Here is a 57,671-nt window from a genome sequence, read left to right on the forward strand (position 1 = left end):
GCGGCGCTGCGCTTGCACAGGCCTACGGTTTTGTAGGCCGGGTAAGCGAGACGCCACCTGGCGTTTTTTGAAGTAGCCAAACTATGTCAGATACCAAAAACGAATTAGAAACCCTGCTGGAGCAGGCGGCGACCGAACCCGCCCACCGTCCGGCATTCTTCCGCACGCTGCTGGAGTCCACCGTCTGGGTGCCGGGCACGGCCGCGGAAGGGGAGCAGGTTGTGGAAGACAGCGCGCTGGATCTCCTGCACTGGGAGAAAGACGACGGCTCTTCGGTGATCCCGTTCTTTACCTCGCTGGAAGCGTTGCAGAAAGCGGTAGAGGACGAACAGGCATTCGTGGTGATGCCGGTGCGCACCCTGTTTGAAATGACCCTGGGCCAGACGCTGTTCCTCAACGCGAAGCTGCCGACCGGAAAAGAGTTCACCCCGCGTGAAATTAGTCACCTGATCGGTGAAGAGGGTAACCCGCTCAGCACCCAGGAAGTGCTGGAAGGGGGCGAAACGCTGCTGCTGTCTGAAGTGGCCGAGCCGCCCGCGCAGATGATCGATTCCCTGACCACACTGTTCAAAACCCTGAAGCCGGTACGACGCGCATTCCTTTGCTCGATCAAAGAGCGTGCAGACGAAAAGCCGGTGCTGCTGATCGGTATCGAAGCCGATGGCGATTTCGACGAGATCGTTCAGGCGGCGGGAAGCGTGGCCACCGACACGCTGCCGGGGGATGAACCGATTGATATCTGCCAGGTGAAGAACGGTGAGAAGGGCATTAGCCACTTTATTACCGAGCACATCACGCCGTTCTACGAACGTCGCTGGGGCGGCTTCCTGCGCGATCTCAAAACCAACCGCATTATCTGATGACAGCGGGGTGAACCATCACCCCGTTGCTTCCAGCAGCAGTAAATCCATCAGCAGTACCAGATTCGACTCAAACGACGTCACGCCTGCGGCTTCGGCGGCGAAATGTACCGCCTCGTCATAGAGGGCAAAGTGCACATCCGCCATCCCCGCCAGCGTATTGGCCGAGGCGCGGGTAAACGCGACGATCGCCATACCGACGTTTTTGGCGATCCGCGCTTTATCCAGCACCTGTTCCGTTTCGCCGCTGCGCGAGACGGCAATAAACACCTCATAGCGGGCGGCATTGCTGAGAAAGATGTTCCGGCTGTCGCCCGGGCCGGAGATAAACGCTGTTTTGCCCAGCACCTGCAATTTCTTGGTCAGGTACTCCGCAAACAGATAGGAAAACCCGGCGCCGTAGAGAAAGAAGCTCTCTTTCTGGCGCAGCAGGTCAGCAAACTGCTGGCGCTTATCGTGCGTCACCCACTGAAAGGTGTGCTGATAGTTGGCGATAAACTGATTAAAAAGCGCTGGCAGTTCAGGGCGCGATTGCCCCTGAGCAGCAATATGCGGGGTGTCGGAGAGCAGCTGTTTGCAGTGCCAGATAAACTCGCTAAATCCGCTGAACCCCAGCTTCTGACACAGCCGCATAATGGTGGCGGTAGAGACGAACGTCGCCTGCGCCAGCTCGCGAACCGTAATCTTGCCCACCAGCAGCGGGTGTTCTGTCAGGTGGGCGAGGACGCGATACTCCGCGCGGGTGAGCGATTCCCCGCGCGTTAACAGCGTGGCCAGGCGGTTATCCATTATTTTGCCGGTTCAACCGGCAGGTCGTCACGCGCACCCCATTCGCTCCAGGCGCCGTCGTAGAGCGTGACGTCGTTAACGCCGAGCGTGGCGAGCGCCAGAATGACCACGCAGGCCGTGACGCCGGAACCGCAGCTGGCGATAACCGGACGGTGTAAATCTACGCCCTGACGCGCAAAGATGGCCCGCAACTCGTCGGTGGTTTTCAGCTCGCCCTCAAACACCAGATCGCCCCATGGCACGTTCAGCGCGCCCGGAATATGTCCGCGCCTAAGTCCCGGACGCGGTTCATCCGCCTCGGCATTGAAGCGTGGCGCAGGGCGGGCATCAACGATTTGGGCCGTTTTTTCGTGGCTTATGACCAGCACGTCGGTCAGGCGTTTCACTACGTGCGCGTCGAACGTGGCATCGAATTCGCCTTCCGGCAGCGTCACGTCGCCCTGCTGAAGCGGCAGTTCGTCACGCTTCCAACCCGCGAGGCCGCCTGCCAGAATCGAGACTTTTTCCACGCCGAAGTTTTTCAGCATCCACCACGCGCGCGGCGCCGAGAAGAGGTTCCCTTCGTCATAAACCACGAGGTGTTTGTCTTTGCTGACGCCCAGCTCGCGCATCGCCACGGAAAACGCTTCCGGACGCGGCAGCATGTGCGGCAGGGGAGAGGTGTGATCGGAGAGGGCTTCAATATCAAAAAATACCGCACCCGGCAGATGCCCGGTGCGGTATTCACCGGGCACGTCACGATGCTCTTGTCCCGGAGGGGCCATACGCGCGTCAATAATCTGAACTTCCGGATCGTCGCCGTGCTCAATAAGCCAGTCGGCAGCGACAAAATATGAGGTGGACATGGGTTGCCTCCATTCTTTTCCGTAAAAAAGGATTGTCGGTGTTTTTTCTGACACCGACAAGCAAACCACGTTCAACTCGCGAGCAAGCCCCTATTTTTTCACCGTTTCGCCGTCCTGCCAGGCTTTTTGCAGCGCAGGCCAGTAGTCGCGGTTAGCCTCGATCATCTCATCCAGTATCGCCTTCGCATGTTCCATGGTCGGCACGGTGCGGTTGAGGGTGAAGGCCTGAAGGGCTTTCTCATAGCTCCCTTCAATCGTCGCTTCCACCAGCAGCTGTTCAGAGGCGAGCTGCTGCTGCAAAAGGGTCTGATGGAACAGCGGCACCTGGCCGATGCGGACAGGCTCTGGCCCTTCGGAGGTGATATAAGCAGGCACTTCCACCACGGCATCGTAAGGCAGGTTGGTAATCGCGCCGCGGTTTTCCACCATCACCAGATGGCGGCTCCGCAGGTTAAAGGCCAGCGAGCAGGCGACGTCGACGATAAATTCACCGTGGACGCCCACGTGGAAGGCATCCGGCAGGATCCCGGTGCGCTTGTACTCTTCGGCGGCAGCGAACAGCTTTTTCTCGCGCCCGTCCATCACTTCATTGGCGCGGGTATAGTCCGGGTTCTGATGCGCCACAATCTGGTTCGGCATCAGGTAATACTGCAGATACGGGTTCGGCAGGTACTCCGGGAAGTTGTCCATGATCGGCTTAATGTTGCGCCAGGTTTTCACCCATGACGGATCCGAATGCTGCGGGTCGGTTTTGGCTGCATCTTCCGTTAGCAGGCCAAACTTTGCGATATGCTTACGCAGCTCCGGCAGCTTGTCCTCACCGTCCACCCGCACGCGGGTAAACCAGCCGAAGTGGTTCAGACCAAAGTAGTCGACCTCCAGCTTGCGGCGATCGACACCCAGAATCGCCCCCATGTTACGCATCGCCGCTACCGGCATATCGCAAATGTTCAGCACGCGTGCGTTCGGGCGCAGGCGTCGTACTCCTTCCGCAACGATCGCCGCCGGGTTGGAGTAGTTCACGATCCACGCCTTCTCATGCGCGTAGCGTTCCACCCGATCAATAAGCTCTACCATCGGCAGAATGGTGCGCAGACCATACGCCAGCCCGCCGGGCCCGCAGGTTTCCTGGCCAACCACGCCGTGGCGCAGCGGGATCTTCTCGTCCTGCTCGCGCATCTTGTACTGTCCGACGCGCATCTGGGCGAAGATAAAATGCGCGCCGCTGAAGGCCACTTCCGGGTCACCGGTGACGGTGAATTTAATGTTCTGGCTGTGGTCACGAATGACCTTCTCGACAACCGGTGCAATGGTGTTCTGACGCGTCTCGTCGATGTCGTAGAGGCGGATTTCAGCCAGCGGGAAATCCTGCAGGCGCACCATCAGGCTTTTCACAATACCCGGCGTGTAGGTGCTGCCGCCACCGGCAATCGACAGAATGAATGGGGGTGTAAACATCTTTAGCTCCTTTCAGAGAAACGTCTCAACGGCTTCTCGCATTTTTTTGACATGCAGCCCGTAGACCACCTGAACGTTGTTACCTTGTTTGATAATCCCTTTCGCGCCGGTCGCCTTCAGGCGCGGCTCGTCGATGAGGTTGACGTCCTTCACCGTGACGCGTAAGCGGGTATAGCAGTTATCCACCACGTCAATATTTTCCCGACCGCCGAGACCCACCACGATGGATTCGCCCAGCCCGTCGTTGTTACCCTTCGCCTGGTACTCCTGCTTGCTGTAGAGGCGCGTCTCCTTATCGTCATCCTCACGGCCCGGCGTCTTCATGTCGAAGCGCAGGATCAGGAAGCGGAACACCGAGAAGTAGAGGATGAACATGATCAGCCCGACCAGGAGGTACATCGGCCAGTTGGACTTTTCCGTGCCCAGCGGCAGGTTGTAGAGGATGAAATCAATGATCCCGTTAGCGCCGATAGCGTGAACGCCCAGCAGCGAGAACAGCATCATGCCGATGCCGGTCAGGACCGCGTGCACCACGAACAGCAGCGGGGCGACAAACAGGAAGGAGAACTCAATGGGTTCGGTAACGCCGACCAGCAGAGAGGTGAGCGCTGCCGGGATCAGAATGGCTTTCGCAATGGCTTTACGCTCCGGCTTTGCGGTCATGTACATCGCCAGCGCGGCGGCAGGCAGGCCAAACATCTTGCTGATGCCGCGGGCGTCCCACACCACGGTGCTGCTGAGCTGCTTCACGTTCGGGCAGGCCATCTCGGCAAAATAGATATTGCGCGCGCCCTGGTAAACCGTGCCGCACACCTCCTGCGTGCCGCCCAGCTCCGTATACAGGAACGGGGTATAGACCAGATGATGCAGGCCGGTAGGCACCAGAATACGTTCCAGGAACCCGTAGATGGCGACGCCCAAAGGCCCGGAGCCCTTGATGGCCAGCGCCATCGCGCTAATCCCGTGCTGGGCAAACGGCCACACTTCACTCATTACCACGCCGAGCAGCATGGCGACCGGAAGCATCACAATGGCAACAAAGCAGTGGCCGGAGTAAATTGCCATCGCGCCGTTAAACTGTACGCCGGAGTATTTGTTGTACAGATAGCCGGAGAGCGCACCGGTCAGGATCCCGGCAAAAACCCCCATCTCCAGCACCTGCACGCCCAGCACCATCGTCTGCCCGGCGGCTTTCATCTGATCCGCCGCGGCCAGCGCCCCCTGGAGCTGCAGCGTGACGTTCATGGCGTTGATAAACACCACAAAGGTCACCAGGCCAATCAGCGCGGCATAGCCTTTATCGCGCGTCGCGAGGCCAATCGGGATACCGACGGCAAACACCAGCGCCAGGTTGACCAGCACCGACACGGCCGATTTCGCGATAAGCTGACCAAGATGCTGAATGAAAGGATGACCAAGAAACGGCAGATACTCCGCGAGATTACCGTTACCCAGCACGTTACCAAAGGCGATAAACAGACCGACGATCGGTAAGATAAGTACCGGTCCGTACAATGATTTTCCAAAATTTTGTAGGGCGTTCACGGCTCGTTTCATGGCTTTCTCTCTTATTGAACCGCGCACTCAGGGTGCGTCTTGAGCTTAAAACTAGCAGGCTCCCGGCGAGCTTATCCAGCTATCTTGTTGTTTTAAAAACAAATGACGTGAAAGGTTACATGTAACGTTTCACGCTGTGATCGGCGTAGCACCAGCGGGTTGCCGGTTTGACTCACTCTGCGAGGCGCTTTCCAGATTCTAAAATTGGACTTTTTGAATTAATGAAACTTGCGGATAATACTTATCCGGACGACGACCAACGGGCCCCGTGGGCCAGGGACAAAGGATGAAACCGTTTCGCTTAGCCGCGATCTCTCTCGCGCTGCTTACCACATTTACGCTTGTCGGCTGTGATAACAGCGACGATAACACTCAATCTGCGGCTCCCGCCGCTTCCACCCCATCAACACCGAAAGCCGCGGAAAAGCCCGACGCTGACAAGCTGGCAAAACTGGCGGCCCAGAGTCAGGGCAAAGCCTTAACCCTGCTGGATGCCTCAGAAGTGCAGCTGGATGGCGCGGCCACGCTGGTGCTGACATTCTCGGTTCCGCTGAATCCCGATCAGGATTTCGCGAAAACGGTGCATGTCGTGGACAAGAAAAGCGGCAAAGTTGACGGGGCGTGGGAACTTGCGCCTAACCTGAAAGAGCTTCGTCTGCGCCATCTGGAGCCCAACCGCAACCTGGTCGTCACCGTTGAACGTGGCCTGCAGGGGCTGAATAAGGCGACGTTCGGCACTGATTATGAAAAAGCCCTGACCACGCGGGACGTCGAGCCTACCGTCGGCTTTGCGAGCCGCGGCTCGCTGCTGCCGGGCAAAGTGGTCGAAGGTCTGCCGGTGATGGCGCTCAACGTTAACAACGTGGACGTCAATTTCTATCGCGTGAAGCCTGAATCGCTGGCCTCCTTTGTCAGCCAGTGGGAATACCGCAACGCGCTGACCAACTGGGAATCCGACAACCTGCTGAAGATGGCGGAGCTGGTGTACACCGGTCGCTTCGATCTTAATCCGGCGCGCAATACGCGTGAAAAATTGCTGCTGCCGCTAAAGGATATTAAACCGCTCCAGCAGTCTGGCGTGTATATCGCGGTCATGAACCAGGCCGGGCATTACAACTACAGCAATGCCGCGACGCTCTTTACCTTAAGTGATATTGGGCTGTCCGCTCACCGTTATCATAACCGCCTGGATATCTTTACCCAGAGCCTGGAGAACGGCGCGGCGCAGTCCGGCGTGACTGTGACCTTGCTGAACGACAAAGGGCAGACGCTCGCCGAAGCGAACAGCGACGGTGACGGTCACGCAAAGCTTGAAACCGACAAAGAAGCCGCGCTGATCCTGGCCAGCAAAGACGGTCAGACCACGCTGCTTGACCTCAAGCTACCGGCCCTTGACCTGGCGGAGTTCGACATTGCAGGGAGCCCTGGCTACAGCAAGCAATTCTTTATGTTTGGCCCGCGCGATCTCTACCGTCCGGGCGAAACGGTGATCCTGAACGGTCTGCTGCGCGACAGCGACGGTAAGCCACTGCCCGATCAGCCGGTGAAGCTTGACGTGCTGCGTCCGGACGGACAGGTGGCACGTACCGTTGTCGTGCAGCCTGAAAACGGTCTCTATCGCTTTAACTACCCGCTGGACAGCGGGGCGCAGACCGGCATGTGGCATATCCGCGCCAATACGGGCGATAACCTGCAGCGTCTGTGGGACTTCCACGTCGAAGATTTTATGCCTGAGCGGATGGCACTTAACCTGACGGGGCAAAAAGCGCCGGTTTCACCGCAGGATAACGTCGACTTTACTGTGGTGGGCTATTACCTCTATGGTGCCCCGGCCAACGGTAACACTCTGCAGGGACAACTTTTCCTGCGTCCACTGCGCGACGCGGTTCCGGCACTGCCGGGCTTCCAGTTTGGTGATATCGCCGAGGAAAACCTGAGCCGCAGTCTGGATGAAGTTCAGCTTACGCTGGATGAACAGGGGCGTGGCGAGGTCTCTACGGAGAGCCAGTGGAAAGAGGTGCACTCTCCTTTACAGCTGATCCTGCAGGCCAGCCTGCTGGAGTCAGGTGGTCGTCCGGTGACGCGTCGTGCTGAGCAGGCTATCTGGCCTGCAGCGGAATTGCCGGGCATCCGTCCTCAGTTCGCCAGCAAGGCGGTTTATGACTACCGCACCGACACCACCGTCAACCAGCCGATTGTCGACGAGAACGGCAACGCCAGTTTCGATATTGTCTATGCCGATGCCAGTGGGGCAAAAAAGGCGGTTTCCGGGTTACAGGTGCGTCTGATCCGCGAACGTCGGGATTATTACTGGAACTGGTCCGAAAGCGAGGGCTGGGAGTCGCAGTTTGATCAAAAAGATCTGATCGAAGGCGAGCAGGAGTTGACCCTTAAGGCTGATGAAACCGGCAAAGTCACTTTCCCGGTTGAGTGGGGTTCCTATCGTCTGGAGGTTAAAGCACCGGACGACATGGTCAGCAGCGTGCGCTTCTGGGCGGGCTACAGCTGGCAGGATAATAGCGACGGCACCGGGGCTGCGCGCCCTGACCGCGTTACCCTGAAACTGGATAAACCGGGTTATCAGCCTGGCGATACTATCAACCTGCACATTTCTGCACCGGCCGCCGGCAAGGGCTATGCGATGATCGAATCCAGCGAAGGGCCGCTGTGGTGGAAAGAGATCGACGTCCCGGCAAACGGGCTGGATCTCGCTATCCCGGTCGATAAAGCCTGGAAACGTCACGATCTTTATCTCAGCACGCTGGTGGTACGCCCTGGTGATAAATCCAAATCCGCCACGCCGAAACGTGCGGTCGGCCTGCTGCATCTGCCGATGGGCGACGAAAATCGCCGCCTGAATATTGCACTGGATAACCCGCAGAAAATGCGTCCAAACCAGACGCTCTCTGTGAAGGTGAAAGCCAGCGTGAAAGAGGGCGCGGTGCCGCAGAAAGTGAACGTGCTGGTCTCGGCGGTGGACAGCGGCGTGCTGAACATTACCGACTACGTCACGCCGGATCCGTGGCAGGCTTTCTTTGGTCAGAAGCGCTACGGCGCGGATATCTACGATATCTATGGTCAGGTCATTGAAGGCCAGGGCCGCCTCGCCGCGCTGCGTTTTGGTGGCGACGGGGATGAGCTGAAGCGCGGCGGCAAACCGCCGGTGAACCACGTCACCATTATTGCCCAGCAGGCGCAGCCGGTAACGCTGGATGCCAACGGGGAAGGCACCGTTACGCTGCCGATTGGCGACTTCAACGGCGAGCTGCGTCTGATGGCGCAGGCCTGGACAGAAGACGATTTCGGCAGCAGCGAAAGCAAAGTGATTGTTGCCGCGCCAGTGATTACTGAACTGAATACGCCGCGCTTCCTGGCAAGCGGCGATACTTCACGCTTAACGCTGGACCTCACCAACCTGACCGATCAGCCGCAAACGCTGAACGTGGCGTTAACCGCGGCCGGAAAACTGACGCTGGAAGGGGCGCAGCCGCAGCCGGTGCGACTGCCACCAGGTGCGCGGACGACTCTGTTTATTCCGGTGCGCGCGCTGGACGGCTACGGAGACGGTGAAGTGACTGCGCAGGTGACCGGCCTGCAGCTTCCGGGCGAGACCTTTGCCCCGCAGCAGAAGAGCTGGAAAATCGGTGTCCGTCCGGCGTTCCCGGCGCAGACGGTGAATACCGGGGCCATGCTGAATCCGGGTGAGTCCTGGACAGCACCGGGGCAGCATATCAACGGCTTCTCTCCTGCAACGCTGCAGGGGCAATTGCTGCTGAGCGGTAAACCACCGCTCAATCTGGCGCGCTATATCCGCGAGTTGCAGGCTTATCCTTATGGTTGCCTTGAGCAAACCACCAGCGGCCTGTTCCCGTCGCTCTATACCAACGCGGCACAGCTGAAGGCGCTTGGCATCAAAGGTGATACGGACGACAAACGCCGTAACGCCATTGATATCGGCATCTCCCGTCTGCTGCAGATGCAGCGTGATGATGGTGGTTTCGCGCTGTGGGATAAAAACGGTCCGGAAGAGTACTGGCTGACCGCCTATGTCACTGACTTCCTGGTGCGTGCAGGCGAGCAGGGTTACAGCGTGCCGGCCGACGCGGTCAATAACGCGAATAGCCGTTTGCTGCGCTATCTGCAGGACCCGGGCATGATGTCCATTCGCTACAGCGACGATACGCAGGCCAGCAAGTTCGCTGTGCAGGCCTATGCCGCGCTGGTGCTGGCGCGTCAGCAAAAAGCACCGCTGGGTGCGCTGCGTGAAATCTGGGATCGTCACGATCAGGCGGCTTCCGGTCTGCCGCTGATGCAGCTCGGTATGGCGCTTAAGCTGATGGGCGATGCCCCACGCAGCCAGCAGGCGCTGGATCTGGCGCTCAAAACGCCGCGTAACGACAGTAAAACCTGGATGGCCGATTACGGCAGCACGCTTCGCGATAACGCGCTGATGCTCTCCCTTCTCGAGGAGTACAAGCTGTTGCCGGATGCGCAAAATACGCTGTTGAATGCGTTGTCTGAAGAGGCCTTCAGCCAGCGCTGGTTGTCAACGCAGGAGAGCAACGCGCTGTTCCTGGCCGGACGTTCGCTGCAAACCTTGTCCGGTGCGTGGCAGGCTCAAACCTCGCTGTCTGATACCGCATCAGGTGGGGAGCAGGCGCAGGTGCAAAACCTCACCGGTGACCAGCTTGGTGCATTGCAGGTCACCAATACCGGCACAACCCCGCTGTGGGTTCGCCTGGACAGCACAGGTTATCCTGAAGATGCGCCACAGCCGAGCTCGAACGTGCTGCAGGTTGAACGTCATATCCTGGCAACCGACGGCAGCACGAAATCGCTCTCCTCACTGAAGAGTGGTGAGCTGGTGCTGGTCTGGCTGGAGGTGAAAGCCAGCCAGAACGTGCCGGACGCGCTGGTGGTGGATCTTCTCCCTGCCGGTCTGGAGCTGGAAAACCAGAACCTGGCAAGCAGCAGCGCCAGCCTGCAGGACAGCGGCAGTGAAGTGCAGAACCTGCTGAGCCAGATGCAGCAGGCGGACATTCAGCATATGGAATTCCGCGACGACCGCTTTGTTGCAGCAGTGCCGGTGAACGAAGGTCAGCCGGTCACGCTGGTTTATCTGGCGCGCGCGGTGACGCCGGGCTCCTATCAGGTGCCGGTTCCGATGGTGGAGTCTATGTACGTGCCGCAGTGGCGAGCCACGGGGGCGGCCAGTGGCCCGCTGATTGTTGTTCCGTAATATGCTGATGGCTCGTCTGATACGCTCCCGCTGGCTGTGGCTGGCGGGAGCGCTTCTCATTTTATGGGGGCTGATTCTGGCCGCTGACCGCCTGTGGCCGTTGCCTCTGAAAGAGGTTAACCCCGCCCGGGTCGTGGTGGATGAGAAGGGCACCCCACTCTGGCGTTTTGCCGATAGCGACGGCATCTGGCGCTATCCGGTGACGATCGAAGAGGTCTCCCCCCGTTATCTTGAGGCGCTGATCCAGTACGAAGATCGCTGGTTCTGGGATCATCCAGGCGTCAACCCGCTTTCTGTTCTGCGCGCCGCCTGGCAGGATTTAACTTCCGGAAAGGTTGTCTCCGGCGGCAGTACGCTCACCATGCAGGTGGCGCGGTTGCTGGATCCGCATCCGCGGACTCTGGGGGGCAAAATTCGTCAGCTCTGGCGGGCGTTGCAGCTGGAGTGGCATCTTTCCAAGCGCGATATTCTCACGCTCTATCTTAATCGTGCTCCGTTTGGCGGCACGTTGCAGGGCGTGGGGGCAGCAAGCTGGACCTATCTGGGAAAACCCCCGTCACAGCTCAGCTACTCCGACGCGGCGCTGCTCGCGGTGCTGCCTCAGGCACCAAGTCGTTTACGCCCGGACCGCTGGCCTGAACGGGCTGAAGCGGCGCGCAATAAGGTGCTCGACCGCATGGCGACGCAGGGCGTCTGGTCCGCAAAGCAGGTCCAGGAATCCCGTGAAGAGTCGATATGGCTGGCACCCCGGCAGATGCCGCAGCTGGCACCGCTCTTTGCACGCATGATGCTCAGTAAAAGCCACGACACGAAAATTGTCACCACGCTGGATGCCGGGTTGCAGCGGCAGCTGGAAGAGCTGGCGATGAACTGGAAATCCCGCCTGCCGGCCCGCAGCTCGCTGGCGATGATCGTCGTGGATCATTCCGATATGAAAGTGCGCGGCTGGGTCGGGTCGGTGGATATTAACGATGACACGCGCTTTAGCCACGTGGATATGGTCAATGCGATCCGATCTCCGGGATCGGTGTTAAAACCCTTTATCTACGGCATGGCGCTGGATGAGGGATTGATCCATCCCGCCTCGTTGCTACAAGACGTACCAAGAAAAACCGGCGATTATCGCCCGGGGAATTTTGACAGCGGATTCCACGGGCCGGTCAGCATGAGCGAAGCGCTGGTGCGCTCCCTCAACCTGCCCGCTGTGCAGGTGCTGGAAGCCTACGGGCCAAAACGGTTTACCGGCATGCTCAGTAACGCAGGTTTGCCGCTGATCCTGCCCGCGGGGGCGCAGCCGAATCTGTCCCTGATCCTCGGCGGGGCAGGCGCGCGGCTGGGCGATATCGCCGCGGCCTACAGCGCCTTTGCCCGCCACGGTAAGGCGGGAAGGCTGCGGCTACAGCCTGGCGATCCGCTCATTGAGCGTCCGCTGCTGTCTCCGGGCTCGGCGTGGATTATTCGCCGTATTCTGGCCAACGAGGCGCAGCCGCTACCGGATAACGCGCTGCCGCAGGTTGCGCCGCTGGCCTGGAAAACGGGCACCAGCTACGGCTACCGCGATGCCTGGGCCATCGGTCTGAATGCCCGCTACGTGATAGGCATCTGGACCGGAAGACCGGACGGCACGCCCGTGGCGGGACAGTTTGGTTTTGCTAGCGCCGTGCCGCTGTTAAACCAGGTGAATAACCTGCTTCAGTCACGTTCAACGATCGACGAAGCCCGCCTCCCGCGCGATCCGCGCCCGGCAAGCGTCGGGCGGGGCGTGATCTGCTGGCCTGGCGGTCAGTCGCTGCCGGAAGGCAGTGAAAACTGTCGACGTCGTCTGTCGACCTGGCTGCTGGAGGGGAGTGAGCCGCCCACGCTGCTGTTGCCGGAGCAGGAAGGCATTCGCGGTATTCGTTTCCCGGTCTGGCTGGATAAAACGGGCAAACGTGTGGCGGCAGATTGCCCGGATGCAACAGAGAAAGACCTTGACGTCTGGCCGCTGCCGCTGGAGCCCTGGCTGCCTGCAAACGAGCGTCGTGCGGTACGCGTCCCACCTCCATCACCAGACTGTCCGCCGCTCTCGCAGGACGCGCCTGCGCCACTCATTCTGACCGGCATACGTGAAGGCGCCGTGATTAAACGCCTGCCGGGAGAATCCCGCGTTTCGCTGCCGCTTCAGGTGACCGGCATTAGCGGCGAGCGCTGGTGGTTTTTGAACGGTGAACCGCTGAATGTGAAAGGGAAAGTTTACACATTACAACTTGATAAAGCAGGCGATTATCAGTTACTCGTTATGGATGAGACCGGGCAGGTTGTGACAGTGAATTTCGCGTTACAGTGACGCAAAAACAGCTTTCAGCGGTGAGCTGTTGCTGAAACTCGTCTTATTTTAAAAAAATGTTACCTGAATCCATAGGCAATGGCGCTATTGCTCATTATAATCCGCGCCACACCATACTCAGGTATGCAAAACAACAGAACATTGACAGAGGTTATCATGGCTATTGAACGTACTTTTTCCATCATCAAACCAAACGCGGTGGCAAAAAACGTTATTGGCAGCATCTTCGCTCGCTTTGAATCAGCAGGGTTCAAAATCGTTGGCACCAAAATGCTGCACCTGACCGTTGAACAGGCTCGTGGTTTCTACGCTGAGCACGAAGGTCGCCCATTCTTTGACGGCCTGGTTGAGTTCATGACCTCTGGCCCAATCGTGGTTTCCGTGCTGGAAGGCGAAAATGCAGTACAGCGTCACCGCGACCTGCTGGGTGCCACCAACCCGGACAACGCGCTGGCAGGTACCCTGCGCGCTGACTACGCTGACAGCTTCACCGAGAACGGTACTCACGGTTCTGACTCCGTTGAATCTGCTGCGCGCGAAATCGCTTTCTTCTTCGCTGAAGGCGAAGTGTGTCCACGTACCCGTTAATTTAACGGTTTCGTTTACACATTATTTTCGTAAATGCCACGTCCAGACGTGGCATCCCTGCGTCAGAGTTTGTACAATGCAACGCCCCGGACGAGCAGACCGCTTTCCGGGGCGTTTCTATTCAACCCTCCATGGGCCATAACGTGTAACAACGAGGCCGGTAAATATTATGTCTGAATTAGTGAATACCTCCGAAGTCGCCATTCCTGCGGTTCCCAATAAAAATGGAAAAATCAACCTGCTGGATCTGAACCGTCAGCAGATGCGCGAGTTCTTCAAAGAGATGGGCGAAAAGCCGTTTCGTGCCGATCAGGTCATGAAGTGGATGTACCATTACTGCAGCGACAATTTTGATGACATGACTGACATCAACAAGGCTCTGCGTAATAAGCTCAAAGAAGTGGCTGAAATTCGCGCGCCGGAAGTGGTGGAAGAGCAGCGCTCGGCCGATGGCACCATCAAATGGGCGATTGCGGTTGGCGATCAGCGCGTTGAAACCGTCTACATCCCGGAAGAAGACCGTGCCACACTGTGCGTCTCCTCTCAGGTGGGCTGTGCGCTGGAGTGCAAATTCTGCTCAACTGCGCAGCAAGGCTTTAACCGTAACCTGCGCGTATCAGAAATTATCGGCCAGGTCTGGCGTGCCGCGAAAATCGTCGGTGCGGCAAAAGTGACCGGTACGCGTCCCATCACCAACGTGGTAATGATGGGAATGGGTGAGCCGCTGCTGAACCTGACTAACGTGGTGCCGGCAATGGAAATCATGCTGGATGACTTCGGTTTTGGTCTGTCCAAGCGCCGCGTGACGCTCTCTACCTCAGGCGTTGTGCCTGCGCTGGACAAGCTCGGCGACATGATTGACGTTGCGCTGGCGATCTCTCTGCACGCGCCGAACGATGAAATTCGTGACGAAATTGTGCCGATCAACAAAAAGTACAATATCGAAACCTTCCTCGCTGCCGTGCGTCGCTATCTGGAAAAATCCAACGCCAATCAGGGCCGCGTGACCATCGAGTACGTGATGCTTGATCACGTCAACGACGGTACCGAGCATGCGCACCAGCTGGCGGAGCTGCTGAAAGATACGCCATGCAAAATCAACCTGATCCCCTGGAACCCGTTCCCGGGCGCGCCGTATGGCCGTAGCTCGAACAGCCGTATCGACCGCTTCTCCAAGGTGCTGATGGAATATGGTTTCACCACCATCGTGCGTAAAACCCGTGGTGATGACATTGATGCCGCATGCGGACAGCTGGCAGGTGATGTGATTGACCGTACCAAACGTACCCTGCGTAAACGCATGCAGGGTGAGGCCATCGCGGTTAAAGCTGTTTGATTAATATGCACTCACGGCGCATTATTTGCGCCGTGAAGCATAATCTTACTGAATAATCAGTCAGATTCGTGATGACTGAATAATAATTACGGTGCGTTTCATCCGACTTTCGGGCAGTATGTAACGACGTAACAACAGTTTAGCCGTTCGGGCAGTCTGTACTGTCATCTCCCGGCTGACAGTCTTATACTGTCTGTTCAAGGTTAACTGACCAGAAGTTTCGCGGTGCGGGTGGCATTGTGACTCACCGGCACCTGAACCCTTATTTTTCACGTACCAGTAGTTGTAGCGAATGAATACTGAAGCCACTCACGACCAACATGAAGCACTCTCCACTGGCGTTCGTCTTCGCAACGCCCGTGAACAACTCGGACTCAGCCAGCAAGCCGTTGCGGAACGCTTGTGCCTGAAGGTTTCCACGGTTCGCGATATTGAAGAAGATAAGGCGCCTGCCGATCTGGCTTCAACCTTCCTGCGCGGTTATATCCGCTCTTACGCAAAACTGGTGCACATCCCCGAAAACGAATTACTGCCAATGATGGAGAAGCAGGCACCCGTCCGTGCAGCAAAAGTTGCGCCGATGCAGACCTTCTCCCTGGGGAAACGTCGTAAAAAACGTGATGGCTGGCTGATGAGCTTTACCTGGCTGGTGCTGTTTGTAGTGGTCGGTCTGACCGGTGCCTGGTGGTGGCAAAACCATAAGGCACAGCAGGAAGAGATCACCACGATGGCCGATCAATCCTCGGCCGAACTCAACCAGGCCGGAACGGATAACGCCCAGAACGTGCCGCTGAATACCAACGGCGCGGCCTCCTCCAGCGAGCCACAAACGGCCGCGACAGAGACCCCGGCAACAGACGCGCCGGCGACCGGTACAGCACCGGCTCCGGGTGCAACGGCGAACACCGCTGCGCCTCAGGCTCAGGATCAAAACACGGTGGTCTCTCCTTCCCAGGCGAATGTGGATACTGCGGCAAACGCGCCAGCGGCCACGCAGCCTGCAGACAATACCGCTGCGTCTCTGCCAACCAACCCGGCAGGTACTGCAACTCCTGAAGCCGATCCCAACGCACTGGTGATGAACTTCAACGCCGACTGCTGGCTGGAAGTGACTGATGCGACAGGTAAAAAGTTGTTCAGCGGCCTGCAGCGTAAAGATGGCACGTTAAACCTAACCGGCCAGGCGCCTTATAAACTTAAAATCGGCGCTCCGGCAGCGGTACAGATCCAGTATCAAGGAAAACCTGTCGACCTGAGCCGCTTTATCAGAACTAACCAGGTTGCACGTCTTACCGTTAATGCCGAACAATCAGCAGCACAGTAACAGACGGGCAACGCGGGAGATTTTTCATGCATAACCAGGCTCCGATTCAACGTAGAAAATCGAAACGGATTTACGTTGGGAATGTGCCAGTCGGCGATGGGGCACCTATCGCCGTTCAGTCGATGACCAATACGCGCACCACCGATGTGGAAGCCACGGTCAATCAAATCAAAGCATTAGAGCGAGTAGGCGCGGACATCGTTCGCGTCTCCGTCCCGACCATGGATGCCGCCGAAGCGTTCAAACTGATCAAACAGCAGGTCAGCGTTCCTCTGGTCGCGGATATCCACTTCGACTACCGCATCGCACTGAAAGTGGCCGAATACGGCGTCGACTGCCTGCGCATTAACCCGGGCAACATTGGTAACGAAGAGCGTATCCGCATGGTTGTGGACTGCGCCCGTGACAAAAATATTCCTATCCGTATCGGCGTCAACGCCGGTTCCCTGGAAAAAGATCTGCAGGAAAAATACGGTGAGCCTACGCCGCAGGCGTTGCTTGAGTCCGCAATGCGTCACGTTGATCATCTGGATCGTCTTAACTTTGATCAGTTCAAAGTCAGCGTGAAAGCGTCCGATGTTTTCCTTGCGGTGGAATCTTACCGTCTGCTGGCAAAACAGATCGATCAGCCTCTGCACCTCGGGATCACCGAAGCGGGTGGCCTGCGTAGCGGTTCTGTAAAATCCGCGATCGGTCTGGGGCTGCTGCTCTCCGAAGGGATCGGCGATACCCTGCGCGTGTCGCTGGCGGCCGATCCGGTTGAAGAGATCAAAGTCGGTTTCGATATCCTGAAATCACTGCGTATCCGCTCGCGCGGGATCAACTTCATTGCCTGCCCAACCTGCTCACGTCAGGAGTTTGATGTGATCGGCACGGTGAATGCCCTGGAGCAACGTCTGGAAGATATTATCACCCCGATGGACGTCTCGATTATCGGCTGCGTGGTGAACGGTCCGGGTGAAGCACTGGTGTCAACCCTGGGCGTTACCGGCGGTAACAAGAAAAGTGGTCTCTATGAAGATGGCGTTCGTAAAGATCGTCTGGATAATAGTGACATGATCGACCAGCTTGAAGCCCGTATCCGTGCCAAAGCCGCCATGATGGACGAGACACAGCGTATCAGCGTTCAGCAGGTTGAAAAATAACGTGATGGGAAGCCGCGAGCTTCCCATGTATGATTGAACCCATTCTTTGGGTTTTTTTTGTATATAGAAAGAGAATAAACGTGGCAAAAAACATTCAAGCCATCCGCGGCATGAACGATTATCTGCCTGGCGAAACCGCCATCTGGCAGCGCATTGAAGGCACGCTGAAGCAGGTGCTCGGCAGCTACGGTTACAGCGAAATCCGTTTGCCGATTGTAGAGCAGACCCCGTTATTCAAACGCGCGATCGGTGAAGTGACCGACGTGGTTGAAAAAGAGATGTACACCTTTGAGGACCGCAATGGCGACAGCCTGACCCTGCGTCCGGAAGGTACGGCGGGCTGCGTACGCGCCGGCATCGAACATGGTCTTCTGTACAATCAGGAGCAGCGCCTGTGGTATATCGGCCCGATGTTCCGCCACGAACGTCCTCAGAAAGGTCGTTATCGCCAGTTCAACCAGCTGGGTGTGGAAGTCTTTGGTCTGCAGGGGCCAGACATCGACGCCGAGTTGATTATGCTGACCGCCCGCTGGTGGCGTGCGCTGGGCATCTCTGAGCACGTTTCTCTTGAACTGAACTCTATCGGTTCGCTGGAAGCGCGCGCTAACTACCGTGACGCGCTGGTGGCGTTCCTGGAGCAGCATAAAGATAAGCTGGACGAAGACTGCAAACGTCGTATGTACAGCAATCCACTGCGCGTACTGGATTCAAAAAATGCAGATGTCCAGGCGCTGCTGAACGATGCGCCTGCGCTGGGTGACTACCTGGACGACGAATCTCGCGAACACTTCGCAGGTCTTTGCAAGCTGCTTGAAGCGGCGGGCATTGCCTACACCGTGAACCAGCGTCTGGTGCGCGGTCTGGACTACTATAACCGCACCGTGTTTGAGTGGGTTACCACCAGCCTCGGCTCGCAGGGCACCGTGTGTGCAGGCGGTCGTTATGACGGTCTGGTAGAGCAGCTTGGCGGTCGCGCCGCGCCTGCGGTTGGCTTCGCGATGGGCCTTGAGCGACTTGTTTTGCTGGTTCAGGCAGTTAATCCGGAATTTAAAGCAGATTCCGTTGTCGATATATACCTGGTAGCCTCAGGCGCGGAAACGCAGTCTGCGGCGATGCAGCTTGCCGAACGCGTGCGCGATGCGCTGCCGACGGTGAAGCTGATGACCAACCATGGCGGCGGCAACTTCAAAAAACAGTTTGCTCGTGCCGATAAGTGGGGCGCAAGTATTGCACTGGTGCTGGGTGAGTCCGAAGTGGCTAACGGCGAAGTCGTGGTGAAAGACCTGCGCTCTGGTGAGCAGACAACGGTAACGCAGGACGGCGTTGCGGCGCACTTGCGCACTTTATTGGGCTAAGGAGAAGGACTGCGTGGAAATTTACGAGAACGAACACGATCAGGTCGACGCGATCAAACGCTTCTTTGCTGAAAACGGCAAAGCACTGGTGGTTGGCGTTATTTTAGGTGTGGGTGCCTTGATTGGCTGGCGCTACTGGAACAATCATCAGGCGGATTCCGCGCGCGGCGCGTCTCTGACCTATGAAAATACCGTGAGTGCCATTCGTGCCGATCAGCCGCAAACGCTGGCGGCGGCAGAAAAATTTGCCGCTGACAACAAAAACACCTACGGTGCACTGGCTGCGCTGGAAGTGGCTCAGCAGTACGTTGATAAAAACGAACTGGATAAAGCCGCTGCTCAGCTGACTCAGGGCCTTGCTGCGGCCAGCGATGAAAACCTGAAAGCGGTGATCAACCTGCGCCTGGCACGTATTCAGGTTCAGCAGAAAAAAGCTGACGATGCGCTGAAAACGCTCGATACCATCAAAGGCGAAGGTTTTGCTGCCATCGTTGCCGATCTGCGCGGTGAAGCACTGCTGAGCAAAGGTGACAAAGCGGGCGCGCGTAAAGCGTGGCAAGCTGGCGTGGATAGCAAAGCATCACCTGCGCTGAGCGAAATGATGCAGATGAAAATAAATAATTTGTCCGTCTGAGAGGGACCCGATGCAATTGCGTAAATTACTTCTGCCAGGACTGCTTTCTGTTACGTTATTGAGTGGTTGTTCACTGTTCAGTGGCGAAGAAGACGTTGTGAAAATGTCCCCACTGCCGACGGTTGAAAACCAGTTTACTCCCTCCACCGCATGGAGCACCTCCGTGGGCGATGGGATTGGTGATTTCTATTCCAACCTGCATCCGGCTTTTGCCGACAGCGTAATCTATGCGGCTGACCGCAAAGGTACCGTGAAAGCGGTGAACGCCGATGATGGAAAAGAAGTGTGGTCTGTTAACCTGGCGGAAAAAGACGGCTGGTTCTCCCGTAAACCTGCACTGCTGTCTGGCGGCCTGACCGTTGCCGGTGGCCACGTTTACGTGGGCAGCGAAAAAGCACAGATTTATGCCCTGAACAGCAGCGACGGCTCCATCGCCTGGCAAACGACCGTGGCGGGTGAGTCCCTGTCTCGTCCGGTGGTGAGCGACGGCCTGGTGCTGATTCATACCAGCAACGGCCAGCTGCAGGCGCTGAACGAAGCGGACGGTCTGGTGAAATGGACCGTTAACCTGGATATGCCTGCGCTCTCCCTGCGCGGTGAATCCGCACCGGCTACCGCATTTGGTGCTGCCATTGTGGGCGGTGACAACGGTCGTGTGAGCGCCGTGCTGATGCAGCAGGGCCAGATGATCTGGCAGCAGCGTATCTCCCAGGCCACTGGCTCAACGGAAATTGACCGTCTGAGCGACGTAGACACCACGCCCGTTATCGTTAACGGTGTGGTGTACGCTCTGGCCTATAACGGCAACCTGACCGCGCTGGATCTGCGCAGCGGCCAGATCATGTGGAAACGTGAGCTGGGCTCGGTGAATGATTTCATCGTTGACGGTAACCGCATCTATATGGTTGACCAGAACGATCGCCTGCTGGCGCTGAGCACCGAAGGCGGCGTGACGCTGTGGACGCAAAGCGATCTGCTGCACCGTCTGCTGACTGCGCCGGCACTGTACAACGGTAGCCTGGTGGTCGGTGACAGCGAAGGGTATATGCACTGGATCGATCCGGATAATGGCCGCTTTGTTGCGCAGCAAAAAGTCGACAGCTCTGGTTTCCTGACCGACCCGGTTGTGGCTGACGGCAAACTGCTGATTCAGGCAAAAGACGGCACGCTGTACGCGATCACGCGTTAATTACCCGGCGGTTGTAGTATACTAAACGGCTCCTGTTCACTCAGGAGCCGTTTTGACATTTTTAAAAACGCTGCGAAAGCGACGTTATTTTGAATTTTATGAGGCTTCAAACATGGTACCTGTGGTCGCGCTTGTCGGGCGCCCTAACGTTGGAAAATCCACTCTTTTTAACCGTTTAACACGCACCCGTGATGCGCTGGTTGCGGATTTCCCGGGGCTGACGCGTGACCGTAAGTACGGTCGTGCAGAAGTAGAAGGACGCGAGTTCATCTGTATTGATACCGGTGGTATTGACGGTACGGAAGATGGCGTGGAAACCCGCATGGCGGAACAGTCGCTGCTGGCGATTGAAGAAGCCGACGTGGTGTTGTTCATGGTGGACGCGCGCGCTGGCCTGATGCCGGCGGACTCCGCTATTGCCAAACACCTGCGTTCGCGTGAAAAACCGACCTTCCTGGTGGCGAACAAAACTGACGGTATCGATGCCGATCAGGCTATCGCTGACTTCTGGTCACTGGGTCTGGGTGAGATCTACCCGATTGCCGCATCGCATGGCCGCGGCGTAACCAGCCTGCTGGAAACCGTTCTGCTGCCGTGGGTTGACGAAGTTAACCCGCCGGAAGAGGTGGACGAAGACGCGGAATACTGGGCGCAGTTTGAAGACGGCGAAGCGGGCGAAGAAGAAGAGCCTGAAGACGACTTCAACCCGCAGGATCTGCCGATCAAGCTGGCCATCGTCGGCCGTCCAAACGTAGGTAAGTCTACACTTACTAACCGTATTCTGGGTGAAGAGCGCGTGGTCGTTTACGACATGCCGGGCACCACCCGTGACAGTATTTACATCCCGATGCAGCGCGATGAGCGTGAATATGTTCTCATCGACACCGCCGGGGTGCGTAAGCGCGGGAAAATCACCGATGTGGTGGAAAAATTCTCCGTTATCAAAACCCTGCAGGCCATTGAAGATGCCAACGTGGTGCTGCTGGTCATTGATGCGCGCGAAGGTATCTCCGATCAGGACCTTTCTCTGCTCGGCTTTATCCTCAATAGTGGGCGCTCACTGGTCATCGTGGTCAACAAATGGGATGGCCTGAGCAATGAAGTGCGTGAGCAGGTGAAAGAGACCCTCGACTTCCGTCTGGGCTTTATCGACTTTGCCCGCGTACACTTCATCTCTGCGCTGCACGGCAGCGGTGTGGGTAATCTGTTCGAGTCCGTGCGTGAAGCCTACGATAGCTCCACCCGTCGTCAGAGTACCGCCATGCTGACCCGTATCATGAATATGGCTGCTGAAGACCATCAGCCGCCGCTGGTGCGCGGCCGTCGCGTGAAGCTGAAATATGCTCACGCCGGTGGTTATAACCCGCCAATCGTGGTGATTCACGGCAACCAGGTGAAAGACCTGCCGGATTCCTACAAGCGCTATCTGATGAACTACTTCCGTAAATCGCTGGACGTGATGGGCACGCCTATCCGTATCCAGTTCAAGGAAGGGGAAAACCCGTTCGCCAACAAGCGCAACACCCTGACGCCAAACCAGATGCGTAAGCGTAAGCGTTTGATTAAGCACATTAAGAAAAGCAAATAAACTTTGCTGAACTTACGAAAGCCCGCGTTTATCGCGGGCTTTTTTTTGCCCAATCATACCGCCGGTTTTCTCTGTGTGATGTCAATCACTATTCACTTTTAACCATGTTTAAATCTAAGAAAGTAGACAATCGTCGAATTTTCATCTTAAAGTCCAGGGTCTGGTACTAGACAAAACTAGCGCCTGGTTATCAAATGGTTAACCAACTTTTCGCCACAGGTAAAAAATCGGCCAGATACGTAACTGGCCGGCGTACCTGCTGGTGTTTACAAGCACGACGACATACCTTTCGGGAGAATTATGCAATCCTCTGTTAATCAAAAAGAGAGCCGAACGTTCTTCGGCCATCCGTATCCCCTCGGCTCGCTGTTTTTCACCGAGATGTGGGAACGTTTCTCGTTTTACGGCATTCGTCCGTTACTGATCCTGTTTATGGCCGCCACCGTCTATGATGGCGGGATGGGGCTGGCGCGTGAAAACGCCTCGGCGATTGTCGGGATCTTTGCCGGTACCATGTACCTGGCCGCGCTGCCGGGGGGCTGGCTGGCCGATAACTGGCTCGGCCAGCAGAGAGCCGTCTGGTACGGTTCCATTCTGATTGCGCTCGGTCACCTGTCGATTGCGCTGTCGGCCATCATGGGCGATAACCTGTTCTTTATCGGCCTGATGTTCATCGTTCTCGGCTCCGGCTTGTTCAAAACCTGTATTTCGGTGATGGTCGGTACCCTGTATAAAAAAGGCGACGCGCGTCGTGACGGCGGCTTCTCGCTGTTTTATATGGGCATCAACATGGGGTCGTTCATCGCGCCGCTGATTTCCGGCTGGCTGATCAAAACCCACGGCTGGCACTGGGGCTTTGGCATTGGCGGTATCGGGATGCTGGTCGCGCTGATTATCTTCCGCGTATTTGCCGTTCCGGCAATGAAACGCTATGACAGCGAAGTCGGCCTGGATTCCACCTGGAACAGCCCGGTCGTGAAACGTAACGGCGTAGGTGCCTGGCTGCTGGCCCTGGCGGTAGGTGTTGCGGTTCTCGTGACGCTGATTGCGCAAGGCGTGATTGCGATTAACCCGGTTGCGGTAGCCAGCGTGCTGGTCTACGTCATCGCGGCATCCGTTGCCCTCTATTTTATTTATCTGTTTGTTTTTGCAGGCCTGAACCGCAAAGAGCGCGCCAGGCTGCTGGTCTGCTTTATCCTGCTGATCTCGGCCGCGTTCTTCTGGTCCGCCTTTGAACAGAAGCCTACCTCGTTCAACCTGTTCGCCAACGACTACACTAACCGCATGATCGGTGATTTTGAAATTCCGGCGGTGTGGTTCCAGTCGATCAACGCCCTGTTCATTATTCTGCTGGCACCGGTGTTCAGCTGGGCATGGCCGAAGCTGGCGAGTATGAACATTCGCCCGGGCAGTATCACCAAGTTTGTCATCGGCATTCTATGTGCCGCGGCGGGCTTTGGCCTGATGATGCTGGCGGCCGAAAACGTGCTGAGCAGCGGCGGGGCGGGCGTGTCGCCGTTCTGGCTGGTGGGCAGCATTCTGATGCTGACGCTGGGTGAGCTCTGCCTGAGCCCGATTGGTCTGGCGACCATGACGCTGCTGGCGCCGGAAAGAATGCGCGGCCAGATGATGGGGCTGTGGTTCTGCGCGAGTGCGCTGGGTAACCTGGCGGCGGGCCTGATTGGCGGCCACGTGAAAGCCGACCAGCTGGATATGCTGCCGGACCTCTTCGCGCGCTGCTCCATCGCGCTGCTGATTTGTGCCGCGGTACTGATCGTCCTCATTGTTCCGGTGCGCCGCATGCTGGAAAATGCACAGACTAAACCGGCTGCTAGCGCCTCATAACACCTCAGCGTGCCGGGGCAGGCGTTACGCCCCGGCACGCTATTCCCTGAGGTGAAACTATGCAGTTAGGATTTGTTGGTCTTGGTGCGGTCGTGGAAACCGCGTATCTCCCCGCGTTGCGACACCTTTCAGGCCACCCGGTTCGCTGTTTTGGGTTTGATGTTCTCCCCACAAAGCACCCTGAAGGCGTCACGCGCTGCGCCTCGCTTGCGGAGCTTCTTGCCGCACCGCTTGATACCCTGTTTATCACCACCGCTTCGCTACACCACCTTGAGGTGCTGGAGCAGGCCATTACCTCGCCCGTTGTGCGGATTGTGGTTGAAAAACCGATTGTCGCCACGCTTTCACAAATCGAAAAGCTCAACGCGCTGCTGGCACGCCCCGGCGTGGCGCCCCGCGTGCTGGCGCTAGACCACTGGATGGCGCGCCTCGAAACGGTGAAAAGGTCGCTGGTAAGCAGCGTCTCTGACATCGTCAAAATCGACGGTTTTTTACAGGAGCCGAGCGGGTATAACGCCGCAGGCGAACCCATCGCGCTTAACTTTGCCACCGGCGAGCCGGATACCCGCACGCTTCGCCACCCTGACGGCGTGATCCTGGATATTGGTACACATGTGCTGGCGATGCTGCGAGAAACCGTGCGCTATCTGGGCGGCAATGACGATATGATACTGCGGGTCGTCACGGCTAAAGACCGCCTGGGTCGCGCTATCGCAAAAGGCGACATGTCCACGGCGGAGGGCGAGGCGCATCTTCAGGGCCGCATCAGCGGCGTGCCGGTGGATATCTGGCTGAACAAATACGCGGGACCCGCGGGCGGGCAAAAAGGATTACGGCTCTGTTTGCGCGACGGGCGCATCATCAGCCACGACCGGCGCGGCGCGGAGGATGTGCTTGAGCTGATTGAGGGTAAGGATATTCAGCGCTGGCATATTCCCGGGACACTCTACGAGCACTGTCTTGCCGGGCACATTCTGGGCACCAGCAGTCTTTTTGAACGGGATCCGCACGAGGTGAGCCGCACGACGCGTCGCCGAATCGAGGAAGTTGAGCTGCTGCTGACCTTGCAGCAACAGCTGCGTGGCCCGCACTGAACGCGACGTGGTAAAATGATCGCAGACCAGAATGCTTTTAAGGAGTCACCATGACGATTACCTGCCCGGATTGCCAGGCACCGCTTGAGCCCCAGAACGGGGTGGCGCATTGCGAGAGCTGTAATAAAGATATTGCGCTCGAAGCCCGCTGCCCGGAGTGTCATCAGCCACTCCAGGTCTTAAAAGCCTGCGGGGCGGTGGACTATTTCTGCCAGAACGGCCACGGTCTTATCTCTAAAAAACGCGTGGAGTTTGTTCGGGGCGAAGGTTAATCACACACGCAGCCTTCGCCTTTCTTCCACAGCTCGACCAGCGACTCGGGCGCTTCCTGCTCCGGCACCAGCACGATGATATCGGTGTAGTGCGCCTGATTTTGCCCGGTCCAGATAATCTGGATGCGGAAATAGCGCTGGTCACCGCTGCCGGGTGACGAGGCCTGTCCCGGCGGCTGGCCGCGCGGAAAGGCCTGCTCAAGGATGCTCACCAGACGCTGGCGCTGGGCCTCGTTGAGGGACGAAAGCGCGATGGTACGCTGGCCGCTCAGCTTAGGAATAAAAGCGACGCCGCCTTCCCGGGCCAGCTCAACCACGGCGTCATCCGTCAGTTCCGGAACCTGCATTTACAGCACTCCCACCTGTTCCCAGGCTTGTTTTATGGCCGCCCCAACATCGCTACCGGAGCGTTTCTCTCCGTGCGCTATCGTCAGTTTTGCGAAGGCCTCAAAATCCGCATCCTGCGCCAGATTACGATCGCAAACTGTGTCGTACCAGGCATAACCCGCTTTTTCCCACGCATAGCCGCCGATCGCCGTCGCGGCCAGGTAAAACGCCCGGTTGGGGATGCCGGAGTTCAGGTGCACGCCGCCGTTATCCTCGCGCGTTTTGATGAAATCTTTCATGTGAGCGGGCTGCGGGTCTTTGCCGAGCAGCGGATCGTCGTAGGCGGTACCCGGTTCAGACATCGAGCGCAGCCCTTTGCCGTTGATACCTTTTGCCAGCAGTCCTTCGCCAATCAGCCAGTCTGCTTTATCGGCAGTTTGCTTCAGATGGTACTGTTTAACCAACGAACCAAACACATCTGACAGCGACTCGTTCAGAGCTCCCGACTGTTCAAAATAGATAAGCCCGGCTTCAGTCTCGGTGACGCCGTGGCTCAGCTCGTGCGCTACCACGTCAATGGCGATGGTAAAGCGGTTAAAGATTTCCCCGTCCCCGTCGCCAAAGACCATCTGCTGGCCGTTCCAGAAGGCGTTCTGATATTCCCGGCCGTAATGCACGGTGCCGGTTAAAATAAGCCCTTTATTATCGAGCGAATCACGCTGATATTCTTTCCAGAAGAAATCATGGGTGATACCCAGATAATCGTAGGCTTCATCGACCGCCACATCGCCGTTCGACGGCTGACCTTCATAACGCACCTGCGTACCCGGTAGCTCCTGGGTCTGCTTCGCATCGTAGATATCACGCTCAAGCTGTCCGGCTTTGCTCACGTGCGGTGCGGCAGGTTTGCCGGGCATGTGCGCCATCAGCGTCTGGACATGGGTCAGGGTCTGGCGGGCACAGCGCTGCTGCGGCTCTGAACCGCTTTCGATAATACGACGAAGAATATAGGGGGGAATGACACTATAAAGATGGGACATGCTGCTCTCCTTAGTTCTGGCAAGGCCGAATAAAAGGGAATAGCAGCAGTATAGTTTCTAACCGGCGAAGAATTATCCGGTTTTTCGCTGACGCGGCTTTTTCGCCGGTTTAATTGATTTCACTTCGCTTTCGACCCAGCCGTCTGACAGGCGGGTGGTCAGCACATCACCGGCGCTCACCTGCTTGGTTTGCTTGAGCACTTTGCCGTCCGTCGCCGTCGTCACGCTGTAGCCGCGCGCCAGCGTGGAGAGGGGGCTGACCGCTTCAAGATGGGTCACCGCATTACCGAAACGTTCGCGGGTGGTGCTCAGACGCGCCCGGACAGTCTCCGCCAGACGATACTCCAGCTGTTGAATCCGCGTTTGCGCGCGGTAAATTTTCGGCTGCGGGTTCTGCTGATTAAGCCGCTGCGTCACGCGCTGCTGGCGCGAGACCGCGCGCTTAAGCTGACTATCCAGCGCGAAGTTCATGCGCTGGCGCAGGCGCTCCAGCACGGTTTGCTGACGCGCCAGACGCAGCTGCGGGTGCTGCTGCTGAAGACGGTGATGAAGCTGGGTAAAGCGACGGGTACGGTTGGCGAGGAAGTAGTCCATCGCCATCTCCAGACGCTGCTGGCCGTTCTGAAGCTGACGCAGCAGCTCCAGCTGGTTGCGGCTCACCACTTCCGCCGCCGCGGATGGCGTAGGCGCACGTAAATCCGCGACAAAATCGGCGATCGTGACGTCGGTTTCGTGGCCGACTGCGCTCACAACAGGGATCTGGCTTGCAAAAATCGCCCGCGCCACGCGCTCGTCGTTAAAGCTCCACAGGTCTTCCAGCGAGCCGCCGCCGCGCCCGACGATTAAGACGTCGCACTCCTGACGGGCGTTCGCCAGTTCAATGGCGCGCACAATCTGGCCCGGCGCATCGTCACCCTGAACAGCGGTTGGGTAGATGATGACGGGCAAGGAAGGGTCGCGACGCTTGAGCACGTGCAAAATATCGTGCAGTGCCGCACCGGTTTTTGAGGTAATAACCCCCACGCAGTGGGCCGGTGAGGGCAGGGGCTTTTTGAACTGCTGGTCGAACAGACCCTCTGCCGTCAGTTTCGCTTTTAACTGTTCATACTTCTGCTGCAGCAGACCTTCGCCCGCAGGCTGCATGCTTTCGACGATAATCTGATAATCACCGCGCGGTTCATACAGGGTGATATTGGCGCGTACCAGCACCTGCTGGCCGTGCTGAGGACGAAACGTGACGCGGCGGTTGCTGTTGCGGAACATCGCGCAGCGCACCTGGGCGGTATCGTCTTTTAGCGTAAAGTACCAGTGGCCGGAGGAGGGCTGCGTGAAGTTAGAGATTTCACCGCTGATCCAGACCTGCCCCATTTCCTGCTCAAGCAGCAAACGCACCGTCTGATTCAGGCGGCTGACAGTAAAAATTGAGGGGGATTGCGAGGATAACATGTGAGCGGGATCAAATTCTAAATCAGCAAGTTATTCAGTCGATAGTAACCTGCTGAGAGGGGAGTGCAAGGTTTTTTTATAAAAAAGTGTGGATGCAATCGGTTACGCTCTGTATAATGCCACGGCAATATTTAACCACCCAGGTCAGAGATATTGCCCATGCTACGTATCGCTAAAGAAGCACTGACGTTTGACGACGTCCTCCTCGTTCCCGCTCACTCCACCGTTCTGCCGAATACTGCCGATCTCAGCACGCAGTTGACGAAAACCATTCGCCTGAACATTCCTATGCTCTCTGCGGCAATGGACACCGTGACTGAAGCGCGCCTGGCTATTGCCCTGGCACAGGAAGGTGGCATCGGCTTTATTCACAAAAACATGTCTATCGAGCGTCAGGCGGAAGAAGTTCGCCGCGTGAAGAAGCATGAATCCGGTATCGTGTCTGACCCGCAGACCGTTCTGCCGACCACCACCCTGCACGAAGTGAAAGCCCTGACCGAACGTAACGGCTTCGCCGGTTACCCGGTTGTGACCGAAGCGAACGAGCTGGTGGGCATCATCACCGGTCGTGACGTGCGTTTCGTGACTGACCTGAACCAGCCTGTCAGCGTGTACATGACGCCGAAAGAGCGTCTGGTTACCGTACGCGAAGGTGAAGCCCGTGAGGTGGTCTTCGCAAAAATGCACGAAAAACGCGTTGAGAAAGCGCTGGTTGTGGATGCGAACTTCCACCTGCGCGGCATGATCACCGTGAAAGACTTCCAGAAAGCAGAACGTAAACCTAACGCCTGTAAAGACGAGCATGGCCGTCTGCGCGTCGGGGCTGCGGTTGGCGCGGGTGCAGGTAACGAAGAGCGCGTTGACGCGCTGGTTGCCGCAGGTGTTGACGTGCTGCTGATTGACTCCTCTCACGGCCACTCCGAAGGCGTGCTGCAGCGTATTCGTGATACCCGTGCTAAATACCCTGATCTGCAGATCATCGGCGGTAACGTGGCAACGGGCGCAGGCGCTCGCGCGCTGGCTGACGCTGGTTGCAGCGCGGTGAAAGTCGGTATCGGTCCTGGTTCTATCTGTACCACCCGTATCGTGACCGGCGTGGGCGTTCCACAGATCACCGCCGTGTCTGACGCAGTGGAAGCGCTGGAAGGCACCGGTATTCCGGTTATCGCTGACGGCGGTATCCGCTTCTCTGGCGACATCGCGAAAGCCATCGCCGCGGGTGCTTCCGCCGTGATGGTGGGCTCCATGCTGGCCGGTACCGAAGAATCCCCGGGCGAAATCGAACTCTACCAGGGCCGTTCTTACAAATCTTACCGCGGTATGGGCTCCCTGGGCGCGATGTCCAAAGGATCCTCTGACCGTTACTTCCAGACCGATAACGCCGCAGACAAACTGGTGCCGGAAGGTATTGAAGGTCGCGTAGCGTATAAAGGCCGTCTGAAAGAGATCATTCACCAGCAGATGGGCGGCCTGCGCTCCTGTATGGGCCTGACCGGCTGTGGTACCATTGACGAGCTGCGTACTAAAGCGGAATTCGTACGCATCAGCGGTGCGGGTATCCAGGAGAGCCACGTTCACGACGTGACGATCACCAAAGAGTCCCCGAACTACCGTCTGGGCTCCTGATAAGTTTCCGCGCCCGGCTTCTGCCGGGCGCTCTGTTTTTGTTTCACTTGCCTCGGAATTAGCGTCAATGACGGAAAACATTCATAAACATCGCATTCTCATCCTGGACTTCGGTTCTCAGTACACTCAGCTGGTGGCGCGTCGCGTACGTGAACTGGGCGTTTACTGTGAACTGTGGGCGTGGGATGTCACGGAAGCACAGATTCGCGAATTCAATCCAAGCGGCATCATCCTGTCCGGCGGCCCGGAAAGCACCACCGAAGAGAACAGCCCGCGCGCGCCGCAGTACGTGTTCGAAGCTGGCGTACCGGTGTTCGGCGTCTGCTACGGCATGCAGACCATGGCAATGCAGCTGGGCGGCCACGTAGAAGGTTCTAACGAGCGTGAGTTCGGCTATGCGCAGGTAGAAGTGGTAACCGACAGCGCGCTGGTGCGCGGTATCGAAGACTCCCTGACCGCAGACGGCAAGCCGCTGCTGGACGTCTGGATGAGCCACGGCGACAAAGTCACCGCCATCCCGTCTGACTTCGTTACCGTTGCCAGCACCGAAAGCTGCCCGTTCGCCATCATGGCAAACGAAGAAAAACGCTTCTACGGCGTGCAGTTCCACCCGGAAGTGACCCACACCCGTCAGGGGATGCGCATGCTGGAGCGCTTCGTGCGTGACATCTGCCAGTGTGAAGCCCTGTGGACCCCGGCTAAAATCATCGACGACGCCGTTGAGCGTATCCGCCAGCAGGTTGGCGATGACAAAGTGATCCTCGGCCTCTCCGGCGGCGTGGACTCCTCCGTGACCGCGATGCTGCTGCACCGCGCCATCGGCAAAAACCTGACCTGCGTTTTCGTGGACAACGGCCTGCTGCGTCTGAACGAAGCTAAGCAGGTGATGGACATGTTCGGCGACCACTTTGGTCTGAACATCGTTCACGTGGAAGGCGAGCAGCGCTTCCTGGACGCGCTGAAAGGCGAGAACGATCCGGAAGCCAAGCGTAAGATCATCGGCCGCGTCTTCGTGGAAGTGTTCGACGAAGAAGCGCTGAAGCTGGACGACGTGAAGTGGCTGGCGCAGGGTACCATCTACCCTGACGTGATCGAATCTGCCGCCTCCGCCACCGGTAAAGCACACGTCATCAAATCTCACCACAACGTGGGCGGCCTGCCGAAAGAGATGAAAATGGGTCTGGTTGAGCCGCTGCGCGAGCTGTTCAAAGACGAAGTGCGTAAGATCGGTCTGGAACTGGGTCTGCCGTACGACATGCTCTACCGTCACCCGTTCCCGGGCCCGGGTCTTGGCGTGCGCGTGCTGGGCGAAGTGAAGAAAGAGTACTGCGACCTGCTGCGTCGCGCGGACGCGATCTTCATTGAAGAGCTGCACAAAGCTGACTTGTACAACAAAGTGAGCCAGGCGTTCACCGTGTTCCTGCCGGTTCGCTCCGTTGGCGTAATGGGCGACGGCCGCAAGTACGACTGGGTTGTTTCCCTGCGTGCGGTGGAAACCATCGACTTCATGACCGCGCACTGGGCGCACCTGCCGTATGACTTCCTGGGACGCGTGTCTAACCGCATCATCAACGAAGTGAACGGTATTTCCCGCGTGGTGTATGACATCAGCGGTAAGCCACCGGCTACGATTGAGTGGGAATGATTTAACGACTGGCAATAGCCAGCGCGTAAAAGCAGTAAAGTACCTCTAAGCCCGTGTAACTGCGGGCTTTTTTGTTTTTGTGTCTGGCACTTTCTGGCAGCTGTTAGCAACGGGAAGCACGGTTTTTTCAATGGAATTTTTGATGGTACTCTCTGGTTTCGAATTCAGGTTTGAAAAAGTACCATGTAATAAATTTCGGTTGAGTTATGGTATTTGTTTTTTATAACTCAATTAAAAACAGAGAGTTAAACAACTTTTCTGAATTTTTTACAACATGGTATTTTTTGATAAAGGAAAACAATAAACCATGTTGACTGACACCAGGCTGCGTCACCTTAAGCCGAAGGAGAAACTCTATAAAGTTAATGACCGTGATGGCCTGTATGTTGCGGTCACTCCGGCTGGAACTATTTCATTTCGTTATAACTATTCAATAAACGGAAGACAGGAGACCGTTACTTTTGGCCGCTATGGTGTTGGAGGGATCACGCTTGCAGAAGCGCGTGAACGGCTCAATGAAGCCAAAAAAATGGTTGCCAGTGGAAGATCGCCTGCGAGGGAAAAAGCCAGAGATAAAGCGCGTATCAAAGATGCGGAGACTTTTGGTGCGTGGGCTGAGAAATGGTTACGCGGTTATCAAATGGCTGAATCGACGCGTGATATGCGGCGTTCGGTATATCAAAGGGAGTTGAAGTCAAAATTTGCCCAGCAGAAACTTAGTGAGATTACACATGAAGACTTACGCGCATTAACCGATAACATTGTCGAGAGAGGGGCACCGGCGACAGCTGTACACGCCAGAGATATTGTATTGCAAGTCTATCGCTGGGCTATTGAGCGCGGTCAGAAGGTGGAGAATCCAGCTGATCTGGTACGGCCTGCAAGCATAGCGAAATTTGAGCCTCGAGACAGGGCATTGACGCCAATTGAAATTGGTCTGATGTATCGATACATGGAACGGGTAGGAACGACGCCATCAATCAGAGCAGCGGTTAAACTTTTGCTGTTAACGATGGTACGTAAAAGTGAGCTTACTAACGCAACCTGGAACGAGATCAATTTTAGTGAGGCATTATGGACGATACCAAAGGAGAGGATGAAACGACGTAATCCACATTTGGTTTTTCTTTCCAGACAGGCAATGGATATTATGATTGCTCTCAAAACCTTTGCCGGTAGCTCTGATTTTATCCTTCCTTCGCGGTACGATTCCGATGCGCCAATGAGTAGCGCTACTTTAAACCGGGTTTTGACACTGACGTATCGTCTGGCTCAGAAAGAAGGGGAGTTGTTGCCTAAGTTTGGTCCCCATGACTTACGGCGTACTGCCAGCACCTTGCTACATGAGGCCGGATACAATACTGACTGGATTGAGAAGTGCCTTGCCCATGAACAAAAAGGGGTACGAGCTGTTTATAACAAGGCAGAATATCGTGAGCAGAGGGCTGAGATGCTACAAGATTGGGCGAATATGATTGATGAATGGACTAGTAAGTAGTTAATAATCAGTAAGTTAAGTGGATATACTTCTTTTATCTACGCCAGGAGAGCAATTTTAGCCGCTAAAATTTACTGAATCTTTACTGGTTTTATCTGGATTGCATAAAAAGGAAAAATAAAAGTGCCTGAGTTGTCTGTAATTATACAATGGATGAATCAATACCCTAAGACCGGCTGGCTATTGCTGTGTATCTATATTGCACTCGGTGTAGTTCGTCACAGAGTAATTAATGCTGAATCTGGAAGTGTATTTCGTGGACTACTCAATCTTAGGAAGCGACGGCTAGAGCAAATGCTGACACAGCCATATTTAAATAAAAATGCGGTCCGTCTGGCAAAGCGTGAGCTTCGTCAGCGCAGCCTTTATCGGCTCACAGGCTTGTATAATTATCGGCTGCAGGATTTGGCTGTAATAATGTGTGATCGTTATGGGTTGCGGGCTGGTTATCTCAAGCCGTGGCGTAACTGGCTAGAAGAACGGGATGGACGGATTGTGTTCAACAGGAAATGGCATTGTTTTCGCTGGCGTCTTTTTCTGGTAGGTCAGATTGTAAACACAGTTCTACTAATATTATTCATTATGTATATAGTTTCTCATTCTTCGGCCGAAATGATCGCACCGCTTATGTTACTCTTCATGCTTGTATGGTGGTTTCCTTGGCTAATGATCACCTCGGTACCTACCCCTAGGTGGACTCGCGAAATGGAAGTCTATCTTGAGAAATTTAACGCTGAACAGACCATGGTTTAAACTGTTCTTTGTTACCATGCATTCATAGTGAATTGTCAGAGTTTTGGAAGATTCCATCCTACGAGTAATACTCACAAGGTAATTCACATAATAAATAGGTTAAGTCATAAGCTTCTTGACCCTACATGAGAAGACGAATTTTAGCCGCTAAAATTTTGGGCATATTTGGACTTAAATGCCACCGACATGATTCTAATAATTAAGCCAGTACCTAATGAGCCAAGATAAGACAACTGTAAACGCCCCTTGGCTTAGACTTGCTTTCAGGAAAGCGAATGCTTTTTATGGTCAGGGACAAGTAAGGGGATGAGCCATTGCATAACCATAAAATCAATTCGTTCTATGTCATTACAGATCGGCTTCAGTGATTTACTGGTGAGGTAGTATCACTGTGATCCGTTTTGCATAACGCTTACAGCTGCGCTACAAACAATAAACTATAATACTGTATTTTCAAAATCATCAATTTGAAGCAGGGTAATCGCGAAAAACCTCGTAAGTGGCTGGTTATAATTCAATAAAGTGGATGATATTAAGATTTAAACTGCCACCATAATAGCTCGTGGATATACTATTTTAAATATAAAATTCTTTCCTCACAGACGCTAAGGCCTTGGACACAGCCTGCTTTGTCATAGTTGTGTAGTGATTTTTTTCTAAAACCTGTGCGGTGTCAAACTGGTTAAAACCTTGGTGTTTTAATATGATTATTTTTTTCTTAGTATCAGTGAATTTGGAGTCAACCATTCGTCTGGCGATATTCCTAAGTTTATCTAGATCTGCTGGGGTTAAAGTTTGACCCTGCATCCACTCATGAAAATATGTATCAATCAATATATCCCCTGTGTTTGCGTTAGCTTTATGCGGTTTAGCGCATTGCCGTCTAAGCCTTATTAATTCTTTATTGAACTGTTCGAGAGACCGCTTTCCTTGTCTGTATTTGGGATTCCATAGACCATTGGTGAGTTTGGGCCTATGGTCAGAACAATATCGATGACTAAGGACCTGTTTTTCATGAACGGGGAACTCATTATCGTTAGCAACAAATTCTGATATCTCACTGATCAACTTGGAAAATTCGGTTAAATTACCGCAGAACTCGCAATAACCGAGCTTACGCTGTGAATTTATAGTTACTCCTTTTGCAGGAGAGGACTTCTTCGGCCGCTTGGATGCGCACTCACTGACTAATTCAATAAGAGACTCAATCGTAGCGGTAAAGCATTTATCAAGAGAATTTTGTTGATCTAAAGTCAGAACGAAATTACGCAAAAGAAGTCTTTGTGCCTGTACTACGACGTTTAAGCCCACTTTTTTAAGTACATCACTAAATCCTAGATTTACTCCAGAAATGTAGTCTTTATGACTTGGTGGCAGGGAATTTACATAAGCAGCTACTGCTGGATCAATAACTTCCTGTATGAGACGCAGTATTGGATACCTCCGTGAAAATATGGAGTACGGATAACTACGCTCTACAAATAATTTAATTGCAGCTGCAACTGTGAGGTCACAGCCTTCCCAGATAGTAATTTTCATGTCAACCATTTTAGCCAATGAATAGGTTTTAGCAAGTGGTAATGCTTGGCATTGTATAGGCCTGATTGGAAACAGGAGGAAGGCAGATGCAAACAAAGGCACATAGCACGCTCATTAACAGAAAAACACTTCTGGAAATGATCCCATTGTCAGCCCGCACCATTTATAACCTTGAACAGCGAGGCGAGTTTCCTCGCCGTATAGCACTTACTAGCCGAAATGTAGCATGGCAGTTATCCGAAGTAGAACAGTGGATTGCGGATCGTAAATCAGCAATGTTTAAAGCGGCCAGACCCGGTGTTGTTTTAGGCAGGTAACAGCAATGTCATTGAACATAATGGAAGCATTTGAAGCTAAGCCGCAACCAATTGATTACGTCTTGCCTAATTTGGCTATTGGTACTATCGGAGCGATTGTTTCTCCGGGAGGCGTTGGAAAGTCAATGCTGGCATTACAATTGGCTGTGCAGATTACTTGTGGTGTAGATCTTTTAAACTTTGGTGAATATCCGACTGGGTTGGTGGCATATTTACCTGTGGAGGACTCTGAAACCATCGTTCACCATCGTTTATATGCTTTGGGAAAATATCTAACAGCACGTCAGCAGCAGATTGTTGCTGATAAGCTACTTGTCGAACCTTTGGTAGGGAAGTGTCCAAATATTTTCTCGCCAGGTTGGAGCAACTTGATTAATGAGATTTCAAAAAGTAGACGGTTAATAATTTTGGATACTCTTCGCCGTTTCCACCAGGAAGATGAAAATAATAGCGGAGCAATGTCCAAAGTCATTGGAAAGCTAGAAGGTATTGCTGCTGATACTGGGTGTTCGATTATATTTCTACACCATTCAAACAAAGGCGCTGCCACGATGGGGGTTGGTGATATACAGCAAGCAAGCAGGGGTAGTAGCGTCCTGGTTGATAATATACGGTGGCAATCTTATCTGGCAGGCATGACCGCCTTAGAAGCGAAGACGTATGGTATTTCTGATGATGTTCGAGGTCAATTTGTTAGATTTGGAATAAATAAAGCAAATTATGGAGAACGTGCGCCAGATCGTTGGTTACAGAGACATGAGGGGGGAGTATTAAGGATAACGCAACTCAAATCGAAGAATAAAAAACAAATAGCAAAAGAATGTATGTCTTCATGGAGTGGTGCAGAAAATGATAACTGGTAATAAAGTTACACCTACTAGTACAGCTCTGCAGGCTAGAGTCATTCTGTACCAACCAAGTCAACGTCCCTTGGCGCTGAAGGGGCAGTGGATGGAGACTAGTTTTGGTCGTTGTCGAGTTACCGGAAGACTAGGACAACGTCATGCGGATATTGTGGAAACAATGCTCTATGTGGCCGAGAAACGTCGAGAAATTTCTGATGGAGGAATCGAGTTATTAGTAGATCCAGCGAAAGTACGCCGAACTCTATCCGATGCACAATACAGTTATGATCGAATTAAAAAACTACTCGTTGATCTACGAGTGGCAACTGTTGAAATAGTAACACCAGATTTAGAAAAAAACGGTTATTGCATTCTAGGCGGTTTAATTGACCATGTCGTACCCTCACCAATGACCAGACGTAATCCTCTAACTGGTGGTGAACGTAACCTATGGAGAGTACGCTTGGGTGTTGCATTGGTAATGTTGTTGAAGCGAGATTTGCATTTTCATCATGATCCAGGTCCTATTGCTCGTCTCCAGCATGGTATTAGCCAAGCAGTTGCACGTCATATATTAACACATAAGCACGATCCTAAAGGCGGCTGGCATATTGATACATTAATTTTAGCTGTCAGTGGTGAAGGTACTAATAATATGACATTACGTAACTATCGGCGGAGATTAAAAGAAGATAGCAAACAATTTCTAGCGATTGGCATTGAGATACAAAATTCTAGGATAAAACGAGCTACAACGGCCCGGTAGCGTGTCGTTACGGCCCGGCGATGTGCTGTAACGGCCCGCCAGTGTGCTACAGAGGCCTGATTTTTTAACTGGTGTGCAGGTTATTCAGGATCAATCAGTATCTTCAGGCTTTGAAATCACCTGCCTGAGCAGGCGCTTTCAAATCTAGAATCGGCCAAAGGCCGATGGTTGTACGCCAGAAGAAGAGATTACTTACACGTTTGGTATATTGACACTTGAGGTAGATTTTATGACATATGAGGTACGCCCCTAGCTTTAGGCATAGGGAGGCAGATTTTAGCCGCTAAAATCTGCAATGCACATGCTCTGACAAGGCAAGTAAAAAGTGCATCAGAAAATAAAAGACTTCTTACAATATATCGAAACATAAATACAGTTGGTGGACGTCCATTTATAACTACTAAAGGTCATGTTCAAAAGGGAGAAATATAGTTTCCTTGCAAAAAACACATTTGCTGCAGAAATTTACTCGAGTAATCCTATATTAATACGCTAAGAAAACACATTCTGTACACTGAAATACACATTGTCGTGCACAGATATACAACGGCAACTGCAGGGCAGGACATGTAAAGTAGGCCCACCGCTACGGTGTTCCAACTTTACCACTCCCTATTCGCCGCATCGCGACTCAAGGGCGTCCTGCTCTGCGAGGCTGCCAGGCTATCGCCTGTATGGAGAGCTATATGAAAGTTACTCAGACTAGAAAAAATAGTACGCCAATAAAAGTTTATTGTTTACCCGAAGAAAAAATTCTCATCCAAGAAAATGCAGAAGCATCTGGATTAAGTGTTGCCTGTTTTGTTCGTAGAGTTGCAATGGGTTATCAGGTTGATTCTATCGTAGATATAAAACAGGTTAATGAACTTAGCCGAGTAAATGCTGATCTTGGAAGACTTGGCGGATTACTTAAATTATGGCTCGCAAATGATCCTCGAACAGTTGATTTTTCACCCACACTGATAAGAACCTTGCTTGCGAAAATAGAATCAACTCGGCAAGAACTAAGGAACATTATGGATAAAATCTTGGATAAATAATGTGTGGTTTCCTATATACCTGCATCTGTTAACAGACTGAGTGTTAAATATTACTAATCTATTGAAAAAGAGGTGAGCAAATGAATTTAAAGTTCCGAGTGGTTTCTTCACAAAGAGGCATTTTAGCCGCTAAAAAAGCTTTAATAGTTCCTTTCGTGGCGTCCGTCATGGCATTACCGGTGAAGGCCGGAATTCCCGTTATTGATGGCACTAATGTGGTTCAGACCACAATCAGCGCAGTTAACAACGTTCAGGCTGTGACTAAACAAATCCAGCAGTACCAGACGCAGCTGCAGCAGTATGAAAACATGCTGCAGAACACCGTAGCTCCTGCGGCCTATATCTGGGACCAGGCAAATTCAACAATTAATAAATTGTTGCAGGTGCAGGATACTCTTAATTACTACAAGAATCAGGCCGGGAGTCTCGATGCGTACCTGAAACGCTATCAGGATGTTAACTACTACAGGACATCGCCTTGCTTTAACAGCAATGTTGAATGTACCGCGTCTGAAATTAGTGCACTACGTGAAGCTGAACAGAATAGCTCAGGGGCGCGTAAAAAGGCCAATGACGCAGTATCTAAGGTAATTGACGAGCAGCAGAACACCCTGCAGAGCGATGCTGATAATCTTGCCGAATTACAAACTCAGGCAAGCGGCGCACAAGGGCAAATGGAAGCTATTCAGGCGGCAAACCAGCTTGCCAGTGCACAGACAAATCAGTTACTGCAAATCCGCTCACTTCTGGTAGCCCAACAAAACGCTGCAGCAACACTGGCACAGGCTCAGGCAGATAAAGAATCACAACAGATAGCCGCTGATGAAAAAGCGTTAGCTGGAGAGAATACACCAAGCCCGAAGCGAATTTGGTGAGGAAACGCAGAATGAAAGATAATCTTTTGATTGTATTTATTCTGATCAGTTTATTGGCCATATGTTCTTGCGATAAAAATGATAAAGATTGTTTATCGATGCCAGATAATAAATTTGATGAACATAAATACGATAAATGTGCTCTACGGAGTAATAATAAACCAAGCCCTAAACGAGAATGGTAATCATGAAAATAGTAAGTAAGCTCACCTTTTTAGGTATCATACTTTTCTTTTCTATAAATGCCTATGCTGGTCAATTAGATAGTAGCGGGCTACTTGATACTTTATTAGATAAGTTTCAACAAATAGCCAGTACATGGACAGCAGTAATTGCTGACTATGCAAATTGGCTCTTCTGGGGGCTGGTATTAATAAGTATGGTTTGGACATTTGGTATGATGGCGATGCAAGGGGAAGGGTTGACAGGCGTACTTGCTGAAATAGTTCGCTTTTTTGCCGTCATTGGTTTTTTTTATTATCTTTTAATCAACGGCCCATCCATATCGCAATCCATAATTAATTCAATGAGGCAACTTGCAGCAAACGCTTTAGGAATAAGTACTGGTATTTCTCCCTCAAGCATAGTTGATATGGCGTTTGCGATATTAACAAAGGTCAGTTCAGCCGCATCAATTTGGTCGCCAATGATATCCACCATTATGATAACAGTCGCGATAATCGTTTTGGTAGTGATGTCCCTTATAGCGATAAATATGCTAATCATGTTGGTTTCTGCATGGGTGTTATGTTATGCAGGAGTTATATTGCTTGGATTTGGTGGTTCGAAATGGACCTCTGATATAGCAATTAATTACTTACGAACTGTTTTATCGATTGGCCTTCAATTATTCACGATGACATTAATTATTGGGATTGGACAATCATTTATAGATCAATACTTTTCTCTTATTAAAGATGATGTTCCTGATCTTAATAGTCTTATCGTTTTGCTTCTGGCGTCAATTATCCTGTTAGTATTAACGAATAAGCTACCACTGTTGTTATCAGGTGTTGTAGGAGGGGCTTCTTTACAAGGGATTGGTGGATTTGGGGCGGGTATGATTACTGGCGCTGCCGCTACTGCCATCAGCGGTGCTGGAGCAATGGCAATGGGGGCATCAGCTCAAGTCAGCGGCGGAGCCTCTGCATTAAAGGCAGCGTTCGAGTCTGCGCAAGCTGCCATGGCCGAGGAATCTGGTTCAGGCGGTGGAGGCGGTTCGGTGGAGGATTTGGCGGCGGGGAAGATACCGGTTCTGTAGATACTTCTGGAGGCCAACCCTCAGGCAGTTCCGGTGGTTCGTCAGCAGGGAGCGGTTCAGTTAGCGCCAGCGGAGGAAGTCAGGGGTTTGCTTCATTCTCAAGAGCTGGCCGCATGGTAAGCCATATGGGAAGCAGCGTGGCCAACGGAGCTGCTGAGTACCAGAAAATGAAGCGAAGTAGCAATTCTTCTCGTGTCCAACAAACTATTGGAGGGGAGTTGGCGACTCAGATACGTAAGCAAACAGCTACTCATCGGGATAACCGCGAACATGATGATTTTGCCGATGATAGCTTATCGGGTAATAATAAATCTTGAATCACGTGCGTCAGTTAACGAGGTAGCGTGAGCTGACGCTTTCACTGTGCGAACCTTACTCCTGCAACTCAAAGGAAAAACATGTCCAGGACTCCCTATACACGGTTACGCATTGAGGGCTTCCGCAAAGCAGAGGCTTCCCTGAGACTTGAAGGAATGGACCCCAGTGGTACGCCGCTCTATGAGTCCATTAAGGCACGTATTATTTCAGGTGAGCTGACGTATGAGCAGGGGCGTTCAGAGATTCTTACATACTACACAAAAGCAGATACCGCCGGGCCTGTGACAGTGGGAGAGATGCTGGTAGAGGAATTTTTAAAACCGCTGAACATGTCTCATGATGAACTGGCGGAAGCTATGGGTATCTGCAAGCAGTATATTGACGATATTATCTGCGGTTTGCGTCGTCTTACGGATGATGAGGCTCGCGTTCTTGCTGTCATATTTGGTATAGACGATAACTTCTGGAGCAATCTTGGGACGCTGCAAAATTTTCAGTAACAACGAAGGAAATTATCAATCCACTACTACCTAACATGGTCATGATACAGCCGCCCCTCAAGTGTCATGAAAGTTTTAACATCTTTTCGAAGTCTTTTCTCGAAGTTACAATTCTCGCCATGAATAGACAACAGTGCTTTGTGAAACGCTGAGTAGGAGCCTGAATCTGCTATAGAGCCGGGGTCCAATCTGTTAAACTTGCTGCCAAAAATTTCCAAGAAAACCTCGGATATGACATGAGTTCACCGCACACCAGTAGCAGCAGGGCGGTCACATGCCAATGGAGAGCTGTACGCAAATGAACGCCGTAGAAATTGAACAAGCCATCACGGATCTTGCAGAGCAACCCTTTGACCCTATAGAGTTTCCTTATGCTTTTCTTGAAGCCTTTGGTAACAAGGAAACGACCATCAAACGTCTGCGCGCCGGGGCATCGAATAAGTCCGACTTGGGTGGTGTTCTTCAGACAAACAACATCCACATTCTGGCCAGTGAAGGGGGCCAAGTCACACAGATGCTGGCTGCACTTAAGGCCAGCCCGGCAACAGGCAAGGCCAAGGCGAAATTCATCCTTGCCACGGACGGCAAATACTTTGAAGCCGAAGACCTCAACAGTGGTCAGACTGTGGCTTGTGCCTTTAAAGACTTTCCCGATCACTTCGGCTTCTTTTTGCCATTGGCAGGTATCAGCACTATTCGGCAGATCAGCGAAGACGCCTTTGACATCCGTGCTACTAGCCGTTTGAACCGCCTGTACGTCGAACTGTTAAAAGACAATCCTGAATGGGGTACTTCGGGGCGTCGTCATGACATGAACAAGTTCATGGCGCGTCTAATTTTCTGCTTTTTCGCCGAAGACACTGACATATTTATAGGCAAGGGGCGCTTTACTGACACTATTGCGCAGATGAGTGAGCGCGACGCTTCTAATTTGCACGAGGTCATCGCCACGTTGTTTCGTGCAATGAACACTCCACGCGATGAGCGAAGTGTTGTCGGTATTCCGCGTTGGGCTGCTGAGTTTCCTTATGTAAACGGCGCTCTTTTCTCGGGAAGTGAGGAGGTACCGCGCTTCAGCCGTATTGCGCGATCCTATCTTCTACACGTTGGCAATCTGGATTGGACCAAAATCAACCCAGACATATTCGGCTCGATGATTCAGGCCATTACCGAAGACGAAGAGCGTGGTGAGTTGGGAATGCATTACACTAGTGTCCCCAATATACTCAAGGTGCTTAACCCACTATTCCTCGACGAACTGCGGGCGAAACTGGATGAAGCCGGTGACAATCCGCGCATGCTGCTCAATCTGCGCAAGCGTATGGCCCGAATCCGCGTATTCGACCCAGCATGTGGATCTGGCAACTTCTTAGTGATTGCGTACAAGGAAATGCGAGCCATCGAGGCCGAGATTAATCGACGACGTGGAGAGATGGATAATGCCTCTGACATCCCTCTTACCAACTTTCGCGGGATCGAAATACGAGATTTCCCTGCGGAGATTGCCCGTCTCGCGCTAGTTATTGCTGAGTATCAGTGTGATGTGGTGTACCGGGGGCTAAAACTTGCGCTGGCCGAGTTTCTTCCTTTGCGTAATGATAATTGGATTACATGTGGCAACGCATTGCGGATTGATTGGTTGAGCGTTTGCCCTCCGTCCGGAATTGGCGTGAAGTTGCAGGCAGATAACCTCTTTGAGGCGCCTCTCGGTCAAGCAGAGATTGACTTTCAGAACGAAGGTGGGGAGACATACATCTGTGGTAACCCGCCTTACAAAGGTAGCCAAACGCAGACTAAAGAGCAGAAAGCGGATTTGGCTTCGGTATTTGAACCTTATGGTATTTCGTCCAAACAAATCGATTATGTTGGTGGTTGGTTCATGAAAGCTGCTGCCTACGCGCAAGCCACACCAACGGATTCGGCTTTTGTGAGCACCAACTCTATCTGCCAAGGCCGAATTGTTCCTATCCTGTGGCCAGCAATTTTCAAATGTGGCTCCCACATTCGCTTCGCGCACTCCAGCTTCAAATGGACGAACCTTGCTGCACATAACGCGGGTGTAACAGTCGCTATCGTCGGCCTGTCTACGGATGTGAGTAAGACAAGGCTACTTTACGACTTGGACCGCAATGGCCAAACTACTGTACGCGAGGCGACAAACATCACACCCTATCTGAGTGTTGGTGAGGATGTTGTAGTCGTGGGCCAGCGCAAGAGCATATCGGGTCTGCCGGATATGTCTTTTGGCAACATGCCCGTCGATGGGGGAAATCTTTTGTTATCGGCGGATGACGCGGTTTCGCTCGGTTTGAGCAAGCAGGATGAAGAGACATTTCTTCGACGCATCTATGGATCTGCCGAGTTTATTCGCGGAGTAGTACGTAAGTGCCTCTGGATCCCTGATGTAAAATTGTCGCAAGCTTTGGATATTGCGTCTATTCGGGGTCGGATTGATGGCGTTCGGGAAATGCGGCTCAAAAGTAAAGATGCTGGTACGAATGAGTTAGCATCACGGGCTCATCAGTTTCGCGAGATGTATCATGGTGGCAAGCACACGCTGATTCTACCGGGGGTTTCATCGGAAGGGCGCGAGTATCTTCCTGTTGGACTGATTGATAATCATTCGGTAGTCAGCAACCTCGCCTTTGCTCTCTACGACGCTCCGCTCTGGAATCTTGCGCTCATTGCATCTCGTCTACACTTGGTCTGGATCGCCACCATCTGCGGGAAATTGGAAACACGCTACCGCTACTCTAACACCCTAGGCTGGAACACCTTCCCAGTACCAAAACTCACAGAAAAAAACAAGGCTGACCTCACACGCTGCGCGGAGGACATACTTCTGGCGCGTGAGCATCATTTCCCCGCGACCATCGCGGACCTATACGAGCCTGCTAACATGCCTACTGATCTGCGGGCTGCGCATGATCGCAACGACGAAGTGCTGGAGCGCATCTACATCGGCCGTCGCTTTAAGAATGATACAGAGCGGCTTGAAAAGCTATTTGACCTTTATATCAAGATGGCCGCTTCGGCTGCACCGGCCAAAGGCAAGAAGCGTAAAGTGGGAACCAATGCATGAGCAACAAGTTTAAATCAGTACCGTCCGTTTCCGTTACCTATGCACGCAACGGAGCATCGACTAAGTCTAATGCCCTTGGAATGCGCCCTATGCAAGAAAGGGCCTATGAGAGGCGCGGAGAACAATATCTTCTCATCAAGTCGCCGCCCGCCTCCGGCAAAAGTCGTGCGCTGATGTTCATTGCACTCGATAAACTCGAAAATCAGGGGATCAAACAGGCCATCATCGTCGTTCCAGAGAAATCCATCGGTGCTAGCTTCAACGATGAACCACTATCGCAGTTTGGATTCTGGGCTGATTGGCATGTCGAACCTAAGTGGAACCTATGCAACGCGCCCGGTAACGACAATGGTGGCAAGGTAAGATCTTTCGGATCTTTTCTTGAAAGTAGCGACAAGGTGCTTGTTTGCACACACGCAACCTTTCGCTTCGCGGTCGATGCGTACGGCGTAGAAGCGTTTGACGATCGCCTGATCGCCGTCGATGAATTCCACCATGTGTCAGCTAACCCGGATAACAAGCTTGGCCAGCATCTGGGGCAGTTTATCGCGCGTGACAAGACGCACATCGTTGCCATGACCGGCTCCTACTTCCGGGGTGATGCGGAGGCCGTTTTAGCTCCTCAGGATGAGTCCAGGTTCGATACCGTCACCTACACTTACTACGAACAACTTAACGGCTACGAATACCTCAAGCAACTCGACATCGGCTACTTCTTCTACAGTGGCTCCTACGTCGATGACATCTTCAATGTACTCGATCCTGACAAGAAGACCATTATCCATATTCCCAACGTCAATTCGCGCGAGAGCACGAAGGATAAAATCAAAGAGGTGGAGCACATTCTCGGCGAGCTTGGCGATTGGCAAGGAGCGGATCCTGTGACTGGTTTTCAGCTAGTCAAATGCCTCGATGGACGCGTGCTACGGATTGCTGACCTGGTGGACCCAACCAGCCAAGGCAAGATTCAGGAAAGCCTCCGTGCTGCAGAAATGAAGACAGACCGTGATTATGTGGACATCATTATTGCACTTGGTATGGCGAAGGAAGGTTTCGACTGGATCTGGTGCGAACATGCGTTGACCGTTGGTTACCGAGCCAGCCTGACTGAGATCGTGCAGATCATCGGTCGCGCCACTCGCGACGCGCCGGGTAAACCCCGCGCAAGGTTTACTAACCTGATCGCCGAGCCGGATGCTGTAGAGGGGGCTGTCACCGAGGCAGTCAACGATACCTTGAAAGCCATCGCGGCAAGTCTGCTGATGGAGCAGGTACTGGCTCCGCGCTTCGAGTTCAAACCCAAAAAACCAGAAAGCAGCCCTACTCCAGGTTTTGACTATGGTGATGGAGGGTATGACCCGGATAACTGCAATTTTGGTGTTAATGAGCAGACAGGGACGTATCAAATCGAGATTAAAGGACTTGCCGAGCCCAGGAGCAAAGAGGCGGCACGCATCTGCCAGGAAGATTTAAACGAAGTGATCGCGGCCTTTGTGCAGGATAAGCCCGCCATCGAACGAGGTCTGTTCGATGAAGAACTGCTCCCTGAAGAGTTAACACAGGTTCGTATGGGGAAGATTATCAAAGAAAAGTATCCTGAACTTGATGCGGAAGATCAGGAGGCTATACGTCAGCATGCTATCGCTGCTCTTAACCTCACGCAGCAGGCTAAGCGTCTTGCCATAGACGAGAACGATGGGACGCTCAATACTGCTCTGATTGACGGAGTGCGTCGCTTTGCGATGGACGTGCGCGATTTAGATATAGACCTTATCGACCGTATCAATCCCTTTGGTGAAGCCTACGCTATCCTTGCTAAGACGATGAGTGAAGACAGTTTGAAGCAGGTCGCGGCGGCCATCTCGGCCAAGCGTACCTCGATCACACCTGAAGATGCCAAGGTGATCGCCAAGCGTGCCGCTGAATTCAAACGTGAACGTGGGCGCCTCCCATCGTTAACTTCACCGGATGCCTGGGAGAAGCACCTTGCCGAGGGCGCAGCTGCGTTTATGCGTTTCAGGGCGGAGGGACGTTATGAGTAATTCTGATTTAGACGATTTGGCAGCAGAACTTGCCGAGTTTGCACCACCTGAGAAGAAAAAAGGACGTTCAGCCAGCGAGGAACGCATCATAGCCGGTTTTGAAGAAATCCAGCGCTTTACTGAGCAACATGGGCGTGTTCCGCAACACGGCGAAGATCGTGATATCTTCGAGCGTCTCTATGCAGTGCGGCTCGACCGTCTACGCAATCTCCCAGAATGCCGTGCCTTGCTTGAACCGCTGGATCATCAGGGCTTATTGGCTGGAAAGGGCGAAGTAGCGGAGTCTACGGACGAAATCATTGATATCGATAATTTGGCTGCCGAACTGGCTGATGTTACCAGCGAGGACGATATCACAGTCTTGCGTCATGTTCGTGCTAGCGCCGAAAAGCGTGTTGTACAAGGGATCGCGGATCGCAAGCCGTGCGAGGATTTTGATGCGTTCAAACCGCTATTTGAGCAGGTGCGCAGTGATCTAAGTTCAGGGTTACGAGTGACCCGACCATTCGGGCAGTATGCAACGATTGAAGTGGGCCATTGGTTCATCCTGGATGGACAAACGGCTTATGTGGCTGAAGAAGGTGAAGAGTTTGATTCGCCACAGGGGAAGAAAGATGCTCGGCTGCGTGTCATTTACTCGAATGGTACGGAAAGCAACCTACTTCGGCTGTCATTGGTTCGTGCCTTGTATAAAGACGAAACAGCACGCCGAATTACCGATCCAGACATGGGGCCTTTATTCAGCGATGCTCTAGAAGAGAGCGTTCTTGAAAGTGGCACCATCTATGTGTTGCGTTCGCTATCTGATAACCCTTATGTGGCTGAACATCGTGATGTCATTCACAAGATTGGTGTGACTGGCGGCAAGGTAGAGACTCGTATTGCCAATGCTGAACACGATTCCACCTATCTATTGGCGAAGGTCGAAGTGGTAGCTTCATATAAGCTCGCAGGCATCAACCGCACCCGGATGGAAAACCTGTTTCACAGGTTGTTCGCACCCGCTCGGCTTAACATCACCATTAATGACCGTTTCGGTCATCCTGTGCAGCCCGAAGAATGGTTTCTCGTTCCGTTATTCGTCATCGATGAGGCTGTTGCACGTATCAAGGATGGTAGCATTATCGAGTATGTCTATGATCCCATGTCTGCGAAGCTGGTGAAGGCATAAGTATAAATAACCATGGTCGAAGGCTAGGTGTTGACAGGAAAAGAGAGGCATGAAGATATCCAGAACGACTCGAACCGAGTCGCTATTCATCACAGAGGAAATTGCGGCCGAAATGATGGCCGGGGGCTGAAAGCTGAAACCGCTGTGCATTGCGTGAACGGGATATCTGCATCATGTGTTAGTGGGTATGTGTAATGTCTGTCACGAGTTGCCGTGATACGCAAGTTTTGGCCAATTAAACCATTTTCAGTTGAATAAACTGAAAATGGTATTATTCGTGGTATTGCTATGGGTTCCTCATTCAATCGACTGTAATTAAAGGGATTTTTTTTCGTCATTGATATTCGAGTGGGAATGATTTCCCAACCGGAAACGTCTGGTACTAACAGGTTCTAAATTATCTCTAAGCCCGCGAATTGCGGGCTTTTTTTGGGCCATGGCTGGCAATACCATGTCAGGTTAGTGCCAGGAGCGGGCACAATGTAAGGCTATTCATTAAATCCTTATTCGATGCGTTCCACATTTGGATGACGATCGGTTGCGGCTTCATGGAAAATGTCACCCAGCCAGCCGGCAATCTCGCCTTCAGTCATATCGTCTGGAATAGCGATGTCATAGAGTCGAGAAAACTTTCTCTCCGTCAGGTCAGCACGAAATACCAGCCACCGATCATGCTTACGTTGAACGCCAATATGCCTTCCAAAAACGTTATATATTAGCATATGCAATCTCCGATCATGCTAGTGAGTTCCTGTATCTAAGATACATACGTCAGATCAGGCCAGAGCGTAAATCGTATAAATATGAAAGGTCAGCGTCCGCTCCTCGCTAAAAATGCTTCAATCAACTATGGAACAACTGCGTTATTTTAACAATTTGCGATAGTAACTTTATTGATATAGCTTTATTGCTTTTATATTAATTTAAGATTGATATATTTTGCTTAAGGAGGCATGCGTGAACATTACCATCTGCAAACCACACGAATATCCTGATTTAGTTGATATTTTTCTCGAGATGGAAAACTACTATAATCAGGAGCTTTGCTTGTCCAGGAATGACATGACCGCATATCTAAGGGATAAGGTCCTTGCCGTCGACTCTAATACCGAAGTTCACAAAGTGGTTTTTGATGGAGTAATAGCTGCGTTTTCATGTGTATCAGTGATGTACCCTTCACCACGTTTCAGCGGGCAAATGTTTATCAAAGAGCTTTTTGTTTCTGCGCCTTTCAGGAGGACTGGAATTGGTAGAAAGCTGATGAGTTTTATAGCCTGTCGAGCACAAGAGCGTGGGTGTTTACAACTTGATTGGTTATCTATGGCAGCAGACCCATTGGCACAGAAGTTTTATGAGTCTCTCGGTGCTCAAGTTATCAAGAGTGTTAACTATCATCGGGTTTTTGGCACCAAAATAGATGAGTTTGCCCATAGTGCCGACTGAAGTACTCTGGAAAAGATGCACTGTTGATAAAAATAGCATAATGGTAGATCCGCTCCTCGCTCACACTGGACCTAACCGGGATAGGGCCCTTACAATTGCCACCGAGCCGAACTTTCGACGACTGTTTAAGTCAACAAAAAGCCATACGGGGCGTTTCCTGTTGAAACTCAGAACCCTCCAGGGTTTTTCACCCTCATGATGCTTCCACCGCGCCCGGTGCAAAGCTGGCACTCATTAACCAACGGAGATTATCATCTTGAACAAGTCAATACTCGCATACTCTGTGGCCGCGCTGCTGGCCGTGTCCGCCATGGACGTCCAGGCCAGGACCCCCGCCAGGCTCAAGTCTCCAGTCTCGGGCGTGCTCTGCGACCGATATGTATGCGCCAATGACAAGGGATTATCCCGCACGTTGACAGAGACGTATCTCGGTAAGAAGGCTGCTGCAAACGAGGTGTTCACGTCGAGCGATGTCGATCTGACCGAATTCACCTTTGCCAACGGCATTTTTTGCGATGTGAAGGAACGACTGTGCCGAGAAGATCGCTATTATGGCGCGAACGGACAGCGCTCCGGGGCTATATCTAAAAAGTACACAAAGCTGCTTTTTGGCGAATAATGGTGATGAAAAGAGAGCACAGCCAGAGACTGCGTTAAAGGGATATAAGTTATATTTTGTAGTGTATATTATAAATGATGGTGTGATTAACAAAATTAAATTTTATATTAAGGTTTAAATTGCGAAATATTATTCCATTGCTACCCTTTGGCTGAACGTAACAGTGAAGCGGTCTGGTTACGTGAATTCCCATTCACTACCATGAGCGAATAAAGGAATGAAAAACCGCATAATGATTGTCGGCGGCGGCACGGGAGGGACGATTGTCGCCAACCTGCTGGCCAGGAAATTACGGCGTGAAATTGCCAGCGGTCAGGTAGAGCTGGTACTGATTTCCGAATCGCCGGTGCATTACTACAAGCCCGCATTTATGTATGTCGCGTTTAACCTCTTCCACTACCATGAACTGGCACGGCCTGAACGACAGTTACTGAGTCCGGAAATTCGGTTTATTACCGATAAGATTGAAGCTTTCGATTTTAAACAGCGTCGACTCTACGGCGCCAGCAAGCACTATTACGACTGGGACCTGCTGGTTATCGCAACCGGCTGCACGCCTTTCCCCCAAAAAATACCTGGCCTTGCCGAAGCGGGCGACCATTTTTATCAATATGCGGCGGCAAGACAGCTAGCGCATAAGCTCTCCACCATTAAAAAGGGGCGAATATTTATTACCGTCTCTTTCCCGGAAACGCCGAATGTGCCCCACCAGTGCGGCATCGCCCCCATTGAAACCACACTGATGGTTGATGACTATTTGCGTCAGCGTGGCGTACGTAATCAGGTTGAGATTGTTTATACCTATCCGACCGTCGCGCAATTGCTGAGAAACTGTCTGTTCCTGCAGCGTCCGGTGGGGGAGGCGCTGGGCGATATTTTTGCTGCCAAAGGAATACAGCATCAGCGCGGTTTTACCTTAAACCATGTCGATCCTGACAGCAAAATTGCTTATTCCGCCGAGGGCGATTCACAGAACTTCGATATCCTGATGGCCACGCCGCCCATCAGGGCGGTCGAAGCGGTGCGTAACACCGGGCTCAGTGAGGTTCAGAACGGTGAAGGCTGGTTGCCGACGGATCACCAGACGCTGGGCGTCTACGGGTTAAAAGGGGTGTATGTAATCGGCGATACTGTTGACCTGCCGATCAGTAAAGCCGGGGGATCGTGCCACAACCAGGCGCCCATCATCGCGGATAACATTGTGGCGGAGCTGTATGGCAGACCGCCCGGAAGCGGTAACCATTACGATGGACGGGTCCAGGCCGTTGCGCAGATGGGGCTCTGGGCCGGCATGCCGTTGGTGTATGACTATCGCAATGACGTGACCCCCATGCCGGCGACAAAACTCGGTGGCATGCTGCGAAACGGCTTTAACCGCGGACTGTATTGGGGTGTCGTGAGGGGGATGTTCTGATGAGTGAACAGGAACAGTTACTAAAAAGCCTTGCCCCGCTGATGGCAGGCAATCGTCTGAATAATCTGGTTGATCTGCTCGCCGTCGTTGCAGACCTGCTGGAAATGACCGATAACGCGATGGTCGAAAAACTGGCTGGCGTTTTTGAAGATGTGGTCACCGTCGGCTGGGAAGGGGGAACCGCGCTGCGCATGGCGTGGGGGGAGCAAATTAACCGGGAAGGGGGTATCTCGCTTCGGCAGGTGTTCACCGCGCTCAACGATCCTGATACCCGCCGCGGTATCATGCTTTTGCTGCGTGTGTTACAGATTACGGGGCAACGTCTGAATTCCCTCTCTTCCGTCAGTTATTCTGATTGCCCCGAGATAAGGAGTCGTTAATGTCTGGCTGATGCTTTTCAGGCGGTCGGGTATCGGCTATGCATTACCCGGCCCACCAGACTGCACTGGGGCTATTTCTCCCCACTCCCCAACCGATACGCCAGCGCCACCACCAGCGACTGCACCAGGCACAGCGTTGCCGACTGAGATCGAAACGCATCCACCTGTGCCTCTTTCACCACAAAGCAGAGATCGCTGAATGTCGCCAGGGGGCTTATCTGGCTGTCCGTGATCACAATCTGCCGCGCGCCGACGCTGGCGGCGGTTTCGCTGACCATCACGGTCTCTTCCGCGTACGGCGAGAAGCTGATCGACACCACAATGTCGCGCGCCTTAATGCGGCTGATCTGCTCGCGCAGCATCCCGCCCATGCCGTCGAGCAGAATCGGGCGGCATTCGAGGTGACTCAGGGCGTAGGTCAGATACGCGGCGACGCTAAAAGAGCGGCGCAGACCGGCGATGTAGATGGTGTCGGCCTCGGCCAGCAGCTGTACCGCGCGCTCCAGCATCTCCGGCTCGGCGCGGGCGGCCAGCTGCTGCAGCGCCTGCGCGTTTGAACGGGCGAACTCCTGCAGGATATCGAGCGGCGTTTCCGGCACGGCCTCGCTCTCCATCTCGCGGAACAGCCGGGCGCGGTCGCTGTAGCTGGCGGTCTCCTCCACCAGGTTCATGCGAAACAACTGTTTCATTTCGTTGAAGCCGGTGAAGTCAAAGGCGTTGGCAAAGCGGATCAGCGTCGACGGCGGCACATCGGCGCGCTCGGCAATGACAGCAACCGTGTCAAACGCCACGCTGTTGGTGTTATCCAGCACATAGCGGGAGACCTGCTGCAGCCTCTTGCTCAGGCTATCGTAGCGATCGCGGATTTGCTGCTGCAGTTCGTTCAGGCTGGTTGCTGTCGTCATGTTATCCCCCAAATACAGTCTTATGATTCTAAACGCAAAACCGCGTCTTTTAAATGTCGGCCATCCATCTGGCAGCAAAAATGAAACAGAAGCTTCAGTCATTTCCTCGCCCGAAATCCCTTAATAGCGCACGCGGCGTCAGTGATGCTGGCTGTTAACATAAAAATCCATCCTTGATCACAATAATCATCATTTATTTTATTTCAACTTAAAATGGAATATTTGTTTCATATATAGTGTTCAGTACACAGTGTTCAGGTCAAGTCACGTATCAACAGCGAGAGGTTAAGGATGGAGACGGTAGCGAATTTTATTCACGGCGAATGTGTCACCGGTTCAGGCCAGCGCGTTCAGGCGATCTTCAACCCGGCCACCGGCGAGCAGATCCGCCAGGTGGTGATGAGTACGGCACAGGAAACGGAGCAGGCGATTGCCGCCGCGCAGCAGGCGTTTCCGGCGTGGGCGCGCCATGCTCCGCTTAAGCGCGCGCGCGTGATGTTCCGCTTCAAGGCGCTGCTGGAAGAGAATATGGAGCGCCTGGCCCGCCTCATCAGCGAAGAGCACGGCAAGGTCTTCTCCGATGCGGTGGGCGAACTGACCCGCGGCCTGGAAGTGGTCGAATTTGCCTGCGGCATTCCGCATCTGCAAAAGGGTGAACACTCGGCGAACGTCGGGACCGGCGTTGACAGCCACTCGCTGATGCAGCCGCTCGGCGTCTGCGCCGGGATCACGCCGTTTAACTTCCCGGCGATGGTGCCGATGTGGATGTTCCCGATTGCCCTGGCGACCGGCAACACCTTCGTGCTGAAACCGTCGGAAAAAGACCCTTCGCTGGCGCTGGCACTGGCGCAGCTGCTGAAAGAGGCCGGCCTGCCGGACGGCGTGTTCAATGTGGTGCAGGGTGACAAGGAGTCCGTCGACGTGCTCCTGACCGACCCGCGCGTGCAGGCGGTGAGCTTTGTCGGCTCCACGCCGATTGCCGAATACATTTACCAGACCGCGTCTGCCCACGGGAAGCGCTGTCAGGCGCTGGGCGGGGCGAAAAACCACTGCATTTTAATGCCGGATGCCGACATGGAGATGGCGACCAACGCCATTATGGGCGCGGCCTACGGCGCGGCGGGCGAACGCTGCATGGCGCTCTCTGTGGTGCTGGCGGTGGGGGATAACACCGCCGATGACCTCTGCGCCCGGCTGGAAAAACAGATTGCCGCGCTGCGCGTTGGGCCAGGACTGGACCAGACGCCGGAGAACGAAATGGGGCCGCTCATCTCCTCCGCGCACCGCCGCAAGGTGCTGGGCTACATCGACAGCGGGGAAGCGCAGGGGGCGACGCTTCGCGTGGACGGTCGCGGCTTCAGCGTGAAGGGCCACGAGCAAGGCTATTTTGTCGGGCCGACGCTGTTCGATAACGTCACCCCGGAGATGACCATCTATAAAGAAGAGATTTTTGGTCCGGTGCTTTCTGTGGTGCGCGTAGCAGATTACGCCAGCGCGGTGGATCTGATTAACCGCCATGAATATGGTAATGGCTCGGCCATTTTCACCCGTGACGGCGGCTGCGCACGCCGCTTCTGCGAAGAGGTGCAGGCGGGTATGGTGGGCGTCAACGTGCCGATCCCGGTGCCGATGGCATTCCACAGCTTCGGCGGCTGGAAGCGCTCGATTTTTGGCGCGCTCAACGTTCACGGCAACGACGGCGTGCGTTTCTACACCCGAATGAAAACCATCACCGCGCGCTGGCCGGAAATGCAGCAGGAGACCGGCGCGGCGTTCTCCATGCCGACGCTGGGCTGACAGGAGGTGTTATGCAAACCGAACGAATGACCATGGCCCAGGCGCTGGTCAGATTCCTTAACCAACAGTACGTCAGCGTTGACGGCAACGAAACGCCCTTCGTGGAGGGCGTCGCCACCATCTTTGGACACGGCAACGTGCTCGGTATCGGCCAGGCGCTGGAGCAGGATCCGGGCCATCTGCAGGTGATGCAGGGCTGCAACGAGCAGGGCATTGCCCACATGGCGACGGGATTCGCCAGACAGCACCGTCGTCAGCGCATTTTCGCCGTCACCTCCTCCGTCGGGCCGGGGGCCGCCAATATGATCACCGCCGCGGCGACCGCTACGGCAAACCGCATTCCGCTGTTGCTGCTGCCAGGAGACATCTACGCCAGCCGCCAGCCGGACCCGGTGCTGCAGCAGATTGAGCAGTATCACGATCTCAGCATTAGCACTAACGACTGCTTCCGTCCGGTCTCCCGCTACTGGGACCGTATCAACCGCCCGGAGCAGCTCATGAGCGCGATGCTAAACGCGATGCGAACGCTTACTGACCCGGCAGATACCGGTGCGGTGACAATTTGCCTGCCGCAGGACGTGCAGGGGGAAGCCTGGGATTACCCGCTGAGCTTCTTTGCGCGTCGCGTGCATCACATCGAGCGTCGTCCGCCGGACCCGCAGCGTCTGGCGCAGGCGCGGGCGCTGATCGCCCGTAAACGTCGGCCGCTGGTGGTGTGCGGCGGCGGCGTGCGCTATTCCGGCGCGCATGAGGCGTTTAGTGAATTTGTCGAGACGCTGCAGCTGCCGTTTGCTGAAACCCAGGCCGGAAAGGGGGCGCTGGTAAGTGACCACCCACTTAATCTGGGCGGGGTGGGCGTGACGGGCGGAATGGCGGCCAACCAGCTCGCGCCGCAGGCCGACCTGGTGATCGGCATCGGCACGCGCCTGACGGACTTTACCACCGGCTCCAAGGCGCTCTTTTGCCATCCGGACGTGGAATTTTTGCTGCTGAACGTGGCCGAGTTTGACGCCCTGAAGCTGGACGCCACCGCGCTGATTGCCGATGCCCAAACCGGGCTGCAGGCCTTAACCCACGCGCTCGGGGAGTACCGCAGCGGCTGGGGAGAGGCGATCGTTCAGGCGAAATCCACCTGGCGCGACGAGTGCCGCCGCCTGTGGGATCGCCAGTGGCGTCCTGACGACGCGCCCGAAGTGGCAGGGCATCTGGATGCGCAGCTGGCGGAGTACGGCGAGACGCTCAACACCCGCCTGACCCAGACGCGGGTGCTGGGGCTCATCAACCAGCATGTGGAAGATAACGCCATCGTGGTGGGGGCGGCCGGATCGCTGCCGGGAGATTTACAGCGCCTCTGGCAGGTCAAAACGCCTGACACCTACCATCTGGAGTACGGCTACTCCTGCATGGGCTACGAGATTGCGGCGGCCATCGGCGCGAAGCTTGCCCGACCAGGCCTGCCGGTGTACGCCATGGTGGGAGATGGTTCCTACATGATGCTGCACTCCGAGCTGCAAACTGCGGTGCAGGAGGGCATTAAGATCACCGTTCTGCTGTTTGATAACGCCAGCTTCGGCTGCATCAACAACCTGCAGATGGGGCACGGCATGGGCAGCTTTGGCACGGAAAACCGCCATCGCAATCCGGAAACCGGACGGCTTGACGGGCCGCTTGTGAAGGTCGATTTCGCGCAAAACGCGGAAAGCTACGGCTGCCGCGCGTGGCGGGTGAACGATGAGCAAAGCCTGCTGGCGGCGCTGGAGGCGTCCCGCGCGCATCCTGGCCCCACGCTGCTCGACATCAAGGTGCTGCCAAAGACCATGACCCACGATTATGCCTCCTGGTGGCGCACCGGTGATGCGCAGGTGGCGGCGTCACCAGCGGTGCGCGAAGCCGCGGAGCAAACGCAGGCGCAGGTGAAAAAAGCCCGTCAGTATTAGTTTTTCCCTCGTAACGAAATTTTCATTTCATTTTCCCCTCACCCTAACCCTCTCCCCAAAGGGGAGAGGGGATGGTTCGGTGCGGCCTTTTCTCCCTCGCCCCTTTGGGGAGAGAGCCGGGCTGAGGGGAAGATGTCCTCCCTTCCATGTTGTGAGATTGATAACAGAATTTATCTCATTCATCTCAAAAGTGTTAACCCACGCTCAAAAACATAATTTTCACTATTTATAAAAATGAAATAAATGTTTTATTTATAGGGTCGTTAGTTCACAGCATTCACCAACACCGGGAGCCGTTATGTTTAACATTGCTTTACTGGGCGCTGGCCGAATTGGCCAGGTACATGCAGCTAACATCGCCAGCCACAGCGCGACCACGCTCTGGTCCGTGGTTGACCCGAATCAGGAATTTGCCACCCGTCTCGCCACGCAGTATCAGGCCCGCCAGCAGAGCCTGACTGAGGCGATGACCGACCCTAACGTTCACGCCGTGCTGATCGCCTCTGCCACCGACACCCACGCGGACCTGATTGAAATGGCCGCCCGCCACGGCAAGGCCATCTTCTGTGAAAAGCCGGTACACCTCGACCTTGCCCGCGTGCGCGACTGCCTGAAAGTGGTCAAGGAGTACGACGTGCCGCTGTTCATCGGCTTTAACCGCCGCTTTGACCCGCAGTTCCGCCGCGTGAAAACCGAGGCTCAGGCCGGGCGCATCGGCAAGCCGGAATCACTGCTCATTATCTCCCGCGATCCGTCTCCGCCGCCTGCGGAGTACGTACGCGTCTCCGGCGGCATGTTCCGCGATATGACCATCCACGACTTTGACATGGCGCGCTTCATCATGGGCGAAGAGCCGGTGTCGGTGTATGCCCAGGGCAGCAACCTGGTGGATCCGGCGATTGGCGAGGCGGGAGATATCGATACCGCGTTTATCGTTCTGAAATACGCCTCCGGCGCGATGGCGACCATCGTCAACAGCCGCCGCTCCTCGTATGGCTATGACCAGCGCCTGGAGCTGCACGGCTCCGAAGGGCTGCTGTGCGCGGGCAACATTCTGGAAAACCAGGTGCAGCACTACGGCAAACAGGGCTGCACCAGCGCGCTGCCGGAACACTTCTTCCTGCAGCGCTACAAATCCGCTTACGCCGCGGAATGGGAACATTTTGTCGCGGTCCTGCGCGGCGAAGCGGTACCTGACTGCAGCGGCGATGATGGTGAACGTGCGCTGTACCTCGCGGATAAAGCGCTGGAATCGCTGCGAAGCCAGCGCGAGATCGTCCTCTAAACACAACCACCCTACACAGAGAGACATAATAATGAAAAAACTGATCGTAGCCGCCCTCATCGCCATGACATCCGGGGCCGCCTTCGCCGAAAACGAGCAAATTGTTTTCAGTACCCCAAACCTGGCCATGCCGTTTGAAGTTCACATGCAGCGCACGGCGGTGAAAGCCGCAAAAGAGATGGGCGTGAAGCTTCAGGTGCTGGACGGGCAGGGCAGCTCGCCAAAACAGGTGGCTGACCTGGAAAACGCCATTACCCGCGGGGCGCAGGGCTTTATCGTCTCCCCGAACGACGTCAACGCGGTCTCAAGCGCGGTGGATGAAATTCAGGATGCGAAGCTGCCGGTCGTCACCCTTG

46 protein-coding genes and 1 pseudogene (1 of these 47 running past the window's edge) are annotated in these 57,671 nt (G+C 54.1%); 37 read left to right on the forward strand and 10 right to left on the reverse strand.

The genetic code is table 11. The features are described 5' to 3' along the window. Positions 1 to 83: 83 nt before the first annotated feature. Positions 84 to 860: an enhanced serine sensitivity protein SseB gene (sseB, locus tag LDK53_RS07265; protein WP_047959237.1), complete on the forward strand. Its 777-nt coding sequence runs from the start codon at positions 84 to 86 to the stop codon at positions 858 to 860. Between the two features lie 18 nt (positions 861 to 878). On the opposite strand, the gene LDK53_RS07270 is transcribed toward sseB, so the two are convergent. The 4 genes from LDK53_RS07270 to LDK53_RS07285 all read right to left on the reverse strand — a co-directional run bounded on the left by LDK53_RS07270 (position 879) and on the right by LDK53_RS07285 (position 5,509). Then, the gene (locus tag LDK53_RS07270; RefSeq protein ID WP_225285222.1) at positions 879 to 1,649 is read right to left on the reverse strand and encodes a MurR/RpiR family transcriptional regulator; all 771 of its coding nucleotides are present in this window, start codon (positions 1,647 to 1,649) and stop codon (positions 879 to 881) included. Then, a complete protein-coding gene (gene sseA, locus LDK53_RS07275; protein WP_225285223.1) occupies positions 1,649 to 2,494 on the reverse strand; it encodes a 3-mercaptopyruvate sulfurtransferase in 846 nt (281 codons plus the stop codon). The genes LDK53_RS07270 and sseA overlap by 1 nt, the downstream gene beginning before the upstream one ends. Before the next feature lie 90 nt (positions 2,495 to 2,584). Beyond that, positions 2,585 to 3,952 (reverse strand): 6-phospho-alpha-glucosidase, encoded by a 1,368-nt coding sequence (locus tag LDK53_RS07280; protein WP_225285224.1) that lies wholly within the window; start codon positions 3,950 to 3,952, stop codon positions 2,585 to 2,587. Between the two features lie 12 nt (positions 3,953 to 3,964). Then, on the reverse strand, positions 3,965 to 5,509 hold the full coding sequence (locus LDK53_RS07285; RefSeq protein ID WP_225285225.1) for a PTS transporter subunit EIIC: 1,545 nt from the start codon (positions 5,507 to 5,509) through the stop codon (positions 3,965 to 3,967). Between the two features lie 286 nt (positions 5,510 to 5,795). Between LDK53_RS07285 and LDK53_RS07290 the strand changes: the two genes are divergently transcribed. The 13 genes from LDK53_RS07290 to LDK53_RS07350 all read left to right on the forward strand — a co-directional run bounded on the left by LDK53_RS07290 (position 5,796) and on the right by LDK53_RS07350 (position 25,444). After that, a complete protein-coding gene (locus tag LDK53_RS07290) occupies positions 5,796 to 10,748 on the forward strand; it encodes an alpha-2-macroglobulin family protein (RefSeq protein ID WP_225285226.1) in 4,953 nt (1,650 codons plus the stop codon). Between the two features lies 1 nt (position 10,749). Further along, on the forward strand, positions 10,750 to 13,074 hold the full coding sequence (gene pbpC, locus LDK53_RS07295; RefSeq protein WP_225285335.1) for a peptidoglycan glycosyltransferase PbpC: 2,325 nt from the start codon (positions 10,750 to 10,752) through the stop codon (positions 13,072 to 13,074). A gap of 156 nt (positions 13,075 to 13,230) precedes the next feature. Further along, positions 13,231 to 13,662, forward strand: coding sequence for a nucleoside-diphosphate kinase (gene ndk, locus LDK53_RS07300; protein ID WP_003860625.1), 432 nt, complete (start codon positions 13,231 to 13,233; stop codon positions 13,660 to 13,662). Between the two features lie 169 nt (positions 13,663 to 13,831). Next, positions 13,832 to 14,998, forward strand: coding sequence for a bifunctional tRNA (adenosine(37)-C2)-methyltransferase TrmG/ribosomal RNA large subunit methyltransferase RlmN (locus LDK53_RS07305; protein ID WP_025757686.1), 1,167 nt, complete (start codon positions 13,832 to 13,834; stop codon positions 14,996 to 14,998). A 292-nt stretch (positions 14,999 to 15,290) separates the two neighbouring features. Then, positions 15,291 to 16,322 carry a cytoskeleton protein RodZ gene (gene rodZ / locus LDK53_RS07310; RefSeq protein ID WP_094918386.1) on the forward strand — a complete coding sequence of 344 codons (1,032 nt, stop codon included), beginning with the start codon at positions 15,291 to 15,293 and terminating at the stop codon, positions 16,320 to 16,322. A gap of 26 nt (positions 16,323 to 16,348) precedes the next feature. Then, the gene (gene ispG / locus LDK53_RS07315) at positions 16,349 to 17,467 is read left to right on the forward strand and encodes a flavodoxin-dependent (E)-4-hydroxy-3-methylbut-2-enyl-diphosphate synthase (RefSeq protein ID WP_025757688.1); all 1,119 of its coding nucleotides are present in this window, start codon (positions 16,349 to 16,351) and stop codon (positions 17,465 to 17,467) included. Positions 17,468 to 17,547: 80 nt separating this feature from the next. Then, positions 17,548 to 18,822, forward strand: a complete 1,275-nt coding sequence (gene hisS, locus LDK53_RS07320) for a histidine--tRNA ligase (RefSeq protein ID WP_025757689.1) — start codon at positions 17,548 to 17,550, stop codon at positions 18,820 to 18,822. Positions 18,823 to 18,835: 13 nt separating this feature from the next. Continuing rightward, the gene (locus tag LDK53_RS07325) at positions 18,836 to 19,456 is read left to right on the forward strand and encodes a YfgM family protein (RefSeq protein ID WP_025757691.1); all 621 of its coding nucleotides are present in this window, start codon (positions 18,836 to 18,838) and stop codon (positions 19,454 to 19,456) included. A 10-nt stretch (positions 19,457 to 19,466) separates the two neighbouring features. Beyond that, on the forward strand, positions 19,467 to 20,645 hold the full coding sequence (gene bamB, locus LDK53_RS07330) for an outer membrane protein assembly factor BamB (RefSeq protein ID WP_225285227.1): 1,179 nt from the start codon (positions 19,467 to 19,469) through the stop codon (positions 20,643 to 20,645). A 112-nt stretch (positions 20,646 to 20,757) separates the two neighbouring features. After that, on the forward strand, positions 20,758 to 22,233 hold the full coding sequence (gene der, locus LDK53_RS07335; RefSeq protein ID WP_008502134.1) for a ribosome biogenesis GTPase Der: 1,476 nt from the start codon (positions 20,758 to 20,760) through the stop codon (positions 22,231 to 22,233). Between the two features lie 300 nt (positions 22,234 to 22,533). After that, positions 22,534 to 24,078 carry a peptide MFS transporter gene (locus LDK53_RS07340; protein ID WP_225285229.1) on the forward strand — a complete coding sequence of 515 codons (1,545 nt, stop codon included), beginning with the start codon at positions 22,534 to 22,536 and terminating at the stop codon, positions 24,076 to 24,078. A gap of 59 nt (positions 24,079 to 24,137) precedes the next feature. Next, positions 24,138 to 25,172 carry a Gfo/Idh/MocA family oxidoreductase gene (locus tag LDK53_RS07345; RefSeq protein WP_225285231.1) on the forward strand — a complete coding sequence of 345 codons (1,035 nt, stop codon included), beginning with the start codon at positions 24,138 to 24,140 and terminating at the stop codon, positions 25,170 to 25,172. Between the two features lie 50 nt (positions 25,173 to 25,222). Continuing rightward, the gene (locus LDK53_RS07350) at positions 25,223 to 25,444 is read left to right on the forward strand and encodes a zinc ribbon domain-containing protein (RefSeq protein WP_225285232.1); all 222 of its coding nucleotides are present in this window, start codon (positions 25,223 to 25,225) and stop codon (positions 25,442 to 25,444) included. Here the strand turns inward: LDK53_RS07350 and LDK53_RS07355 are convergent. From LDK53_RS07355 to xseA, 3 genes are all read right to left on the reverse strand, one after another. After that, positions 25,441 to 25,791 carry a protealysin inhibitor emfourin gene (locus LDK53_RS07355; protein WP_025757698.1) on the reverse strand — a complete coding sequence of 117 codons (351 nt, stop codon included), beginning with the start codon at positions 25,789 to 25,791 and terminating at the stop codon, positions 25,441 to 25,443. The genes LDK53_RS07350 and LDK53_RS07355 overlap by 4 nt on opposite strands. Continuing rightward, positions 25,792 to 26,811, reverse strand: a complete 1,020-nt coding sequence (locus LDK53_RS07360; RefSeq protein ID WP_025757699.1) for a M4 family metallopeptidase — start codon at positions 26,809 to 26,811, stop codon at positions 25,792 to 25,794. 72 nt (positions 26,812 to 26,883) lie between these two features. Continuing rightward, complete coding sequence (gene xseA / locus LDK53_RS07365; RefSeq protein WP_045284582.1) at positions 26,884 to 28,257, reverse strand: exodeoxyribonuclease VII large subunit; 1,374 nt, start codon at positions 28,255 to 28,257, stop codon at positions 26,884 to 26,886. Positions 28,258 to 28,416: 159 nt separating this feature from the next. On the opposite strand from xseA, the gene guaB reads away from it, so the two are divergent. The 4 genes from guaB (at position 28,417) to LDK53_RS07385 (ending at position 33,779) form a co-directional block, all read left to right on the forward strand. Then, the gene (gene guaB / locus LDK53_RS07370; protein ID WP_126800280.1) at positions 28,417 to 29,883 is read left to right on the forward strand and encodes an IMP dehydrogenase; all 1,467 of its coding nucleotides are present in this window, start codon (positions 28,417 to 28,419) and stop codon (positions 29,881 to 29,883) included. Between the two features lie 67 nt (positions 29,884 to 29,950). Continuing rightward, the gene (gene guaA, locus LDK53_RS07375; RefSeq protein ID WP_023294284.1) at positions 29,951 to 31,528 is read left to right on the forward strand and encodes a glutamine-hydrolyzing GMP synthase; all 1,578 of its coding nucleotides are present in this window, start codon (positions 29,951 to 29,953) and stop codon (positions 31,526 to 31,528) included. 307 nt (positions 31,529 to 31,835) lie between these two features. Continuing rightward, the gene (locus tag LDK53_RS07380) at positions 31,836 to 33,026 is read left to right on the forward strand and encodes a tyrosine-type recombinase/integrase (RefSeq protein WP_225285234.1); all 1,191 of its coding nucleotides are present in this window, start codon (positions 31,836 to 31,838) and stop codon (positions 33,024 to 33,026) included. A 123-nt stretch (positions 33,027 to 33,149) separates the two neighbouring features. Continuing rightward, entirely contained in the window at positions 33,150 to 33,779 is a 630-nt protein-coding gene (locus LDK53_RS07385) for a hypothetical protein (RefSeq protein ID WP_023308176.1), read from the forward strand. 576 nt (positions 33,780 to 34,355) lie between these two features. Here LDK53_RS07385 and LDK53_RS07390 read toward each other — a convergent pair. Continuing rightward, entirely contained in the window at positions 34,356 to 35,327 is a 972-nt protein-coding gene (locus LDK53_RS07390) for a LuxR family transcriptional regulator (RefSeq protein WP_412174823.1), read from the reverse strand. A gap of 77 nt (positions 35,328 to 35,404) precedes the next feature. On the opposite strand from LDK53_RS07390, the gene LDK53_RS07395 reads away from it, so the two are divergent. From LDK53_RS07395 to LDK53_RS07445, 11 genes and pseudogenes are all read left to right on the forward strand, one after another. After that, a complete protein-coding gene (locus tag LDK53_RS07395; protein WP_023308174.1) occupies positions 35,405 to 35,635 on the forward strand; it encodes a helix-turn-helix transcriptional regulator in 231 nt (76 codons plus the stop codon). Positions 35,636 to 35,640: 5 nt separating this feature from the next. Then, on the forward strand, positions 35,641 to 36,498 hold the full coding sequence (locus LDK53_RS07400; protein ID WP_032240795.1) for a helicase RepA family protein: 858 nt from the start codon (positions 35,641 to 35,643) through the stop codon (positions 36,496 to 36,498). Next, positions 36,485 to 37,246, forward strand: a complete 762-nt coding sequence (locus tag LDK53_RS07405) for a hypothetical protein (RefSeq protein ID WP_000627836.1) — start codon at positions 36,485 to 36,487, stop codon at positions 37,244 to 37,246. The genes LDK53_RS07400 and LDK53_RS07405 overlap by 14 nt, the downstream gene beginning before the upstream one ends. 686 nt (positions 37,247 to 37,932) lie before the next feature. Beyond that, positions 37,933 to 38,286 carry a conjugal transfer transcriptional regulator TraJ gene (gene traJ / locus LDK53_RS07410; RefSeq protein ID WP_001588179.1) on the forward strand — a complete coding sequence of 118 codons (354 nt, stop codon included), beginning with the start codon at positions 37,933 to 37,935 and terminating at the stop codon, positions 38,284 to 38,286. A gap of 80 nt (positions 38,287 to 38,366) precedes the next feature. Continuing rightward, positions 38,367 to 39,161, forward strand: coding sequence for a P-type conjugative transfer protein TrbJ (trbJ, locus tag LDK53_RS07415; protein ID WP_225285237.1), 795 nt, complete (start codon positions 38,367 to 38,369; stop codon positions 39,159 to 39,161). Positions 39,162 to 39,172: 11 nt separating this feature from the next. Beyond that, the gene (locus LDK53_RS07420) at positions 39,173 to 39,346 is read left to right on the forward strand and encodes a hypothetical protein (RefSeq protein WP_001588174.1); all 174 of its coding nucleotides are present in this window, start codon (positions 39,173 to 39,175) and stop codon (positions 39,344 to 39,346) included. A 2-nt stretch (positions 39,347 to 39,348) separates the two neighbouring features. After that, positions 39,349 to 40,739 (forward strand): annotated as a pseudogene (gene trbL / locus LDK53_RS07425) (P-type conjugative transfer protein TrbL). Positions 40,740 to 40,820: 81 nt separating this feature from the next. Further along, a complete protein-coding gene (locus LDK53_RS07430) occupies positions 40,821 to 41,240 on the forward strand; it encodes a HigA family addiction module antitoxin (protein WP_225285238.1) in 420 nt (139 codons plus the stop codon). A 298-nt stretch (positions 41,241 to 41,538) separates the two neighbouring features. Next, the gene (locus LDK53_RS07435) at positions 41,539 to 44,322 is read left to right on the forward strand and encodes a class I SAM-dependent DNA methyltransferase (RefSeq protein WP_225285239.1); all 2,784 of its coding nucleotides are present in this window, start codon (positions 41,539 to 41,541) and stop codon (positions 44,320 to 44,322) included. Further along, positions 44,319 to 46,364 (forward strand): DEAD/DEAH box helicase, encoded by a 2,046-nt coding sequence (locus tag LDK53_RS07440; RefSeq protein ID WP_225285240.1) that lies wholly within the window; start codon positions 44,319 to 44,321, stop codon positions 46,362 to 46,364. Before LDK53_RS07435 ends, LDK53_RS07440 begins: the two co-directional genes overlap by 4 nt. Continuing rightward, on the forward strand, positions 46,357 to 47,535 hold the full coding sequence (locus LDK53_RS07445; RefSeq protein WP_225285241.1) for a GIY-YIG nuclease family protein: 1,179 nt from the start codon (positions 46,357 to 46,359) through the stop codon (positions 47,533 to 47,535). Before LDK53_RS07440 ends, LDK53_RS07445 begins: the two co-directional genes overlap by 8 nt. Positions 47,536 to 48,038: 503 nt before the next feature. On the opposite strand, the gene LDK53_RS07450 is transcribed toward LDK53_RS07445, so the two are convergent. Further along, on the reverse strand, positions 48,039 to 48,257 hold the full coding sequence (locus tag LDK53_RS07450) for a hypothetical protein (RefSeq protein WP_032648750.1): 219 nt from the start codon (positions 48,255 to 48,257) through the stop codon (positions 48,039 to 48,041). Between the two features lie 235 nt (positions 48,258 to 48,492). On the opposite strand from LDK53_RS07450, the gene LDK53_RS07455 reads away from it, so the two are divergent. The 4 genes from LDK53_RS07455 (at position 48,493) to LDK53_RS07470 (ending at position 51,391) form a co-directional block, all read left to right on the forward strand. Then, positions 48,493 to 48,978 carry a GNAT family N-acetyltransferase gene (locus LDK53_RS07455; RefSeq protein WP_225285243.1) on the forward strand — a complete coding sequence of 162 codons (486 nt, stop codon included), beginning with the start codon at positions 48,493 to 48,495 and terminating at the stop codon, positions 48,976 to 48,978. A gap of 256 nt (positions 48,979 to 49,234) precedes the next feature. Next, positions 49,235 to 49,597, forward strand: a complete 363-nt coding sequence (locus LDK53_RS07460) for a YcgJ family protein (protein WP_318527749.1) — start codon at positions 49,235 to 49,237, stop codon at positions 49,595 to 49,597. 217 nt (positions 49,598 to 49,814) lie between these two features. Further along, complete coding sequence (locus LDK53_RS07465; RefSeq protein ID WP_225285244.1) at positions 49,815 to 51,011, forward strand: NAD(P)/FAD-dependent oxidoreductase; 1,197 nt, start codon at positions 49,815 to 49,817, stop codon at positions 51,009 to 51,011. Continuing rightward, positions 51,011 to 51,391 carry a DUF1641 domain-containing protein gene (locus LDK53_RS07470; RefSeq protein ID WP_225285247.1) on the forward strand — a complete coding sequence of 127 codons (381 nt, stop codon included), beginning with the start codon at positions 51,011 to 51,013 and terminating at the stop codon, positions 51,389 to 51,391. Before LDK53_RS07465 ends, LDK53_RS07470 begins: the two co-directional genes overlap by 1 nt. Positions 51,392 to 51,462: 71 nt before the next feature. Here LDK53_RS07470 and LDK53_RS07475 read toward each other — a convergent pair whose 3' ends face one another. Beyond that, on the reverse strand, positions 51,463 to 52,296 hold the full coding sequence (locus LDK53_RS07475; protein WP_045284578.1) for a MurR/RpiR family transcriptional regulator: 834 nt from the start codon (positions 52,294 to 52,296) through the stop codon (positions 51,463 to 51,465). A 291-nt stretch (positions 52,297 to 52,587) separates the two neighbouring features. On the opposite strand from LDK53_RS07475, the gene LDK53_RS07480 reads away from it, so the two are divergent. The 4 genes from LDK53_RS07480 to LDK53_RS07495 form a co-directional block, all read left to right on the forward strand. Further along, positions 52,588 to 54,093, forward strand: coding sequence for a CoA-acylating methylmalonate-semialdehyde dehydrogenase (locus LDK53_RS07480; protein ID WP_225285249.1), 1,506 nt, complete (start codon positions 52,588 to 52,590; stop codon positions 54,091 to 54,093). An 11-nt stretch (positions 54,094 to 54,104) separates the two neighbouring features. Beyond that, positions 54,105 to 56,030: a 3D-(3,5/4)-trihydroxycyclohexane-1,2-dione acylhydrolase (decyclizing) gene (gene iolD / locus LDK53_RS07485; RefSeq protein WP_225285251.1), complete on the forward strand. Its 1,926-nt coding sequence runs from the start codon at positions 54,105 to 54,107 to the stop codon at positions 56,028 to 56,030. A gap of 298 nt (positions 56,031 to 56,328) precedes the next feature. After that, the gene (gene iolG, locus LDK53_RS07490; RefSeq protein ID WP_045284575.1) at positions 56,329 to 57,315 is read left to right on the forward strand and encodes an inositol 2-dehydrogenase; all 987 of its coding nucleotides are present in this window, start codon (positions 56,329 to 56,331) and stop codon (positions 57,313 to 57,315) included. Positions 57,316 to 57,346: 31 nt separating this feature from the next. Continuing rightward, positions 57,347 to 57,671, forward strand: the beginning of a protein-coding gene (locus tag LDK53_RS07495) for a sugar ABC transporter substrate-binding protein (RefSeq protein ID WP_025758918.1). 605 nt of this gene lie beyond the right edge of the window; the window shows 325 of its 930 coding nt (coding positions 1–325); it begins with the start codon at positions 57,347 to 57,349; its stop codon lies off the right edge, out of view.

The organism is Enterobacter sp. K16B, from assembly GCF_020216105.1.
GTDB classification, from domain to species: domain Bacteria; phylum Pseudomonadota; class Gammaproteobacteria; order Enterobacterales; family Enterobacteriaceae; genus Enterobacter; species Enterobacter sichuanensis.

What these genes read in the sequence shown, in the direction of transcription:
- sseB (WP_047959237.1), top strand. Translation starts at nt 84, where the DNA reads ATGTCAGATACCAAAAACGAATTAGAAACCCTGCTGGAGCAGGCGGCG.
- LDK53_RS07270 (WP_225285222.1), bottom strand. Translation starts at nt 1,649, where the DNA reads ATGGATAACCGCCTGGCCACGCTGTTAACGCGCGGGGAATCGCTCACC.
- sseA (WP_225285223.1), bottom strand. Translation starts at nt 2,494, where the DNA reads ATGTCCACCTCATATTTTGTCGCTGCCGACTGGCTTATTGAGCACGGC.
- LDK53_RS07280 (WP_225285224.1), bottom strand. Translation starts at nt 3,952, where the DNA reads ATGTTTACACCCCCATTCATTCTGTCGATTGCCGGTGGCGGCAGCACC.
- LDK53_RS07285 (WP_225285225.1), bottom strand. Translation starts at nt 5,509, where the DNA reads ATGAAACGAGCCGTGAACGCCCTACAAAATTTTGGAAAATCATTGTAC.
- LDK53_RS07290 (WP_225285226.1), top strand. Translation starts at nt 5,796, where the DNA reads ATGAAACCGTTTCGCTTAGCCGCGATCTCTCTCGCGCTGCTTACCACA.
- pbpC (WP_225285335.1), top strand. Translation starts at nt 10,750, where the DNA reads ATGCTGATGGCTCGTCTGATACGCTCCCGCTGGCTGTGGCTGGCGGGA.
- ndk (WP_003860625.1), top strand. Translation starts at nt 13,231, where the DNA reads ATGGCTATTGAACGTACTTTTTCCATCATCAAACCAAACGCGGTGGCA.
- LDK53_RS07305 (WP_025757686.1), top strand. Translation starts at nt 13,832, where the DNA reads ATGTCTGAATTAGTGAATACCTCCGAAGTCGCCATTCCTGCGGTTCCC.
- rodZ (WP_094918386.1), top strand. Translation starts at nt 15,291, where the DNA reads ATGAATACTGAAGCCACTCACGACCAACATGAAGCACTCTCCACTGGC.
- ispG (WP_025757688.1), top strand. Translation starts at nt 16,349, where the DNA reads ATGCATAACCAGGCTCCGATTCAACGTAGAAAATCGAAACGGATTTAC.
- bamB (WP_225285227.1), top strand. Translation starts at nt 19,467, where the DNA reads ATGCAATTGCGTAAATTACTTCTGCCAGGACTGCTTTCTGTTACGTTA.
- der (WP_008502134.1), top strand. Translation starts at nt 20,758, where the DNA reads ATGGTACCTGTGGTCGCGCTTGTCGGGCGCCCTAACGTTGGAAAATCC.
- LDK53_RS07340 (WP_225285229.1), top strand. Translation starts at nt 22,534, where the DNA reads ATGCAATCCTCTGTTAATCAAAAAGAGAGCCGAACGTTCTTCGGCCAT.
- LDK53_RS07345 (WP_225285231.1), top strand. Translation starts at nt 24,138, where the DNA reads ATGCAGTTAGGATTTGTTGGTCTTGGTGCGGTCGTGGAAACCGCGTAT.
- LDK53_RS07350 (WP_225285232.1), top strand. Translation starts at nt 25,223, where the DNA reads ATGACGATTACCTGCCCGGATTGCCAGGCACCGCTTGAGCCCCAGAAC.
- LDK53_RS07355 (WP_025757698.1), bottom strand. Translation starts at nt 25,791, where the DNA reads ATGCAGGTTCCGGAACTGACGGATGACGCCGTGGTTGAGCTGGCCCGG.
- LDK53_RS07360 (WP_025757699.1), bottom strand. Translation starts at nt 26,811, where the DNA reads ATGTCCCATCTTTATAGTGTCATTCCCCCCTATATTCTTCGTCGTATT.
- xseA (WP_045284582.1), bottom strand. Translation starts at nt 28,257, where the DNA reads ATGTTATCCTCGCAATCCCCCTCAATTTTTACTGTCAGCCGCCTGAAT.
- guaB (WP_126800280.1), top strand. Translation starts at nt 28,417, where the DNA reads ATGCTACGTATCGCTAAAGAAGCACTGACGTTTGACGACGTCCTCCTC.
- guaA (WP_023294284.1), top strand. Translation starts at nt 29,951, where the DNA reads ATGACGGAAAACATTCATAAACATCGCATTCTCATCCTGGACTTCGGT.
- LDK53_RS07380 (WP_225285234.1), top strand. Translation starts at nt 31,836, where the DNA reads ATGTTGACTGACACCAGGCTGCGTCACCTTAAGCCGAAGGAGAAACTC.
- LDK53_RS07390 (WP_412174823.1), bottom strand. Translation starts at nt 35,327, where the DNA reads ATGGTTGACATGAAAATTACTATCTGGGAAGGCTGTGACCTCACAGTT.
- LDK53_RS07395 (WP_023308174.1), top strand. Translation starts at nt 35,405, where the DNA reads ATGCAAACAAAGGCACATAGCACGCTCATTAACAGAAAAACACTTCTG.
- LDK53_RS07400 (WP_032240795.1), top strand. Translation starts at nt 35,641, where the DNA reads ATGTCATTGAACATAATGGAAGCATTTGAAGCTAAGCCGCAACCAATT.
- LDK53_RS07405 (WP_000627836.1), top strand. Translation starts at nt 36,485, where the DNA reads ATGATAACTGGTAATAAAGTTACACCTACTAGTACAGCTCTGCAGGCT.
- traJ (WP_001588179.1), top strand. Translation starts at nt 37,933, where the DNA reads ATGAAAGTTACTCAGACTAGAAAAAATAGTACGCCAATAAAAGTTTAT.
- trbJ (WP_225285237.1), top strand. Translation starts at nt 38,367, where the DNA reads ATGAATTTAAAGTTCCGAGTGGTTTCTTCACAAAGAGGCATTTTAGCC.
- LDK53_RS07420 (WP_001588174.1), top strand. Translation starts at nt 39,173, where the DNA reads ATGAAAGATAATCTTTTGATTGTATTTATTCTGATCAGTTTATTGGCC.
- LDK53_RS07430 (WP_225285238.1), top strand. Translation starts at nt 40,821, where the DNA reads ATGTCCAGGACTCCCTATACACGGTTACGCATTGAGGGCTTCCGCAAA.
- LDK53_RS07435 (WP_225285239.1), top strand. Translation starts at nt 41,539, where the DNA reads ATGAACGCCGTAGAAATTGAACAAGCCATCACGGATCTTGCAGAGCAA.
- LDK53_RS07440 (WP_225285240.1), top strand. Translation starts at nt 44,319, where the DNA reads ATGAGCAACAAGTTTAAATCAGTACCGTCCGTTTCCGTTACCTATGCA.
- LDK53_RS07445 (WP_225285241.1), top strand. Translation starts at nt 46,357, where the DNA reads ATGAGTAATTCTGATTTAGACGATTTGGCAGCAGAACTTGCCGAGTTT.
- LDK53_RS07450 (WP_032648750.1), bottom strand. Translation starts at nt 48,257, where the DNA reads ATGCTAATATATAACGTTTTTGGAAGGCATATTGGCGTTCAACGTAAG.
- LDK53_RS07465 (WP_225285244.1), top strand. Translation starts at nt 49,815, where the DNA reads ATGAAAAACCGCATAATGATTGTCGGCGGCGGCACGGGAGGGACGATT.
- LDK53_RS07470 (WP_225285247.1), top strand. Translation starts at nt 51,011, where the DNA reads ATGAGTGAACAGGAACAGTTACTAAAAAGCCTTGCCCCGCTGATGGCA.
- LDK53_RS07475 (WP_045284578.1), bottom strand. Translation starts at nt 52,296, where the DNA reads ATGACGACAGCAACCAGCCTGAACGAACTGCAGCAGCAAATCCGCGAT.
- LDK53_RS07480 (WP_225285249.1), top strand. Translation starts at nt 52,588, where the DNA reads ATGGAGACGGTAGCGAATTTTATTCACGGCGAATGTGTCACCGGTTCA.
- iolD (WP_225285251.1), top strand. Translation starts at nt 54,105, where the DNA reads ATGCAAACCGAACGAATGACCATGGCCCAGGCGCTGGTCAGATTCCTT.
- iolG (WP_045284575.1), top strand. Translation starts at nt 56,329, where the DNA reads ATGTTTAACATTGCTTTACTGGGCGCTGGCCGAATTGGCCAGGTACAT.